Source organism: Oscillibacter sp. (assembly GCF_028693505.1).
In the GTDB taxonomy this organism is placed as follows: domain Bacteria; phylum Bacillota; class Clostridia; order Oscillospirales; family Oscillospiraceae; genus Oscillibacter.
Map to the genome: position 1 here is coordinate 1 of NZ_JAQUVF010000006.1, position 56,440 is coordinate 56,440.

The 56,440-nt window shown below is 60.1% G+C and carries 53 protein-coding genes (1 of these 53 cut by a window edge); 34 read left to right on the forward strand and 19 right to left on the reverse strand.

Going from position 1 to position 56,440, the window contains the following annotated elements:
* Positions 1–388: 388 nt before the first annotated feature.
* Entirely contained in the window at positions 389–2,629 is a 2,241-nt protein-coding gene (ftsH, locus tag PHI30_RS02765; RefSeq protein WP_300023597.1) for an ATP-dependent zinc metalloprotease FtsH, read from the reverse strand.
* A 193-nt stretch (positions 2,630–2,822) separates the two neighbouring features.
* On the opposite strand from ftsH, the gene rlmB reads away from it, so the two are divergent.
* Positions 2,823–3,590, forward strand: a complete 768-nt coding sequence (rlmB, locus tag PHI30_RS02770; RefSeq protein ID WP_300023598.1) for a 23S rRNA (guanosine(2251)-2'-O)-methyltransferase RlmB — start codon at positions 2,823–2,825, stop codon at positions 3,588–3,590.
* Positions 3,591–3,611: 21 nt separating this feature from the next.
* On the forward strand, positions 3,612–5,756 hold the full coding sequence (locus PHI30_RS02775) for a hypothetical protein (RefSeq protein ID WP_300023600.1): 2,145 nt from the start codon (positions 3,612–3,614) through the stop codon (positions 5,754–5,756).
* A 175-nt stretch (positions 5,757–5,931) separates the two neighbouring features.
* Here PHI30_RS02775 and PHI30_RS02780 read toward each other — a convergent pair whose 3' ends face one another.
* Positions 5,932–6,189: a hypothetical protein gene (locus PHI30_RS02780; RefSeq protein WP_300023602.1), complete on the reverse strand. Its 258-nt coding sequence runs from the start codon at positions 6,187–6,189 to the stop codon at positions 5,932–5,934.
* A gap of 109 nt (positions 6,190–6,298) precedes the next feature.
* Positions 6,299–7,990 carry a dihydroxy-acid dehydratase gene (ilvD, locus tag PHI30_RS02785; RefSeq protein ID WP_300023604.1) on the reverse strand — a complete coding sequence of 564 codons (1,692 nt, stop codon included), beginning with the start codon at positions 7,988–7,990 and terminating at the stop codon, positions 6,299–6,301.
* A 374-nt stretch (positions 7,991–8,364) separates the two neighbouring features.
* Here ilvD and PHI30_RS02790 point away from each other — a divergent pair, with 374 nt between their 5' ends.
* The gene (locus PHI30_RS02790) at positions 8,365–10,434 is read left to right on the forward strand and encodes an elongation factor G (protein ID WP_300023607.1); all 2,070 of its coding nucleotides are present in this window, start codon (positions 8,365–8,367) and stop codon (positions 10,432–10,434) included.
* 96 nt (positions 10,435–10,530) lie between these two features.
* On the opposite strand, the gene PHI30_RS02795 is transcribed toward PHI30_RS02790, so the two are convergent.
* From PHI30_RS02795 to PHI30_RS02810, 4 genes are read right to left on the reverse strand one after another with little or no spacing between them, the layout of a single operon-like run.
* Positions 10,531–10,857 carry a hypothetical protein gene (locus PHI30_RS02795; protein ID WP_300023609.1) on the reverse strand — a complete coding sequence of 109 codons (327 nt, stop codon included), beginning with the start codon at positions 10,855–10,857 and terminating at the stop codon, positions 10,531–10,533.
* On the reverse strand, positions 10,844–11,419 hold the full coding sequence (locus tag PHI30_RS02800; protein ID WP_300023612.1) for a hypothetical protein: 576 nt from the start codon (positions 11,417–11,419) through the stop codon (positions 10,844–10,846). Before PHI30_RS02800 ends, PHI30_RS02795 begins: the two co-directional genes overlap by 14 nt.
* Complete coding sequence (locus PHI30_RS02805; RefSeq protein WP_300023615.1) at positions 11,416–11,892, reverse strand: hypothetical protein; 477 nt, start codon at positions 11,890–11,892, stop codon at positions 11,416–11,418. The genes PHI30_RS02800 and PHI30_RS02805 overlap by 4 nt, the downstream gene beginning before the upstream one ends.
* Complete coding sequence (locus tag PHI30_RS02810; protein ID WP_300023618.1) at positions 11,873–12,391, reverse strand: RNA polymerase sigma factor; 519 nt, start codon at positions 12,389–12,391, stop codon at positions 11,873–11,875. Before PHI30_RS02810 ends, PHI30_RS02805 begins: the two co-directional genes overlap by 20 nt.
* 250 nt (positions 12,392–12,641) lie before the next feature.
* Here PHI30_RS02810 and PHI30_RS02815 point away from each other — a divergent pair, with 250 nt between their 5' ends.
* The 3 genes from PHI30_RS02815 to rd all read left to right on the forward strand — a co-directional run bounded on the left by PHI30_RS02815 (position 12,642) and on the right by rd (position 15,699).
* The gene (locus PHI30_RS02815) at positions 12,642–13,136 is read left to right on the forward strand and encodes a deaminase (RefSeq protein WP_300023620.1); all 495 of its coding nucleotides are present in this window, start codon (positions 12,642–12,644) and stop codon (positions 13,134–13,136) included.
* A gap of 18 nt (positions 13,137–13,154) precedes the next feature.
* Positions 13,155–15,458: a polysaccharide pyruvyl transferase family protein gene (locus tag PHI30_RS02820; protein ID WP_300023622.1), complete on the forward strand. Its 2,304-nt coding sequence runs from the start codon at positions 13,155–13,157 to the stop codon at positions 15,456–15,458.
* Positions 15,459–15,540: 82 nt separating this feature from the next.
* A complete protein-coding gene (rd, locus tag PHI30_RS02825; RefSeq protein ID WP_300023624.1) occupies positions 15,541–15,699 on the forward strand; it encodes a rubredoxin in 159 nt (52 codons plus the stop codon).
* A gap of 176 nt (positions 15,700–15,875) precedes the next feature.
* Here rd and PHI30_RS02830 read toward each other — a convergent pair whose 3' ends face one another.
* Together PHI30_RS02830 and PHI30_RS02835 are read right to left on the reverse strand one after the other, a co-directional pair.
* On the reverse strand, positions 15,876–16,799 hold the full coding sequence (locus tag PHI30_RS02830; protein ID WP_367186320.1) for a SufD family Fe-S cluster assembly protein: 924 nt from the start codon (positions 16,797–16,799) through the stop codon (positions 15,876–15,878).
* Complete coding sequence (locus PHI30_RS02835) at positions 16,796–17,536, reverse strand: ABC transporter ATP-binding protein (protein ID WP_300023626.1); 741 nt, start codon at positions 17,534–17,536, stop codon at positions 16,796–16,798. Before PHI30_RS02835 ends, PHI30_RS02830 begins: the two co-directional genes overlap by 4 nt.
* Before the next feature lie 195 nt (positions 17,537–17,731).
* Here PHI30_RS02835 and PHI30_RS02840 point away from each other — a divergent pair, with 195 nt between their 5' ends.
* From PHI30_RS02840 to PHI30_RS02850, 3 genes are all read left to right on the forward strand, one after another.
* On the forward strand, positions 17,732–18,451 hold the full coding sequence (locus tag PHI30_RS02840) for a ferritin-like domain-containing protein (RefSeq protein WP_300023627.1): 720 nt from the start codon (positions 17,732–17,734) through the stop codon (positions 18,449–18,451).
* A gap of 321 nt (positions 18,452–18,772) precedes the next feature.
* The gene (locus tag PHI30_RS02845; RefSeq protein WP_300023630.1) at positions 18,773–19,480 is read left to right on the forward strand and encodes a DUF2461 domain-containing protein; all 708 of its coding nucleotides are present in this window, start codon (positions 18,773–18,775) and stop codon (positions 19,478–19,480) included.
* 51 nt (positions 19,481–19,531) lie between these two features.
* Entirely contained in the window at positions 19,532–20,116 is a 585-nt protein-coding gene (locus tag PHI30_RS02850) for a hydrolase (protein ID WP_300023633.1), read from the forward strand.
* 526 nt (positions 20,117–20,642) lie between these two features.
* Here the strand turns inward: PHI30_RS02850 and PHI30_RS02855 are convergent.
* On the reverse strand, positions 20,643–22,331 hold the full coding sequence (locus tag PHI30_RS02855) for a DAK2 domain-containing protein (protein WP_300023636.1): 1,689 nt from the start codon (positions 22,329–22,331) through the stop codon (positions 20,643–20,645).
* Positions 22,332–22,347: 16 nt separating this feature from the next.
* The gene (locus PHI30_RS02860; protein ID WP_300023639.1) at positions 22,348–22,698 is read right to left on the reverse strand and encodes an Asp23/Gls24 family envelope stress response protein; all 351 of its coding nucleotides are present in this window, start codon (positions 22,696–22,698) and stop codon (positions 22,348–22,350) included.
* A 277-nt stretch (positions 22,699–22,975) separates the two neighbouring features.
* Between PHI30_RS02860 and rsmD the strand changes: the two genes are divergently transcribed.
* The 15 genes from rsmD to spoIVB all read left to right on the forward strand — a co-directional run bounded on the left by rsmD (position 22,976) and on the right by spoIVB (position 39,178).
* Positions 22,976–23,557, forward strand: coding sequence for a 16S rRNA (guanine(966)-N(2))-methyltransferase RsmD (gene rsmD / locus PHI30_RS02865; RefSeq protein WP_300023642.1), 582 nt, complete (start codon positions 22,976–22,978; stop codon positions 23,555–23,557).
* On the forward strand, positions 23,554–24,060 hold the full coding sequence (coaD, locus tag PHI30_RS02870) for a pantetheine-phosphate adenylyltransferase (protein ID WP_300023644.1): 507 nt from the start codon (positions 23,554–23,556) through the stop codon (positions 24,058–24,060). Before rsmD ends, coaD begins: the two co-directional genes overlap by 4 nt.
* Complete coding sequence (locus PHI30_RS02875) at positions 24,050–24,574, forward strand: hypothetical protein (protein WP_300023647.1); 525 nt, start codon at positions 24,050–24,052, stop codon at positions 24,572–24,574. The genes coaD and PHI30_RS02875 overlap by 11 nt, the downstream gene beginning before the upstream one ends.
* A gap of 395 nt (positions 24,575–24,969) precedes the next feature.
* Positions 24,970–25,413 carry a division/cell wall cluster transcriptional repressor MraZ gene (gene mraZ / locus PHI30_RS02880; protein ID WP_300023649.1) on the forward strand — a complete coding sequence of 148 codons (444 nt, stop codon included), beginning with the start codon at positions 24,970–24,972 and terminating at the stop codon, positions 25,411–25,413.
* A 5-nt stretch (positions 25,414–25,418) separates the two neighbouring features.
* On the forward strand, positions 25,419–26,366 hold the full coding sequence (gene rsmH, locus PHI30_RS02885; protein ID WP_300023651.1) for a 16S rRNA (cytosine(1402)-N(4))-methyltransferase RsmH: 948 nt from the start codon (positions 25,419–25,421) through the stop codon (positions 26,364–26,366).
* Positions 26,367–26,437: 71 nt separating this feature from the next.
* On the forward strand, positions 26,438–27,001 hold the full coding sequence (locus PHI30_RS02890) for a hypothetical protein (protein ID WP_300023654.1): 564 nt from the start codon (positions 26,438–26,440) through the stop codon (positions 26,999–27,001).
* Between the two features lie 117 nt (positions 27,002–27,118).
* On the forward strand, positions 27,119–29,563 hold the full coding sequence (locus tag PHI30_RS02895; protein WP_300023657.1) for a penicillin-binding transpeptidase domain-containing protein: 2,445 nt from the start codon (positions 27,119–27,121) through the stop codon (positions 29,561–29,563).
* 101 nt (positions 29,564–29,664) lie between these two features.
* Positions 29,665–31,116, forward strand: a complete 1,452-nt coding sequence (locus PHI30_RS02900; RefSeq protein WP_300023660.1) for a UDP-N-acetylmuramoyl-L-alanyl-D-glutamate--2,6-diaminopimelate ligase — start codon at positions 29,665–29,667, stop codon at positions 31,114–31,116.
* Positions 31,117–31,161: 45 nt separating this feature from the next.
* Positions 31,162–32,151: a phospho-N-acetylmuramoyl-pentapeptide-transferase gene (mraY, locus tag PHI30_RS02905; protein ID WP_300023662.1), complete on the forward strand. Its 990-nt coding sequence runs from the start codon at positions 31,162–31,164 to the stop codon at positions 32,149–32,151.
* Positions 32,152–32,181: 30 nt separating this feature from the next.
* Complete coding sequence (ftsW, locus tag PHI30_RS02910; protein ID WP_300023664.1) at positions 32,182–33,411, forward strand: putative lipid II flippase FtsW; 1,230 nt, start codon at positions 32,182–32,184, stop codon at positions 33,409–33,411.
* Positions 33,412–33,422: 11 nt separating this feature from the next.
* A complete protein-coding gene (gene murG, locus PHI30_RS02915) occupies positions 33,423–34,556 on the forward strand; it encodes an undecaprenyldiphospho-muramoylpentapeptide beta-N-acetylglucosaminyltransferase (protein ID WP_300023666.1) in 1,134 nt (377 codons plus the stop codon).
* Positions 34,557–34,620: 64 nt separating this feature from the next.
* Positions 34,621–35,877: a UDP-N-acetylglucosamine 1-carboxyvinyltransferase gene (gene murA / locus PHI30_RS02920; RefSeq protein ID WP_300023668.1), complete on the forward strand. Its 1,257-nt coding sequence runs from the start codon at positions 34,621–34,623 to the stop codon at positions 35,875–35,877.
* A gap of 15 nt (positions 35,878–35,892) precedes the next feature.
* Positions 35,893–36,669 carry an FtsQ-type POTRA domain-containing protein gene (locus tag PHI30_RS02925; RefSeq protein WP_300023670.1) on the forward strand — a complete coding sequence of 259 codons (777 nt, stop codon included), beginning with the start codon at positions 35,893–35,895 and terminating at the stop codon, positions 36,667–36,669.
* A 165-nt stretch (positions 36,670–36,834) separates the two neighbouring features.
* Positions 36,835–37,959, forward strand: a complete 1,125-nt coding sequence (gene ftsZ, locus PHI30_RS02930; protein ID WP_300023672.1) for a cell division protein FtsZ — start codon at positions 36,835–36,837, stop codon at positions 37,957–37,959.
* 178 nt (positions 37,960–38,137) lie between these two features.
* Positions 38,138–39,178, forward strand: a complete 1,041-nt coding sequence (gene spoIVB, locus PHI30_RS02935; RefSeq protein WP_300023675.1) for a SpoIVB peptidase — start codon at positions 38,138–38,140, stop codon at positions 39,176–39,178.
* Positions 39,179–39,268: 90 nt separating this feature from the next.
* Here spoIVB and PHI30_RS02940 read toward each other — a convergent pair whose 3' ends face one another.
* Entirely contained in the window at positions 39,269–39,841 is a 573-nt protein-coding gene (locus PHI30_RS02940; RefSeq protein ID WP_300023677.1) for an NUDIX hydrolase, read from the reverse strand.
* A 268-nt stretch (positions 39,842–40,109) separates the two neighbouring features.
* Here PHI30_RS02940 and spo0A point away from each other — a divergent pair, with 268 nt between their 5' ends.
* A complete protein-coding gene (gene spo0A, locus PHI30_RS02945) occupies positions 40,110–40,859 on the forward strand; it encodes a sporulation transcription factor Spo0A (protein WP_367186321.1) in 750 nt (249 codons plus the stop codon).
* A 48-nt stretch (positions 40,860–40,907) separates the two neighbouring features.
* Here the strand turns inward: spo0A and PHI30_RS02950 are convergent, their stop codons facing one another.
* A complete protein-coding gene (locus PHI30_RS02950) occupies positions 40,908–42,293 on the reverse strand; it encodes a DUF2812 domain-containing protein (protein WP_300023680.1) in 1,386 nt (461 codons plus the stop codon).
* Positions 42,290–42,616 carry a PadR family transcriptional regulator gene (locus PHI30_RS02955; RefSeq protein ID WP_300023683.1) on the reverse strand — a complete coding sequence of 109 codons (327 nt, stop codon included), beginning with the start codon at positions 42,614–42,616 and terminating at the stop codon, positions 42,290–42,292. The genes PHI30_RS02950 and PHI30_RS02955 overlap by 4 nt, the downstream gene beginning before the upstream one ends.
* Positions 42,617–42,762: 146 nt before the next feature.
* On the opposite strand from PHI30_RS02955, the gene PHI30_RS02960 reads away from it, so the two are divergent.
* From PHI30_RS02960 to PHI30_RS02980, 5 genes are all read left to right on the forward strand, one after another.
* Positions 42,763–43,026, forward strand: coding sequence for a TIGR03905 family TSCPD domain-containing protein (locus PHI30_RS02960; RefSeq protein ID WP_300023685.1), 264 nt, complete (start codon positions 42,763–42,765; stop codon positions 43,024–43,026).
* 125 nt (positions 43,027–43,151) lie between these two features.
* A complete protein-coding gene (locus PHI30_RS02965; protein ID WP_300023688.1) occupies positions 43,152–44,291 on the forward strand; it encodes a glycosyltransferase in 1,140 nt (379 codons plus the stop codon).
* A gap of 147 nt (positions 44,292–44,438) precedes the next feature.
* A complete protein-coding gene (locus tag PHI30_RS02970; protein ID WP_300023691.1) occupies positions 44,439–44,879 on the forward strand; it encodes a cell wall hydrolase in 441 nt (146 codons plus the stop codon).
* A gap of 18 nt (positions 44,880–44,897) precedes the next feature.
* Entirely contained in the window at positions 44,898–45,518 is a 621-nt protein-coding gene (locus tag PHI30_RS02975) for a hypothetical protein (RefSeq protein WP_300023694.1), read from the forward strand.
* Positions 45,519–45,619: 101 nt separating this feature from the next.
* Entirely contained in the window at positions 45,620–46,132 is a 513-nt protein-coding gene (locus PHI30_RS02980) for a nitroreductase family protein (protein ID WP_300023697.1), read from the forward strand.
* 236 nt (positions 46,133–46,368) lie between these two features.
* Here the strand turns inward: PHI30_RS02980 and PHI30_RS02985 are convergent, their stop codons facing one another.
* The gene (locus tag PHI30_RS02985) at positions 46,369–47,724 is read right to left on the reverse strand and encodes a D-alanyl-D-alanine carboxypeptidase family protein (RefSeq protein WP_300023699.1); all 1,356 of its coding nucleotides are present in this window, start codon (positions 47,722–47,724) and stop codon (positions 46,369–46,371) included.
* A gap of 131 nt (positions 47,725–47,855) precedes the next feature.
* Here PHI30_RS02985 and PHI30_RS02990 point away from each other — a divergent pair, with 131 nt between their 5' ends.
* Genes PHI30_RS02990 through PHI30_RS03005 form a run of 4 tightly spaced genes read left to right on the forward strand, consistent with a single transcriptional unit; the run spans position 47,856 to position 51,217 of the window.
* Entirely contained in the window at positions 47,856–48,236 is a 381-nt protein-coding gene (locus tag PHI30_RS02990) for a helix-hairpin-helix domain-containing protein (protein WP_300023702.1), read from the forward strand.
* Positions 48,233–48,910 (forward strand): response regulator transcription factor, encoded by a 678-nt coding sequence (locus PHI30_RS02995; protein WP_300023705.1) that lies wholly within the window; start codon positions 48,233–48,235, stop codon positions 48,908–48,910. The genes PHI30_RS02990 and PHI30_RS02995 overlap by 4 nt, the downstream gene beginning before the upstream one ends.
* A gap of 10 nt (positions 48,911–48,920) precedes the next feature.
* Positions 48,921–50,321, forward strand: coding sequence for a HAMP domain-containing sensor histidine kinase (locus PHI30_RS03000; RefSeq protein WP_300023708.1), 1,401 nt, complete (start codon positions 48,921–48,923; stop codon positions 50,319–50,321).
* Positions 50,318–51,217 carry a GerMN domain-containing protein gene (locus PHI30_RS03005; protein ID WP_300023710.1) on the forward strand — a complete coding sequence of 300 codons (900 nt, stop codon included), beginning with the start codon at positions 50,318–50,320 and terminating at the stop codon, positions 51,215–51,217. Before PHI30_RS03000 ends, PHI30_RS03005 begins: the two co-directional genes overlap by 4 nt.
* 122 nt (positions 51,218–51,339) lie before the next feature.
* On the opposite strand, the gene PHI30_RS03010 is transcribed toward PHI30_RS03005, so the two are convergent.
* The 4 genes from PHI30_RS03010 to PHI30_RS03025 form a co-directional block, all read right to left on the reverse strand.
* The gene (locus tag PHI30_RS03010) at positions 51,340–53,151 is read right to left on the reverse strand and encodes a CvpA family protein (protein ID WP_300023712.1); all 1,812 of its coding nucleotides are present in this window, start codon (positions 53,149–53,151) and stop codon (positions 51,340–51,342) included.
* A 170-nt stretch (positions 53,152–53,321) separates the two neighbouring features.
* The gene (locus tag PHI30_RS03015) at positions 53,322–55,775 is read right to left on the reverse strand and encodes an ATP-dependent Clp protease ATP-binding subunit (RefSeq protein ID WP_300023715.1); all 2,454 of its coding nucleotides are present in this window, start codon (positions 55,773–55,775) and stop codon (positions 53,322–53,324) included.
* 42 nt (positions 55,776–55,817) lie between these two features.
* Positions 55,818–56,324, reverse strand: coding sequence for a UvrB/UvrC motif-containing protein (locus PHI30_RS03020; RefSeq protein ID WP_300023717.1), 507 nt, complete (start codon positions 56,322–56,324; stop codon positions 55,818–55,820).
* 58 nt (positions 56,325–56,382) lie between these two features.
* Positions 56,383–56,440, reverse strand: partial view of a CtsR family transcriptional regulator gene (locus tag PHI30_RS03025; protein WP_300023720.1) — the 3' end only. Its footprint extends 398 nt past the window's final position; only the last 58 of its 456 coding nucleotides appear in the window; its start codon lies off the right edge, out of view — the gene reads right to left on this strand; the stop codon is at positions 56,383–56,385.

The window sequence follows — 56,440 nt, forward strand, 5'->3', positions numbered from 1 at the left end:
TGATATTCTTTCCTTGAGCCATTGGGTGATCACTCCTTTTTTGAATGTCTCGACACCATTCATTTTATCGGAGTCCCAATGGCTTTTCTATGCCTTCATGAAATTGCGAACTTTATTATACACGGCCGCATAAACTCCATGATTCAGGCGGCAAAGAGGAAGGCTCGCGGATTCAATACATTCAAGGGCTATACCTCCATGATTTACCTCATTGCGGGTAAATTGGAGCTTGCTGTGCCGCGCCCGTTTTAGCAGTCATCAACAAGAATTGGAGTTGAGCCGGTAAAATTTTGTCAACCGGCGGTTGGCAAATGGAGAAAAGGCACAGAGAACAGAGAAACAGAGAGGAGAAAAGAAGGCGCATCCGGGATGGATGCGCCTTCTGCTTTCAGGGGTTTGTCGGGGTCTGCGTGCCGTCCTCCGGCGGCGCTTGCATCTCCGGCGGGGTCTGCGTGTCGTCCTCCGGCGTCTCGGGAGACACGGGCTGCGCCTCCTCCGTCTCGGGAGACGTCTCCACCGGCTGATCGGACGTATCCGCGGGTCCTTCGATCTTCTGAGAGATCATGTGGACCTTTCTGGCGGGGGCTTCGATCTCCCCGGAGCGGCTGATCGTGGAGGCATAGGCGTCCTCCACCAGCGCGGGGTCCCGGCCCTCGATGATGGCGACCATCTCCGCGCCGGTGATGGTTTCCTTCCCCAGCAGGTAGGAGACCACCTTGTCCATGTCGCCCCGGTTCTCCTTGAGGATTTCCACGGCGTCCTGATAGCACCGGTCCAGAATCTCCTTCACGGCGCTGTCCATCCGGGCGGCGGTTTCCTGCGCGCAGTCCATGCCGTAGCCGCCGTCAAGGAACTGGTTGCGGCGGGAGGCCAGCGCCATCATGCCAAACTCTGCGCTCATGCCGAACATGGCCACCATGTTCCGGGCCACACCCGTGGCGTCCTGAATGTCCTGAGAAGCGCCGTTGGTCATGGTGCCCAGCACCACCTCCTCGGCAGCCCGGCCGCCCATGGAGACGGTGATTTTTGCCATCAGCTCGTCCCGGGTGCGCAGCTCGGTCTTGTCCTCCTCGGGCATCAAGAGGGTGTAACCCAGAGCGCCCTGGGTGTGTGGCACAATGGTAATCTTTTGCACCGGCTCGCTGTTTTTCTGCTTGTAGGCTACCATGGCGTGTCCCACCTCGTGGTAGGCCACCAGCTTTTTCTCAAATTCGGTGAGGACACTGCCCTTTTTCTCCGTACCGGCGATCACCAGCTCGAAGGCAGAGAGCAGATCCTCCTGCGTCACCAGCTTGCGTCCCTTGCGCACGGCCCGCAGCGCGGCCTCGTTCACGAGGTTTGCAAGGTCTGCGCCCACGCAGCCCGCGGTGGCCAACGCCACCTTTTTAAGGTTCACGTCCTCGCCCAGACGGATGTTCCGGGTGTGGACCTGAAGGGTTGCCAGACGCCCGGCAAGGTTGGGCCGGTCGATGATGATGCGCCGGTCGAACCGGCCGGGCCGCAGCAGCGCCTGATCCAGCACCTCCGGACGGTTGGTGGCGGCCAGCAGGATGACGCCCTTGGTGGGGTCGAAGCCGTCCATCTCAGCCAGAAGCTGGTTGAGGGTCTGCTCCCGCTCGTCGTTGCCGCCCATGCGGTTATCCCGGGACTTGCCGATGGTGTCGATCTCGTCGATAAATACGATGCAGGGGGCCACCTTGCTGGCTTCCTTGAAGAGGTCCCGCACGCGGGAGGCGCCCACGCCCACGAACATCTCCACAAAGTCGGAGCCGGAAATGGAGAAGAAGGGCACGTTGGCTTCTCCCGCCACGGCCTTGGCCAAAAGCGTTTTGCCGGTGCCCGGAGGGCCAACCAGCAGCGCGCCCTTGGGCAGCTTCGCGCCGATCTCCGTGTATTTCTGGGGATTGTGCAAAAAGTCAATGATCTCCGTCAGAGATTCCTTGGCCTCGTCCTGCCCGGCCACGTCCTTAAAGGTGACGCCGGTGGATTTTTCCATATAGACCTTGGCGTTGGCCTTGCCCACGCCGCCAAGACCGCCCATGCCGCCCATGCCGCCCTTTTTTGCCATCCAGCGCATGGCGAAGGAGAACATCAGCATGATAAAGAGGAAGGGCAGCACGTAAGAGACCAGCACCGCCATGATGGGGCTGACCGGCGGCTGATAGGTCTCTTTAAACCGCACGCCGTTTTCCTGCAGGTAGGCCACCAGCTCGTCGTTTGGAAGTTCCACCACGATGGGGTCCAGCTGCGTGGTGCGCGCTTCCCCGGCGGCGTCCGCATAGGTCCAGACCACGGACTGATCGCTGGCGGTGGATTTGGTGTACGCCACGCCGTCCTTGCCGGTGTAGACGTAGCCATCCTCCGGGACCAGATGCATGATGCTCTCATTGGGGTCGAAGGCGACCTCGGTCAGCTCCCCCTCCTTGACCAGATCCAGGAAGTCGCTGTAATAGAGCTCCACGGTGGAGGACTGATGGCCCGCGCTGGTCATGTAGTTGGTGGCATAGCTGATGAGAATGGTCAGCAGCAGCGCCCAGGAGACCAGAGAGATGATCCCGCGTACGTTATTGTTTTTGCCGCCGGGACCGCCGGAGCCATTGGGAGAATTCTTTTTGTTGTTTTGATCCATTCTATCGGAAACTCCTTTCAGGGGGAAACGCTCTTATTAAAAGTATAACGCAGTATATCACACAAGCGGCCCTGTCACAAGGACAAGGGCACTTTTTTTCATGAAGTTTCTGTAAATTCACACTTTATTGTGCCCTGCTTCTATGATATACTACCACATGAATGCGACAAAAACTTCTTTTTAAGGAGACAATATGAACGAAGAAAAAAAGGACGCCCTGACGGCGGAGGCAGACGGTATCATCGAAGGCCGCAATGCCGTGATCGAGGCGCTTCGCGCGGGCGAGAACATTGACAAGATCTATCTCCAAAAGGGGGAGACGGACCGGACGCTGGGCCACATCGCATCCAAGGCGAGAGCCGCAGGCGTTGTTGTGGTGGAGGCGGACCGGCGGAAGCTGGACTCCATGAGCCGTACCCACGCCCATCAGGGCGTCATCGCGCTGGCGGCGGTGCGGGAGTATGTCAGCGTGGAGCGCATTTTGGAGATCGCGGCGGAAAAGGGGGAGCCTCCCCTGATCGTCGTGTGCGACGAAATTTCCGATCCCCACAATCTGGGCGCCATCATCCGCACGGCGGAGTGCGCCGGGGCCCACGGCGTGGTGATCCCCAAGCGCCGCAGCGCGGGACTGACCGCCGTGGTGGCCAAGACCTCCGCCGGGGCGGTGGCCCATGTGCCGGTGGCCCGGGTGCCCAACATTCCGGCCCTTTTGAAGGACCTCAAAAAGCAGGGCGTGTGGGTGTTCGGCACGGCGGCGGGCGGAAGTACGGCGCTCTATGACGCCGATCTCAAGGGCCCGGCGGCCATCGTCATCGGCAGCGAGGGGGACGGCATGACCCGTTTGGCCGTGGAAAACTGTGATTTTCTGGTGAGCATCCCCATGCGGGGAAAGCTCAGCTCCCTGAATGCCTCCGCGTCGGCAGCGATTTTGCTGTACGAGGCGGTGCGTCAGCGGCAGTAACACGAGGAAAGGACCGGCAGCATGATCCCAAAGGACGAGAAAAAACGAAATAGCGCAGCTTTCCTCGCCGACGGGACGGATGTGCCGGCGGAGGAGACAGACTTCTCTCTGGAGGAGATTCTGGCTGAATACGGCGCGGGACGCGAGCAGCAGATTTTGCGGGATGTGGAGCAGTCCGTCTGCCCCGCCCCTTCGGCGGAGAAGCCCACCGAAGAGACAAAAATGCCGCCTGCAATGCCGCCTGTACGCGAGGGCGTGCCGGAGATCCCGGCCACTGCGGAGACGGAAAGGCCCCGGCAGGGGGCTTCGCTGCACGCCGAGGCCCCATGTGAGCTATTCGAGCTGGAAAAGGAACTGCCGAAAGCGCCCCGCCCCATTTCGCTGGAAGAGGTGGTGGGCAGCACGGTGGACGCGGTGATGGAAGAACACCGCGAACCGCTGCTTCAGCGGCCCCGGGGCCTGTTTTCCCGGCGGCGGCTGGAGGAGACGGAGGAGCTGTACGCACCGCCCCAGCCGGAAGAAGAGCCGCAAGCGGAGCCTGTGGAGCCGGAGATGGACCCTTGGGACGCCTCGGAGCAATACCGCAGCGAATATCACCGCCGCCGGGGCGGACTGCTGGCGGCGGCAGTGGCCGCGCTGGTACCGTCCGTGCCTTTGCTGCTGGAGCGGCAGGGCTTTTTGATCCCGGTCTGGTCCGGGGATATCCAGCTGCAAACCATGGTGCTGCTGGGGTGCCTCGCGGTGGTGGCGCTGCTTTGTCGGAGCGTCTTTGCCAAGGGTGTGCGGATGCTGTGCAGGAAGCGCTGCACCAGCGAGCTGCTGATCTCCCTCTCCGCTATTCTGACGGCGGGGGACTGCGTAATGCGGCTGCTGGAGCCGGGGCGCAGCGCGACGATGCCCTATGTGTCGGTAAGCGCGCTGGCGCTGGTGTTTGCCCTCTGGGGAGACAGCCGGGAAAGCCGGGGGCGCTACGACACGTTCCGCGCCGCGGCGATGGACGATGAGCCGCCCTACCTCGTGACGGAGACGGGCCGCGGCGCCTGCAAGCAGCGGGGCGAGCTGCCGGGATTCTATACCGCCGCCATGCGGGACGACGCCGCAACGCTCTGGCAGACGGTGCTGCTGCCGGTGGTGCTGATGGCCTCGCTGGTGTTTGCCGGACTCAGCTCTCTGGGACAGGGGCGCGGCGCCGACTTCTTACTGAATTGGTCCGCTATTTTGGCCTCCGGCGCTACCTTTGCGCTGCCGCTTTGCTGGGGGCTGCCCTTTTCCAAGCTGGCGGCGCACCTGCAAAAAACGGGCTGCGCCGTGGGGGGCTGGCTGGGCGCGGAAAAGATCAGCCGGAAAAAAAGCATGATTTTGACGGACGCGGACCTGTTTCCGCCGGGGACCATCCAGCTCAACGGCGTGAAGGTGTTTGGCGAGGAGATGAGAAAAGCCACCTCCTACGCCGCCACCATGGCCCGGGCGGCGGGCAGCGGGCTGGAGCGGCTGTTTGACGGGCTGGTGCGCAGCGAGGGCGGTCATTACGAAAAAGCCGACGATTTCAGCTTTTTCGAAGAGGGCGGCTGGTCCGCCACCATCCACGGAGAGTCCGTGCTGATGGGGACCGCTTCCTTCATGCGCAAGATGGAGGTCCGGATGCCGGGCAACATCAACCTGAAAACCGGCATGTTTCTCACGGTGGACCACCAGCTTATCGCGGTGTTCGCGGTGAAATACAATCCGGCGGAAAATGTGGACTTCGCCCTGCGGATGATGCGGCGCAGCCGTATCATGCCCATTTTGGCATCCCGGGACCCCAACATCACGCCATCGCTGCTCAAACGCAAATTTTATAAGGGCGTGAAGGTGGAGTATCCCAATCTCACCACCCGGGTGGCGCTGAGCGAGGCGGAAAAGGACCGGGGACTGCCCCGGGCGCTGCTGTTCCGGGAGGGGCTGCTGCCCTATGCCGAGACGGTGGCGGGCAGCCGTAGGCTGTGCAAGGCCGTCCGGCGGGCCACGCTGCTGGGACTTCTGGGCAGCGCCGCGGGAACGCTGCTGTCATTCTATCTCGTGAGCATGGGGGCTTACAGTCTGCTGACGCCGCTGGCGCTGGAGGTTTTCCTGCTGCTGTGGACGCTGCCAGTTTTGCTCATGACGGAGTGGACGGGCTGGTATTGACCATCTCCCGAAAGCGGGGGGCGTTGGCACACAAAAAGAGACCCGGAAAGCCCTGGGTTCTTCTCCCCATCAATGATAGACACAAAACTCCCCGGGCACCGTTGAAGTGCCCGGGGAGTTTTGTTTACACGAAAGCATCGCCAATTTTACCGATAAGCGGCAAATGGCAGGGCTTTTATCCCCAAAGCTTCCATAGATAGCTTCCAATGGTGCAAACGCTGCATCCATAAAGAACCAGCGCACAGGCGGTGATGAGCCGCGCCTTTTTCTTTTCGCCTTTGACGGCATAGGTCTTGGCATTGATGGTGTAGGCCACGGCAAAAAAGAAGAAGCCCATTTGCAGGAACAGTTCCTTTTGGGAAAAAACCTTGATAAAACTGCCCAGTATGAAAATACTGCCCAGAACAATGAAGCCATTCATCACTTTATTCATGGTCAGCTCCCGCCCACTCTATCAAATTTGAGGAAAAGGCGAGAGACAGGGGCCTCTCACCCAATTTCCCCAGATTCCCCGGAAGGGGTCTCTTTTTATGTGTCTTTGGTTACAGCCGGTCGTATTTCAGGATGGCGCCCTCGGAGCCGGAGGCCGCAATCTTGCAGTAAAGGCCCAGCCAGCCCTTTTTGAATTTCGGCTCCGGGCGCTTCCACGCCGCCAGCCGGGTGTCGATCTCCGCCTGAGGCACCAGCAGCTCCAAAGACCGCTTTTCCACGTCGATGACGATGCGGTCGCCGTCATGGACGATGGCGATGGGACCGCCCTCGGCGGCCTCCGGAGAGATGTGGCCCACAAAGCAGCCGTTGTTGGTACCGGAGAACCGGCCGTCGGTGATGAGGGCGGTGGAAAGCGCCAATCCCCGGCCGTAGAGATACTTCATGGCCTTGAACATCTCCCGCATACCGGGGCCGCCCTTGGGCCCTTCGTACCGGATGACCACCACGTGTCCCTCCCGGACCTTTCCGGCGAGGATGGCTTCCTCCGCCGCTTCCTCAGAGTCAAAGCAGATGGCCTCGCCCTCGAAGTGGTGCAGGCTCTTGTCGAAGGCGCCGGGCTTCGTGATGCCGGTATCCGGCGCCAGATTGCCCCGCAGCACCGCAACGCCCCCGGTGAAGCCAAAGGGATCGTCCGCCGGGCGGATGACGAGGCCCGTGGCGGGATAGGGGTACTTGTGATCGGCAATATTTTCCGCCACGGTGTGGGCGGTGACGGTCATCGCGTCCGTATCCAGCATAGCTGCCAGATACTCCATCATCCGGGAGACGCCGCCGTCCCGATAGAAGTCGATCATGTTGTATTTGGAGGAGGGGTTGATCTTGGCGATCTGGGGCGTCGTCGCGGAGAGCCGGTCGAACTCGTTCAAAACGTCGATGGAAAGCTCCGCCTCGTGGGCGATGGCGGTGAGGTGCATGACGGCGTTGGTGGACCCGCTCATGGCAAGGCACACCTTGATGGCGTTGCGGATGGCGCCGTCGGTCAGGATCTGGCGGGCGGTGATCTTCTTTTCCACCAGCTCCATGATCTTGATGCCGGTTTCCTCGGCCTTCACCATGCGGGCGGCGGAGGTGGCGGGGGCAATGCCGCCGTCCGGCAGCGTCATGCCCAGCGCTTCCGCCAGAGAGCACATGGTGTTGGCGGTGCCCAAATAGGAGCAGGAGCCGCAGGAGGGGCAGGAGAGGTCCTCCAGCGCGGTGTATTCTGCCTCTGTGATCTTGCCCGCGGAGAGCATGCCGTAAGCCTCCGCGCTGGAGGTCTGGTCGGACTGACGGCCGTCAAAGACCACGCCGCCCTCCATGGGACCGCCGGGCAGGAAGATGCAGGGGATATTCAGCCGGGCCGCCGCCATCAGCATGCCGGGCACGATCTTGTCACACGAGCCCAGCAGCACCAGCCCGTCGAACAGGTTGATCTGCGCCATGGACTCTACGGAGTTTGCAATCAGCTCCCGGGAGGGGAGGATGTAGTGCATGCCGTCGTGGCCCTGACCCATGCCGTCGCAGCCGCCGATCACGCCGAATTCAATCGGGGTGCCGCCGGCGCGGTAGACGCCGTCCTTGACCCGCTGGGCCACCTGACGGAGGTTGAAATGTCCGGGAACGCACTCGCTCCAGGCGTTGGCGATGCCGATGACGGGGCGCTTGAGATCGTCTCCGGTGAAGCCCATGGATTTGAGTGTGGCGCGGTAATACTGGTTGTCCAGACCGCACAGGATCTTTTCACTGCGTGCTGCGTGCTCCATGATGATTTCTCTCCCTTGATTGAATTCCGGCCGGTGAAGGCCGGGGATAGCCGCCATGTACAAAACGGAATAAAATTCCGCAGCTGAGACAGTAAAATTATAACATTTTGCGCAAAGGAATGTCAACGGATTCCACGGGAATTCGGCAAGCCGCCGAAACGGAGGCGGATTCTTTTGCACAGAAGGCAGAATTTCCATCTGATTTTTCTCCTTCCTGCCCAAAATGTGAAATGTGCCAAAATTTTTGTTGTATTAACCGGGAGAACGTTGTATAATTTCTACATTAGACACCCCGGCGGACCGCCAAATGACTGATTTCGGCAGGGCGGATGCCGGAGCGCGTCATCAGCACAAACATAAGGAGTGGAACGATCATGAGCTATTCTGTACAGAACATCCGGAACGTCTGCCTGCTGGGACACAGCGGCAGCGGCAAGACTGCCTTGGCCGAGAGCCTGCTCTATATGACCGGCGCGATCGACCGCATGGGCCGCATGGCGGACGGAAACACCGTCTGCGACTATGATCCCGAGGAGATCAAGCGTCAGATTTCTCTTTCTGCCGCCGTTGCCCCTCTGGAGTATAAGGGCTGCCGCATCAATGTGCTGGATACCCCGGGCGCTTTCGATTTTGCCGGCGAGGTCATGGAGGCCCTGCGGGCCGCCGACGCCGCCGTGATCGTCTGCTCCGCCAAGGACGGCATTTCCGTGGGCCTGGAAAAGGCCTGGAAATACTGCGAGGAGCGGAATATGCCCCGTTTTGTCTATATCTCCAAGACGGACGAGGAAAACAGCGACTACAACGCCACCTTCGACGCCCTGCGAGAGCACTTTGGCAAGAAGATTGCCCCCGTGGTGGTGCCCATTTGGGACGCGGACAAGAGAGTCACCGGCCTCATCGACGTGCTGAACAAGCGCGCCTATGAGATGCAGCAGCTCAAGCGGGTGGAGATCGAGGTGCCTGCCGACAAGGAAAGCGTCATCAGCGAGTTCAACGACGCGCTGAAGGAGTCTGTGGCGGAGACCAGCGAGGCGCTGATGGAGAAATTCTTCAGCGGAGAGGACTTCACCTACCCGGAGATGATTCAGGGCCTGCGCCAGGGCGTGCGGGAATTGAACCTGATCCCGGTGCTGTGCGGCTCCGCCGTCAACTGCATGGGAAGCCTCATGCTGATGGACAACATCGTGGAGCTGCTGCCCAACCCCACGGAGGGCAACTACCACAAGGCCACCCGGCAGGACGGCGAGACGGAGGAATTTGTGGTTTCCCCCGGCGGCGTGCCCACCGCGTTCGTATTCAAGACCGTCTCCGACCAGTACGGAAAATTCTCCTTTGTCAAGGTGCTCTCCGGCGCTATTACCCCGGATTTGAGTATGGTCAATGCCCGCACCGGCTCCGCGGAAAAGCTGGGGCATCTTTATATCATGCGAGGCAAAAAGACCACGGAGGTCAAGGAACTGGGCTGCGGCGAGATCGGCGTCATCGCAAAGATGGACAAGGTGAAAACCGGCGATACGCTGTGCGACGCCAGAAAGGTCGTCTCCCTGAAGAGCATCCCCTTTGCCGAGCCCTGCTACTCTGTGGCCATCGTGCCCAAGACCCGGGGACAGGAGGATAAGATCGCCCAGGGGCTGGTCCGCTTGAATGAAGAGGACCCCACCTTTACCGTGACGAACAACGCCGAGACCCACCAGATGGTCCTCTCCGGCGCGGGCGACATGCAGGTGGACGTTCTGGTGAGCAAGCTGAAAAACCGGTTCAATGTGGAATCCGAGCTGAAAACCGTCCGCGTGCCGTACCGTGAGAAGATTCGCAAGATCGTCCAGAAACAGGGCCGCCATAAAAAGCAGACCGGCGGCAGCGGCCAGTTCGGCGATGTCTGGGTCCGCTTTGAGCCTCAGACCGAATCGGATGAAATGGTCTTTACGGAAGAGGTGTTCGGCGGCAGCGTGCCCAGAAACTTCTTCCCCGCCGTGGAAAAGGGCCTGCGGGAGGCTTGCATCCATGGGCCGCTGGCGGGCTATCCGGTGGTGAATTTGAAGGCCGTTTTGTATGACGGGTCCTATCACCCGGTGGACTCTTCCGAAATCGCCTTCAAGACGGCGGCGCAGCTGGCCTATAAGGCCGCTCTGCCCGAGGCGAATCCTGTTTTGCTGGAGCCGGTGGGCGAGCTGAAGGTCACGGTGCCCGATACCTATATGGGCGATGTCATGGGCGATTTGAATAAACGCCGGGGCCGTGTCATGGGTATGGACCCCACGGATGATGGCTCGCAGGTCATCACGGCGGAGGTTCCCATGGCCGAGATGGGCGGATATGCCATCGACCTGCGGTCCATGACCCAGAGCCGGGGCAGCTTCGTGTTCCACTTTGTCCGCTATGAGGACTGCCCGCCTGCCGCGCAGGAAAAGGCGATTGCCGAGGCCAAGGCGCTGGCGGAGTAAGCGTAAGAGCGCCGCGCCATTGAAATAAAAAACCAAGCGGGCTTGCCGTCTATCCAAGTTAGACGGCAAGCCCGCTTGCGCCGCAATATCAGCTTTTTATAGATATACCTGCCACTCGGGATGGTAGAGCAGGGCCCACGCCATGGCGTAAAGGCACAGGGCGGCGCAGACCAGAAGGAAGCACAGCGCCATCCCCACCCAGTCATAGCGGACCCTTCCGCCGCTCCGGGCGGAGAGAAGCGTTTCCACGCCGAGACTCACAAGGATGAGGGGGGCGCCTTGCAGCGCCCAGCGCAGGTCCAGCCCCGGGAAAAACAGGGACAGGGCCATCAGCGCGCCGGCGAGAATCAGCACCGCGCCCAGCGTGAAGGTCCCCACCCGGCGAACGGGAGCCTCTGCCGCGGCGGGATCAGTCGTTTTCATGAGACTTCTCCGTTTCCGCGCCCGACGGGGTAAAGGGCGGGATTTCTTCCGCGGCGGCCTTTTTCGGCCCCCGGATAAACCAGACGCCCAGCGCAATGATTCCGATGGTCATGGCCAGCCGGGGCACGTCGTAGATCAAAAGATCGAAAAGCCAGTCTACTTGCCAGAGCAGGTCCCCCAGAATCCGCCGCACCAGTCGGTCGTACAGCAGGTATCCGCCAAGAGCCACCAGCACCCAGCCCACCACGCTGTGCCGCTTGCGGCAAAGATCGGAAAGCTTTTTGGAGTCCAGATCGGAAAAGCCGAAAAGATATTCGTCCGGGTTGGCGGCGGCCTCCTCGTCGGACTGGGCGCGGAGATTGTAGCTGTCAAAGAAGGAGAACAGCCACAGCGGCAGCATCAAAATCGCCAGCGCCGCGATTTCCAAAAAGATCGCCAGCGCGAAAATGGCGCAGAAAGCCGTGAGGATGGAGGCGCCCCGCTTCATATAGCCCTGGTGCATCTCTCCGCAGCCGGGAATGCAGGAAGCGAGAAAGAGAAAAAGTCCGTGTTTGCGTTTCATGAGTGCGTTCCTCCTTGTGTGGGTTCGGACCGCTGTTGGGCAGATCCGCTGAAAAGATTGTTAAAGTCGGAGAGCGCCCGATTCAAAGAGGCGTTCCATTCCTCCGGCCAGGTGCGCAGGCGCTGGGAAAAGGCGGGGGAGGCTTCCGGCAGGCGGGGGATGAAATCTAGATTCCCGCTGCCCCAGACCACCGTCAGCGCCAGCGCCACCGCAGCCACCGCAGTGGCGTAACGGCTGGTGACAAGGCGGAGGGTCCGCTGGCGGATGCGCCGAAAGAGACTTTCCCGGCAGGAGTGGGGGGGGAATTGCAGCTCCGCGCCGGAAAGAGCGTTTGTGTACCGCTGGAGACAGCTGTCGCAATAGGAGAGGTGCTCCGCGATTTCCAGACGTGCCAGCTCGTCCAAATTGCTTTCCTGCATCAGTGCGCACAGGGCTGCGTCGCTTAAGTGTCCGTCAGGGCGAAAAATTTCCATGCGTCTGCCTCCTTTCCAAATGTTCCCGCAAGAGTTTTTTTCCCCGGGAGAGCTGTGTGTGGATGGTTTTTACGGGCCTTCCTAGCGCCAGCGCCGCCTCCTCCGGAGAGCGTTCCTCCAAAAGACACAGGCGGCACACCGGACGGTAAGGCTCCTTCAGCGCCGCGACGGCCGATGCGATCTCCTGAGCGCCGGTGCGCGATAGCGCCACCTCCTCCGTGGGCGGGGCCAGCCCGGGGGGCATTTCCTCGTCTCCCGGCAGTATGGTGTGGCGGTTCCACGCGCTTTGCAGATGGTCCTTGGCCTTGTTGGCGGCAATGCGCCCCAGCCACTGCCGCTCATAGCCCGCAGGCATGGTCTCCCGGTGGAGGTAAGCGGAAAGAAAGGTCTCCTGCGTCAGGTCTTCCGCAGCGGCGGCGTCGTGGACCAGTTGGAAACAGATGGTGTACACCAGACGCTCATATTGGACCACCAGCTGTGAAAAATGCTCTTTGGTCATCAAACCGTCCGCCGCCTCCTCTCTTTGATTGCTCTTTCTATCATACGGTATCGCGGAGCGAAAATCTTCAAAACTACGCAAAAATTTTCAAAAAAGCTGTCGGAACTTTTTTCTGTGAAGATTTTGTGGTAAAATAGTCAAAACAGCGCTTGGCGCGGGCACCGCGCCGGACCGGGCAGTTTTTCTTGCCATTCCCGGCCCGTCATGCTACAATCAATCATCTTATATACACCGAATCGGAGGGCTGCCCATGAATCGCATCAGCAAAGAGAATTACTATCTGGATATCGCGGAGACCGTGCTGGAACGGGCGACCTGTCTGCGCCGGGTCTACGGCGCGATTATCGTCAAAAACGACGAGATCATTTCCACCGGCTATAACGGCGCGCCCCGGGGCCGGGCCAACTGCGCGGATATGGGCTATTGCTCCCGGGAGGCCATGCGGGTGCCCCGGGGTGAGCGGTACGAGCTGTGCCGCAGCGTCCATGCCGAGGCAAACGCCATCATCTCCGCCTCCCGGCGGGATATGGTGGGGGGGACGCTGTACCTCGTGGGGCGGGACGCCCGCACGGGGGAGCTGCTCTCGGACGCCACCTCCTGCTCCATGTGCCGCCGGCTGGTCATCAATTCCGGCTTGGAAAAGGTGGTCATCCGCCGGAGCGAAACAGAGTTTACTGTGGTCACTGTCTCTGACTGGGTGGCGGAGGACGATCTCCTGATCCCCGAAACGCCGGACCTGTCATAAAGAAAGGAAGTCTCCCGTTTGAAAGCAGGACTTGTCACCTTTTATCATATCCATCACTACGGCGCACTGCTGCAGGCCGCCGCCACAGAGCGGGCGGTGGAGCAAGCGGGCGGTGAGTGTGAGATCATTGACTATTATGTCAATCAAAATAACGACCTTTTCCGCAAGCCCACCGGGCTTGGCAGCGCCGCGGCGGACGCCCACACCGCCCTGCATTATGCCGCGCTGAAAACCCGGTACGACCGGTTTGAGCAGTTTGCAAAGGACCATCTGCGCATCTCCGGACACCGGTTTGAAAGCGGGGAGGAGCTGCGCGCGGCGGAGCTTCCCTATGACGTGATCCTCTCCGGAAGCGACCAGATCTGGAACCCGAAGATTTTCCCCAACGGCCGGTTTGACCCGGTGTTTTTCGGGGAGTTCTCTCCCCGGCGGAAGATCGCCTACGCCCCCTCCTTCGGCGTGCCGCATATTCCGTCGGGCATGGAACGGGAGCTGCGGGAGTATCTCGCGCACTTTTCCCACCTCTCCGTCCGGGAGCGGCAGGGGCAGGCCATTGTGCGGGAGGTGGCGGGGGTGAAGGTGCCGGTGGTGCTGGACCCCACGCTGCTGCTCACTTCCGAGCAGTGGTCGGCCATGGCCAAGCCCCCCGTGAAGCTGCCCCAGGGGGGATACCTGCTTTGCTACTGCATCAGCGCCCCCGGCCCACTGGAGCCTTACATCCGCGCGCTGGCGGAGAAAACGGGACTGCCGGTGGTGCAGCTTTGCGGTGCCCGGCAAAAGGTCCATCCCAAGGCGCGGTGCGTGCTGGACGCGGGCCCGGCGGAATTTTTGGGCCTGTTCCAAAATGCCGCCTGCGTGTGTACGAATTCCTTCCACGGAACCGTCTTTTCCGTGCAGTTTCAAAAGCCGTTTTTCACCGCCGTCGCCCCCGGCGAACTGGCGGAGCCGGAAAGCTCCCGGACCTTCAGCATCCTCAGCCGCCTTGGCCTGACGGATCGGATCATCGGCAAGGGCGACACGGCCGAAATCGACGCGCCGGTGGACTGGGCGGCGGTGAGTAAGCGGCTGGAGGACGCGCGGCGCTCCTCGCTGGACTATCTCCGTGCCGCCTTGCAAAATGAACCGTACTGTCCGCAAAGGGCGGCGGACTCGCAGGACGCGGCGCTGCCCACGCTGGCGGGGCACAGCCTTTGCACCGGCTGCGGCGCCTGCATGAGCGGCTGTCCCAAGGACGCCATTTCCATGGAACGGGACCGGGAGGGCTTTTCCTACCCGGTGGTAAATGGAGAAAAGTGCGTTCACTGCGGACGCTGCACCGCCGTTTGTCCCTTGCTCCATGAGCGGGAGAAGGGGCCGCTGCCGGCGGTGTATGCCGCGTGGCACAAAGACGACGGCATCCGCAAGGACTCCACCTCCGGCGGCGCGTTTACCGCGCTGGCGGAATACGTGCTGGAGGGCGGGGGCGTTGTATACGGCGCGGCGTTTGACGCAAAGCAGCATCTGCGCCATGTGGCGTGCTTCCGTAAGGAGGAGCTGTGGCGGCTGCGGGGCGCCAAGTATGTCCAAAGCGACTTAGGCGATACCTTCCGGGAGATCCGGGCCGCGTTGGAAAACCGTCCCGTGCTCTTTACCGGCACGCCCTGTCAGGTGGATGGACTGTACCGGTATTTGGGCAGTCGGCCCGAAAATCTCACCACCTGCGATCTGGTGTGCCACGGCGTGCCGTCTCCCGGCGTGTGGGAGGACATGGCCCGGTCCATTGAGCATCGAAAGGGAAAAAAGCTGCAGGCGGTGCGCTTTCGCAATAAAGTCACCGGCTGGAAGGATAGCCACTTCACCACGGTTTATGACGACGGCACGGTGGATACCGCGCCGCTGTTCCGGACAGAATACGGCAGGGCCTTTGGTAGGTCCCTGTTCCTGCGGCCCAGCTGCCACCACTGCGCCTACACATCCATGACCCGCCCCGGCGATTTCACCTTGGGCGATTTCTGGGGCCTGCGGCCGGAGGAATTGCCCGATGAGCAGAGCAGGGGCGTCAGTTTGCTGATGGTGAACACGCCCCACGCAAGCCATATTTTCGACCAACTCCCGCTGGCGCGCAAGGCGTTTCCGCCGGAGCGGGCCATTGCCGGAAATCCCCGGCTGGCGTCTCCCGTTCCTACCGCTTCCGACCGCGCGGCGTTCTTTGCCGCCTATGCGCTGGAGCCCTTTGACGCGGTGCGCAGAAAATTTTGCACCCTGCCGCCGCTGCCGGTGCGCATGGCGACGCGGCTTTTGTCGCCGGAGGCCAAGGAAAAGCTGCGAAAAAAGCTGCGGTAACGTTGCAATAGCAACAGCTATTTACCGGAAAAAGCGTATGCTGATAGTATCAATATAAAATGATAATCTGGAGGAATGGACCATGAAACAGTACGAATGCAAGCCCTGCGGGTATATTTACGATGAGGCCGCAGGCGATCCCGATAACGGCGTCGCGCCCGGCACCAAGTGGGAGGACCTGCCCGCGGATTGGGTGTGCCCCCTCTGCGGCGCGGGCAAGGAAGAATTTGAGGCCCAATAAAAGCGCCCAAGGGCATTTTGCGGGGTAAAGCGTGCTCCCTTTCGGGAGAAAGCGGTCTTGAAGAAAACAGCCGAAAGGGCTTGCCGTCTGCAATTTGCAGATGGCAAGCCCTTTTCCTTTAGCGTCGCGCAAAAAAGGGCGGACGGCATTCCCGCCGTCCGCCCTGATGGTGAAAGTTATGCAAGAAATCCCTTGAGGATGCAGTCCTCGGCCTGCTCTTCCGTAAGGCCCAGCGTCTGAAGCTTCAAAAGCTGGTCGCCGGCAATCTTGCCGATGGCAGCTTCGTGGATGAGCTGCGCCTCGGTGGAGTTGGCGGCGATCTCCGGTACGGAGTGGATGGTTGCCGGCCCCATGATGATGGAGTCGCACTGGACATGACCAAAGCATTTCGCGTTGCCCACCACGCACGGCTTGAATACCTGTGAGGAGGCGTCCTGCGCAACGGAGCGGGAGATCACCCGGCCCTTGGCGTCCTCGCCGTTCAGCTCGATAATCAGGTCGCTTTCGGCAACCTGCTCCCCGTGGGTTAGCAGGCGCTCGGTGACCACAGCCTCCGCACCCTTGCCGCAGATGATTTTCGTATACCGCTTGGTGGAGTCGATGCCTCGGATCTGGGTGGTGTCCATCTGGATGGAGGCGCCCTCCTCCAGATACACGATGGTCTGGGGGTTCATGATTTTTCCGCCCTTGCCGTCGCCCTCGCCGTAGTGCTTTTCCGTGTAGTGGACGTGAGAGTGCTTGCCCACATAGAAGGTATGGATGCCGTCGTGCCGGGAAGCCTTGTCCCCGCAGTTATGGATGCCGCAGCCCGCCACAATGTTCACGCTGCAATTTTCTCCGATATAAAAGTCGTTGTAGACCATTTCCTCGATGCCGGGCTTGGTGATGATGACGGGGATGTGGCAGGTCTCGCCCACCGTGCCGTCCTTCACCCGGATGTCGATGCCGGGTTTGTCCTCTTTCCCGGTGATTTCAATGTGCTCCGTGCTTTGGCGGCCGTCGCAGCCGCAGTCCTTCCGGATATTGAAGGCGCCCACCGGCTTGCCCAAAAGGTCCGCGATCTTTTCCAGAAGTGCGCGGTCGATCTCGTTTTCCATCATTTCGCATGGGCCTCCTTCGTCAAAACCGGGCAGCCGCTCAGGGTGTCCGCCAAAATCTGGGGCAGAATTTCCGACGCGGGACCGCGGTGGCGGATCACGCCGTCCCCCACCACAATGACCTCGTCCGCAAGGGAGATGATGCGCTCCTGGTGGGAAATGATGATCATGGTGGCGGTGCCGCCGGCATGGATCTGTTCAAAGGTCTCCGTGAGGCGGGCAAAGCTCCACAGGTCGATCCCGGCCTCCGGCTCGTCGAAGATCATCAGCGCGGCGCTTCGTGCCAGAATGGAGGCAATCTCAATGCGCTTGACCTCTCCGCCGGAAAGGGACACGTCCACCTCCCGCTCCAGATAGTCGTTGGCGCAAAGGCCCACCTTGGTGAGGAACTGGCAGCATTGGTCCTTGGACAGGTGCTGGTCCCCGGAGGCCAGCGTCAAAAGGTCCCGGACCGTGAGGCCCTTGAAGCGAGGGGGCTGCTGAAAGCCGTAGCTGATGCCAAGCTTCGCCCGCTCCGTGATGCCGAGGGCGGTGATGTCCTGCCCGTTCCAGAAAATCTGGCCGGAGGTGGGGGTCACCAGTCCCATGATGATCTTGGCCAGCGTGGTTTTGCCGCCGCCGTTGGGACCGGTAAATACCACCAGCTTGTGATCGTCGATGGTCAGAGAAATATCGCTCAAAATACCCAGTTCTTCGTCGCCCTCCCGGACGGCGAAGCCGATATGTTTCAATTCCAGCATAAAAACGGACCCTCCTTTGATGGAAAAATGCTCATAGCTTGTCTATTTTAACAGAACGCGCAGGGAATTGCAACGCGGGGACGGTACTTTCCAACTGTATTTTAACCGATTCCTGAAAAAATTACCTGTTGCCGCTGCAACAGGTACAAAAAAGGGGCCAAATGCATAGACTGAAGAGAAAAGGAGGGAACCGTTATGGAGCAACAACTACATAGCCCTGATGGGTATGATTATCGGCAGTACGACCGTATCTGGCAGAGAGTGGCCCCCACGCTGGAGCCGTATCCCGGTCTGCGGCAGGCGGAGACGCCCCCTGCCCCCATGGCGACGCCTATGACAGCCCCCATCACCACGCCCATGGCAGGCCCGATGGGAATGCCTATGGGAACGTCCATGGCAGGCTCCATGGGAGCCTCTATGGCAGCTCCGCTGACGCCGTCTCAGATCCAACAGGAGGCGCAGCTGCCCGGGGCGGAGGAAAATCCCTGCTGCATGGGCAGCGCGGCGGCGGAGATGCTGGAGGTGCTGACCGGATTTATCGAAGAGGAGCTGGGGGACCGGCGGTATTATCTGGCGCTGGCGCGGCAGGCGCCAACGTGGGCGCGGCAGCGTCTGCGGGACATCGCCGCCGACGAGGGCGGCCACGCCCGGCAGCTGATGGCGGTGCATTACCTCATCACCGGGGAATGCTACCGTCCCGCCGTCAGCTGTGAGCGCATCTATATCGGCCGCTGGTGTCCGGCGCTGCGGGAGCGGTATCACGCCGAGGCGTGCGGCGGGCTGAACTACGCCCGGTCGGCGGACGCCACCACGGACATCTGCCTTGGAAAGCTCCTGAGTGAGCTGAGCGCGGACGAATACCGCCATTCGGAAGAACTGCTGGCCATGCTGGAGCGAAGCCTGCAAAATGCGTGAGAAGAATCCCGGACGGCAGCGCCGTCCGGGATTTTCGGCTTGTCGGGCGGGGAAGCGTGTGCTATACTCAGGCTGGCAAAAAGGCTTTTTTGCCAGCCTGAGCAAGTTTTTGAAACCCGCGAAAAGTTTCAAAAACTTATGATTGAAAACGAATGACACCCTTCCTGGGTTGTCTACGCGCTAAGTGCCGCCTTTGGCGGTTGCGCTTCGACACGCTCTGCGGAGCAGTCTTTCGTAACTATCTTCCTTCCCGTCGTTCAGGTTTTCGGGATTTGTCGAAAAGCTCACTTGGCTTAATTTTGAAATACGATGGAGGACGCCATGTTTACCGGATTTACCGATGAGACCGTGGACTTTATGTGGGGCATTCGCTTCAACAATGAGCGGACTTGGTTTGAGGCCCATAAGGACCAGTATCTGGAATATTTTTATCGCCCCATGGCGGAGCTGGGGGATGAGGTGTATGGGTTTTTGCGGGAGAAGCGGCCGGACTACGGCCTTATCCGCAAGGTGACCCGCATTTACCGGGACGCCCGCCGCCTGCATGGGCGGGGACCCTACAAGGAGAGCCTGTGGTTTTCCGTGGAGCAGCCCGCCGAGCAGTGGACGGCAAAGCCCACCTTCTGGTTTGAGCTGATGCCGGAGGGCTGGACCTACGGCATGGGCTATTATCTGCCCAAACCCCTGACCATGGCGAAGCTCCGCGCCCGGATCGACCGCTGTCCGGAGACCATGACCGCTCTGATGGAGGGCCTTGCGGGGCAGACGGAGTTTGTGCTGGAGACGGAAAATTACCGAAAGCCCCGCGCCGAAGCGCCATCCGAACTGCTCTCGCCGTGGTATCAGGCCAAATCCTTTTCCCTGCTCCATCAGGAAAAGCTGACGGACGAGCTGTTTGGCCGGGACATTGTGGAGCGGTTGGAGCGAGGGTACGCTTTTTTGCTGCCGTGGTATGACTATTTTGTGACGCTGGATGGGGACATGGACCCGAGAGAGGCGAAGCGAGAGGGCGAAAAACCTTGCAAATAAGGCGAAAAAAGGCTATACTGACACTGATTTTGATACAAAGGAGCGATTTCCATGAAAGCATGTCCTGAAAGGGCGGCGGCGCTGGCCCTGCTGAAAAAGTACAACAGCGAGTCCTTCCACATTCTCCACGGCCTGACGGTGGAGGGCGCCATGCGCTGGTACGCCGGGGAGCTGGGCTATGGCGAGGAGGCCGACTTCTGGGCCACCGTGGGCCTTTTGCACGATGTGGACTTTGAGGGGTGGCCGGAGCAGCACTGCAAGAAGGCGCCGGAGCTGCTGGCGGAGCTGGGGTGCAGCGCGGAGTTCGTCCACGGGGTGTGCTGCCACGGGTACGGGCTTTGCAGCGATGTGGAACCGGTCCATGAGATGGAGAAGGTCCTCTTCGCGGCGGACGAGCTGACGGGATTGATCGGCGCGGCGGCTCGGATGCGGCCCAGCAAGAGCGTTTCCGACATGGAGCTGTCCTCCCTGAAGAAAAAATTCAAGGATAAGAAGTTTGCCGCGGGCTGCTCCCGGGATGTGATTGTGGAGGGCGCGCAGCGCCTTGGCTGGGAAGTGGACACGCTGCTGGAGAAAACGATTCTGGCCATGCGCGCTTGCGAGGAGCGGGTGAACGCGGAGATGGCCGGCCTTTAAGACGGCCTTCACCGGCCCGCACTCCTTCCATCAGGATAGTTTTAGGGCATCACCGAACTTATGAACGGTGATGCCCTCATTTTTTGCTGCGCAAATCATTTTTTGGCCAAACGGGAATTTGAAGCCTGCTTCGCGTCACCGGCGTGGGGGGGTGTACTGCTTTGCAGTACGGGAATGCACCCCACATTTTCTTTGCTCTTGCGCAAAGAAAACGTGCCGTGCACGATACAAAAGAAAAGCGCTTAAGGGGTTTGCAGAAGGCAAAACCTCCAAAGCGCCTTTTTCTTCCACCGATCAAACGGCGCATTCTACCCGCAAGGGGTATGCCACATCCGTAAGGCGGCGAAGCCGCCAACGGCTGTGCAATCTTTCGGCAAGACGAAAAAGAATGGGGGGGTTGAAGCCCTTTTGGCGAGCTACCGCCAAACCATACGTCCCTCTGGACAAAAGGCGGCAGCCGTGAAAATCAATCACGGCTGCCGCCTTTGAAACCATCTTGATTTGACCGGGAGATTGGGGCGGGGGGTTACTCCATGGAGATGATATAGTAATAGACGGGCTGCCCACCGGAAAGGATGGCCACCTCCGCGTCGGGACAGGAATCTTCAAAGATTTTTGCGGCCTTTTGCGCGTCCTCTTCGCTGACGTCCTCACCAAAATAGAGAGAGATGAAGGAGGCGCTCCGCTCCACGGCGTTTGCCGCCAGCTTTTGCAGCAGGGTGTCCAGAGAGCTGTCAGTGCCAAAGAGCTTGCCTTCCTCCAGCGCCAGATAGTCACCCTCCTTGATGTCAAACCCGTCAAAATCGGAGTTGCGGGCGGCATAGGTGATCTGGGCGGTGGTTACGGCGGAGAGACTTTCCTGCATGGCGTCGGTAATGGACTGCGCGTCCGGCGCTTCAAAGTCCACATTCATCATGGCGGTGATTCCCTGCGGCACGGACTTGGTGGGGATGACCACCACGTTTTTCTCCGTCAGAGCGCCGCACTGCTGGGCCGCCATGATGATATTGCCGTTATTGGGCAAAACAAACACGGTCTCGGCGGGGATGCGGTCCACCCCGGCGAGAATGCTCTCGGTGGAGGGGTTCATGGTCTGCCCGCCGGAGACCACGCCATCGGCGCCAAGGTCCCGGAACACGGCGGCAAGCCCGTCGCCCGCGCAGACGGCCAGAAAGCCATAGGGCTTTTCCGGCGCGGCCACCACATGGCCGTTTTCCGCAGAATCCTCGGACTGCGGCGCTTCCGCGCCCTCCAGATCGTCCACGCTCTGCACCGCCTTGCCGGCGGAGAGATCGTCGTGCTGGGTGCGCATGTTTTCAATTTTGGCCAGCTCCAGCGTGCCGTATTTCTGCGCTTCGGTCAGGGCGCTGCCGGGAATGTTGGTGTGAACGTGCACCTTGAAGGCCTCGTCGTCCTCGCCGATGACCAGACTGTCGCCAATGCTGCCAAGATAGGTCCGCAGCGGCTCCAGCGCGATGTCCGCAGTGGCCTTGCGCACAATGAACACCGTGTCGAAGGCAAAGGTGATCTCCTCCGTGGAAAAGACGTTGAAATCCGCTTTGCTTTGGGTTTCACCGCTCTCGGACACCTCCGGCAGCGGCTCGCCCCGGACCTGGGCCAGCATCCCCTCCAGAATCAGAAGGTAGCCCTTGCCGCCGGCATCCACCACGCCGGCCTTTTTCAAAACGGGATTCATCTCAATGGTCTGGGCCAGGGCCGCATAGCCCTCCCGGACGGATTCCGCGAGAACCGTCTCCAGGTCGCCGCCCTCCGCGGCGACCTCCACGGCGCGCTTTGCGGCAAGACGGGACACGGTGAGCACCGTGCCCTCGGCAGGCTTCATCACCGCCTTGTAGGCGGCGGAAACGCCCTCCTGCATGGCGGCGGAAAAGGCGGCGGCGTCGGCGCTCTCCAGCCCCTTAAGCCCTTTGGAAAGGCCCCGGAACAGCAAAGAGAGAATGACGCCGGAGTTGCCACGCGCGCCCCGCAGCAGGGCGGAGGCGGTGACGGAGGCGGCCTGATCCAGCGTGGTGGGGGTGGTTTTCCGAAGCTCCGCAACCGCGGCTGCAATGGTCATGGACATATTGGTGCCCGTGTCGCCGTCCGGCACGGGAAAGACGTTCAGGTCGTTGATGGCCTGTTTTTGCGCGGTAATAGCGGCAGCGCCGTGCAGGACCATCTGCTTGAAAAGCGCGCCGGTGATCTGTTCATTCATTCGTTTTCGTCCTCCCTTACAGGGTCATGGAGTCGATGCACACATCCACTGCCTTCACGGATACGCCGGTGTTTTTGGTCACCACATAGCGCACCTCGCTCATAATGGAACGGCACACCGCGGGGAGGTTGACCCCATTCTCCACAATGATGTGGAGCTCGATGGAGATGGAATTGTCATCGTGATAGGTGATGCTGACGCCCTTGCTCATGGCTTCGCGGCGCAGCAAATGGACCAGTCCGTCGGTCATGGAACGGTAGGCCATGCCCTTGACGCCAAAGCAGTTGGTGGCAGCCATGCCGGTGATGTTGGAAAACACGGCGCTGCTGACGGAGATCTCACCTTGATCAGACTTGAATTGAATCATGAGAACGTCCTTTCTTTCCGGAGGATGGAGGGAGACGGCAGTCTCCTTGGAATTGCGTATTTTCAGAGCTTTATTATATACGATTCCGCCGTAAAGTACAAGTCCCAAAAAAGAAGGAGGACCCCGGCGAGAACCTATTGAAAAAAGAAGAACTTTGCCGTAAAATGAATAAATAGAAAAAAGATGGGAGGCGGCCGCTTTGGCGAAAGGAACCGCCGGTCCCGTCTTTGCACGCCGCCCGTCGGCAGGGCAGTATTCATGAGAAGGAGAAATCGCCATGCGCGTGATTACCGGCTCCGCACGGGGCCGTCGCTTAAAGGAACTGGAGGGGATGGAGACCCGCCCCACCACCGACCGGGTGAAAGAGGGGCTGTTCAGCATCCTCCAATTTGAAATTGAGGGCCGCCGGGTGCTGGACCTTTTTGCCGGCACGGGACAGCTGGGCATCGAGTGTCTCAGCCGGGGCGCTGCCTCGGCAGTGTTTGTGGACCGGCGGGCCGACGCGGTGAAGCTGATTCGGGAAAATCTCGCGGCCACGTGTTTGCAGGAGCGGGCGAGGGTGGTCGCCGGGGACTCCGTGGAATACCTGAACTCCCTGAACTCCCTGCACGAAAAATTTGACCTCATTTTTCTGGACCCGCCCTACGCGGCGGGACTGCTGGAGCCCGCAGCGGCGCAGATTGCGAGGTTTGACATTCTCAGGCCCCATGGTATAATGGTGGCGGAACATCCATCGGAGAAGGCACCGGCGCCGCTGGCGCCGCCCTATCGGATTTATCGAACGTATCGGTACGGCAAGATCGGCCTGACCGTTTACCGCCGTGACGCAAACCAAGAGAACGAGGAGCAACGCTCATGAGAACAGCCATCTGCTCTGGCAGCTTCGACCCCATCACGCTGGGCCATCTCGATATCATCCGCCGCGCTGCCGTCTGCTTTGATCGCGTATACGTCTGCGTAAGTCCCAATGCGGAAAAGAAGGATCAGATGTTTACGCCCGAGGAGAAGCTGTGCCTGGTGCAAACCGCCGTGGCGGAGCTGGGCAATGTGGAGGCGGAGCTGTGGCCGGGCTTACTTGTGGAATTTGCCGTGAATCACAAGGCCGACGCGATTGTGCGCGGAGTGCGCAACGGGACCGATTTCGACGCGGAGTACCAGATGGCGCTCATCAACCGGGGAATCCGGCCCGAGCTGGAGACGATGCTGCTGCCCGCGAGTCCCGCGTTTCAGCATTTCAGCTCCTCCATGGCCCGGGAGATGATTCGCTATCACCAGCCTCTGGAAAAATATCTGCCAATGTCTGTGATCCCTCTGGTACGGCGTATGGTGGAGAGAAGGAAGGATATAAAAAATGGCAAATGATGTAAATCGCCTGATTGATATGCTGTATCAGCGGATTGAGGACGCCAAGTCTCCCGCGCTGAAGCCCAACATGAGCATGGTGGACCGGGACGAGCTGCTGGATCTGCTGGACGAGCTGCGGGCGCAGCTGCCGGTGGAGATCAAGCGCGCGCAGGAGCTGCTCTCTGCCCGGGAAAAATTTGTGGACGATGCCAAGCGGGACGTGGACCGGCTGATGCGTCAGGCAGAGCTGGACGCCAAGGCCAAGGTCTCCGACAGCGAGGTGCTGTATGCCGCCAAGGAGAAAGCCCGCCAGATCATCCAGCAGGCGGAGGAGCGCTCCCGGAAGCTGTATCAGGTGGCAAATGAATACGCCGAGGACGCCCTTTCCCGCACGGAAGAAGCCGTGCAGGCGGCGCTGGACGAGGTGAAGCAGTCCCGGGTCCGTTTCCGCGGCGCTTCCGCGGCAAAAATGCAGGAGCAGCGGGATCAGCTGGATGGAAAAATTTCCCCGGCGCAGGCCGACGAGAACTGACGCTCCGCTGCCCGACAGCAGCCGACAAGTTTCCTGAAAAGTTTGTTAAAAACGACGAAAAAATTGCTGGAACTTTTTTGGGACACACAATATTTTGAAGCAATATCGAAAATAAGAAGCCCGTCAACACAACATGTTGTGTTGACGGGCTTCTTTGATTTTACGTCAACCAAGGCAACTGGAATCGAACACTCGTTTTATTTGTGCCGTTTTGCACCGTTTTTACTGATTTTGAGCCTGTTTCAAGGGGTTTGTGTCCGAAAAAAAACCTTGCAATTTCAGGAATCTTTCCGTATACTCAAAGTATCGGTGGGGAAAAGTGGGGGATAGTAGTATTCAGGTGCCACATGCGCCCCATTTTAACCCAAAAAACGGGGAAAAGGGGGGCGGCTTTCATGGCGAGACTGCTTGGTAAATCCAATAACAGCATCGACTCCAAGGGCCGCCTGGTCATCCCCTCCACCATGCGCGAAGCGCTGGGAGACACCTTTACCATTACCATTGGCGCGGAGCACTGCCTCACTATTTATCCCCAGGCCAAGTGGGAGCAGATGTCCGATGAAATGGACCAGCTCAGCTATACCGAGGCCCGGGCGCTGACGCTGCTGTACGCCAACGCCGTCCAGTGCGAGCCGGACGGGCAGGGGCGCGTGCTGATCCCCGGCAATCTCCGCACCCACGCGGGCCTCAAGAAAACGGCCACCATCGTGGGTTTGAACTCCTTCGCGGAAATTTGGGACGAGGCCACCTGGACCGAGCGCGAGCGCCGGATGCTGGAAAGCGATGATATGGCTGCCGCCATGGACGCGCTCTCCCGTGCCCGCACGAACCGGGGATGAGGCCGATGGAATATACGCATAAGCCCGTTTTGCTGGACGAATGCATCGCCGCGCTGGCGATCCGGCCGGACGGAATCTATATAGACGGCACGCTGGGTCGGGCCGGGCATTCCAGAGAGATTGCCAAACGGCTGACCACCGGTCGGCTCATCTGCATCGACCGGGACATGGCGGCCATTGACGCCGCAAGGGAGCGTCTGGCTCCCTGGATGGACCGCGTGACGCTGGTCCATCAAAATTTTGCGGAGTTGGGGGACGTTTTGCGCGCCGCCGGGGCACCGGCCGCCGACGGAATGCTCTTTGATCTGGGCGTTTCCTCTCCCCAGCTGGATGATGCCTCCCGGGGCTTTTCCTATATGCAGGATGCGCCGCTGGACATGCGGATGGACGCCTCCGCGCCCCTGACGGCGTACGAGGTGGTCAACAGCTGGAGCTATGAGGAGCTGCGGCGGATCTTATATGAATACGGCGAGGAGCGCTACGCCCCCGCCATTGCCAAGGCCATTGTCCGGGCGCGGGAGAGTGCGCCCATCCAAACAACACTGCAACTGGTGGACGTCATCAAGGGCGCCATGCCGCCCGCGGCGCTGCGGGAAAAGCAGCATCCGGCCAAGCGCAGCTTTCAGGCCATCCGCATCGCGGTCAACGGGGAGCTGGACGCGCTGGAGCCTATGCTGCTCTCGGCAGTGGACGGCTTGCGGCCCGGCGGACGGCTGGCAGTCATCACCTTCCACTCTCTGGAGGACCGCATTGTGAAGCGGACCTTGCAGAACTTGTCCCGGGGCTGCACCTGCCCGCCGGAATTTCCCGTGTGTGTGTGCGGCAAGAAACCGAAAATCAAGCTCCTCACCCGCAAGCCCGTCGTCTCGGGCCCGGCGGAGCTGGAGGAAAACCCGCGAGCCAGAAGCGCAAAGCTTCGCTCCGCTGAAAAATGCGGAACGTTTGACCTTTAAAGGGACTTTAACGGGGGCGCGGGCCGCCCCTGTGGAAAAAATGTGTGTGCGTGAACCGGAGGGAGGAATCCATGGTGGCATCTGCGGCGCAGGAGCTGCGCTATCGTAGCGGTCGTGCTGTCAACGGCAGCCTTGCATATGATCTGGATCTGGAGGTTCGTGAACGGGAGCTGCGCCATGCAGGCGAGGCGCCTCGCCGCCGGGAAGCGGAGAGGGAGCAGACCAAGGTCCGCAGCGTGGCGAAGGTGCAGGTTCGGGAGCGGCAGAAGGTATCCCCGCTGGCCGTTCTGGGCTTTGGCGCCGTGGTGGGACTGGCGGTACTGGTGCTGATGAGCTATATTCAGCTCATGGAGCTGTCCGCCGACACGGTGAATCTGAAAAAGCAGCTCTCCTCGCTGGAGACGGAGCATGTGACCCTCACCACGCAGTATGAGCAGATGTTCGATCTGGCTACGGTGAAGGAGGCCGCCGAGGCGTCCGGCATGGCCAAGCCCAGCAACAGCCAAATTTATTACATTGATCTCAGCGACGGCGACAATGCCGTGGTTTACCAGAAGGAAGAACCCAGCGTCTTAAGCCGCGTACTGACGTCCTTCAACCACGGAGTCTATGCGGTGGTGGAATATTTTGACTGACCATTGCACTATAATGGAATGGACTGAGAGCGGGGAGTAAGAAGGACGTCTTCTTGCTCCCTTGCTTCGCTCAAAGCAAGCTGAAGTGGGCTGCAGGCCCGAAAAGGAGAACGTAGCATGGCAAGCAAACCCCGCAGAAAAAGTGACGCTGCCCGCCGCGCCAACCAGGTCATCCGCAGCCGGACGGTTGCGGTGATGATCCTTCTGGGCGTGTGTACCTTTGGAATGCTGTTCTGGAAGCTCTATGACCTCCAGATTCGTCAGCACGAAAAATTGCAGGAGCAGGCGGTCGCCCAGCAGACCCGCAGCACGGTCATCACTGCCTCCCGCGGGACGCTCTATGACCGCAACGGCACTCCGCTGGCCATCTCCGCCACGGCAGAGACGGTGTTCATCTCCCCTCAGGAGATCGGGGAATTTGTGGAGAGCCAAAAAACCAAACAGACGGAGCTGCAGGAAAAGGCGGCTAAAAAGGGCGAGAGCTATACGCCCGGCGCGGTGCGGGACGGCAATTATATTGCCCGGGGCCTTGGTCGGATTCTGGGCGTGGATGAGGGCATCATCCAGAAAAAGATGGAGCGCACCTGGTCTCAGTACGAGATCGTGAAGTTGCGCTCGGAGCAGGCCACCGCCGACGAGGTCCGCCGCTTTATCAACGGGCAGATCGACGATGCGGGCAATCCCGTGCCGGAGGGGCAGGAGCAAAAGCTGCGGGGCGTATACATGGAGCCGGATTCCAAGCGCTACTATCCCTATGGCTCCCTGGCCGCCAACGTCATCGGCTTCGTCAACGGGGAAAATAAGGGCGGCGTGGGGCTGGAGGCCAAGTACGAAAGCGTGCTGGAGGGCACCTCCGGCCTGACCGTCACAGCCAAAAACGCCAGAAACACCGATCTTCTCTACCAGTATGAGCAGTACTACGACGCGCAAAACGGCGAAAGTCTGGTGCTGACACTGGATACCAACGTGCAGCACTCTCTGGAGAAAAACATCGAGAGCATGGTGAAGAAATTCAACGCCAAAAACGGCGCCACCGGCATCGTGATGGATGTGAACTCCGGCGCCATCGTGGGGATGGCGTCCTACCCCAATTACGACTTGAATGCCTACGGAACCATCTACGACGAAAAGCTGCAATCGCAGCTTACCGCAAAGCTGGCGGAGCTGGAGAAAAACCGCGGCAGCTATAAAACCGAGGAGGAGTATCAGGCGGCGGTCTCCAAGGCCACCAGCGACATGGTGCAGACCCAGTGGCGCAACAAGTGCATCGACTCCACCTACGAGCCCGGCTCCACCTTTAAGCCCCTGACGCTGGCGGCGGCGCTGGAAGAGGGCGTGGTCACCACGAATACCACCTTCGATTGCAGCGGCTCCATCAAGGTGCAGGGCTGGGGCAAGCCCATCAACTGCTCCAAAAAGATCGGGCACGGTCACCAGACGCTGGAACAGGCGGTGGGAAACTCCTGCAACCCCGCCTTCATCAGCATGGGATTGAAAATCGGCACGGAAAAATACTATCAGTATCTCAAAGCATTTGGACTGATGGAGCCAACGGGCGTGGACATGATCGGCGAGGTGACGGGCCTTTTCGCCAGTGAGAAGAGCTTCAACTCCAACGTGGTGTCGCTGGCCTCCTATGCCTTCGGCCAGACCTTTACCGTGACCCCGCTGCATCTGATCCGGGCGCAGGCCGCCTGCATCAACGGCGGATATCTCTATACGCCCTATGTGGTGGATCAGGAGCTGGACGACGACGGCAACATCGTCTCTCAGCATGATTCCACCCCCATCCGGCAGGTCATCAGCGAGGAAACCTCCGCCAAGGTGCGGCAGTGCCTGGAATACGTGGTGGCCAGCGGCACCGGCAAAAACGGTCAGGTGGTGGGCTACCGCATCGGCGGCAAGACCGGTACCGCCGATAAGACCGGCACCCGTACCGCCAATAACCCTCAGGGCGACGTGGTGGTGTCCTTCATGTGCTTCGCCCCCGCCAACGACCCCCAGTACATCATGCTCCTCACCATGGATACCCCCAGCCGGAATACCGGCGTTTACGTCTCCGGCGGCAATATGGTGGCGCCCACCGCCAGCAAGATCATGGGCGAAATTTTGCCGTATCTCGGCATCGAGCCGGACTATTCCGCCGAGGAGCTGGTAGGTGCGGACGCGGCGGTCCCCAATGTGGTGGGCCTTTCCACTGCGGACGCCAAGGCCAAAATGGAAAGCGCGGGCTTTGCCTGCCGAACCCTCGGCAGCGGCGATACCGTCACCGACCAGACGCCTGCCGGCGGCGCCATTGTTCCCAATAACGCCACCATCATCCTGTATCTGGGCGGGCAAAAACCGGACGATCCGTGTACGGTGCCCAATGTGGTGGGCCTCACCGCGTCTGAGGCGAATCAGACGCTGACCAACGCGGGGCTTATTATGAAGGTGGCAGGCGCCACCGCGGCAAGCTCCGGCAATGTCCACGCCATCTCCCAGTCCCATCCCTCCGGCAGTCACTTGACGGTGGGCGAGGTGGTCACGGTCCAGTTCGGTGACAGCTCTGTTTTGGATTGACAGCAGGTTTCACAAGGTTTTAGGCACCATTGTGCGTATACTTTGCGTTTCGTCCTGACTATAATAAGGCTGGAAAACTCAATATAAAGGGGCGGATACGCATGAAATTAAAAGAATTATTGCAGGGACTCCCGATCCTCTCCGCGAAGGCGGACCTCAATACGGAGATTTCGGATGTGAGCTATGACTCCCGGACCACAAAGCCCGGGGACCTCTTCGTGGCAATGACCGGCTTCGCCGTGGACGGACACACCTTTATCGCCAGGGCGGTTTCTGCCGGCGCGGCGGCTGTGGTGTGCGAACGTCCGCCGGAGGACGGGACGGTTCCCTATGTGCAGGTGGAAAACTCCCGGCGGGCGCTGGCGGTAATAGGCGCAAATTACTTCGGCCATCCCGCGGACGCCATGACCATGGTGGGCGTCACCGGGACCAACGGAAAGACCACCACCACCTATCTCTTAAAAGCGGTCTTGGAGCAGGAGCTGGGCGCCCGGGTGGGGCTGATCGGCACCAATCAGAATATGATCGGCAGCGAGGTCCTTCCCACGGAGCGGACCACGCCGGAATCCTTTGAGCTTCAGCGCCTGTTTGCCCAGATGCGCTCTGCGGGCTGCACCCACGTGGTGATGGAGGTATCCTCCCATGCGCTGGTGCTGGACCGGGTCTGGGGCGTTTCCTACGACGTGGGCATTTTTACCAATCTGACCCAGGACCATCTGGATTTCCACAGGACCATGGAAGAATATTGCGACGCCAAGGCGATGCTCTTTCAAAACTGCGCCGTGGGCGTTTGCAACGCCGACGATCCGTGGACGGAGCGGCTGCTGCGCGGCGCTACGTGTAAAACGTTTTTCTACGCCGAGAAGGCTAACGCCGACCTGCGGGCGGAGGACGTCCTTCTCGCGGCGGACCACATTGGATTCACGGCGGTGACAAAGGACGCCCGGGTGGATGTCCGGGTGAATATCCCCGGCGGCTTCATGGTGTACAATACGCTGGATGTGCTCTGTGCGGCGCTGGCGCTGGGCATTCCTCTGGAAAGAAGCGCCGAGGCGCTTGCCCGGGTCCCCCATGTGAAGGGCCGGGTGGAGGTGGTCCCCACGCCGGGAAAGGACTTTACGGTGCTCATCGACTACGCCCACAGTCCCGACAGTCTGGAAAATGTGTTGCGGACGGTGAAGGGCTTTGCCAAGGGCCGTACCATCGCGCTCTTTGGCTGCGGCGGCGACCGGGACCGGACGAAGCGGCCCAAAATGGGCGCTGTCGCCGCCAAGTTGGCGGACTTTGCAATCGTCACCTCCGATAACCCCCGGACGGAAGAGCCGGCGGCCATCATTGCAGATATTTTGCCCGGCCTTGCCGGGAGTGAGACGCCCTATACGGTTGTGGAAAACCGGGTGGAGGCCATCCATTACGGGCTGGACCACGCAGGCGCGGGGGACGTCCTCGTCCTTTGCGGCAAGGGCCACGAAAGCTATCAGGAAATCAACCACGTCAAGCACCACATGGATGAACGGGAGATCGTGGCGGAGTACCTGAACGGGGGAAAATAAGACACAAAAGCGCCGGCGGGGGAGTCCGGCGGAAAAGGGAGAAGTATGGAGTTGTTGATCTGGATTGCGGCGGGAATCAGTTTTCTTCTGACCCTGGTGATCGGAAAGTTTTTGATTCCGGAGCTGCGAAAACTGAAGGCCGGGCAGGAGATCCGAAAGGACGGACCCTCGTGGCACGCCGGAAAGGCCGGTACGCCCACCATGGGCGGTATCATGTTCATTCTGGGCGTGGGCGTCACGGTGTTTGTGCTGGGCTGGAAGATGATGCTCAGTGGAATTTTTATTCATCTCTATGTATACCTGTTCGCGTTGATTTTTGGCCTGATCGGCTTTGTGGACGATTACCGCAAGGTCCGTCAGCACCAGAACGAGGGTCTCACCGCCAAGCAGAAGTTTGTTTTGCAGCTGGCGGCCGCCATTGTGTTTTTGTGCCTGATGCGCTATGAGGAGCTTTTGACCAACGAGGTGTACGTTCCCTTCGTGAATGTGACCTTCACCATGAACTGGGTGGTGTATCTTGCCTTTGCGGCGTTTGTGATCGTGGGCTGCGTCAACGCGGTCAATCTGACGGACGGCATTGACGGCCTTGCCACCAGCGTCACCTTCGTGGTGATGGCGTTTTTCACGGTGGCGGGCGCGCTGTACAGCTTTCACGGGGTGCAGGCGCTGTTTCCGGCGGCTCTGGCGGGGGGGCTTGCAGCCTTTTTCGTTTACAACCACCACCCCGCCAAGACCTTTATGGGCGACACCGGCAGTTTGTTTCTGGGCGGCGCGGTGGCCGCTGTGGCGTTTGCCATGGACCTGCCGCTGATTTTGATTCCGGTGGGCGTTATTTACATCGCGGAGACCGTGAGCGATATCATTCAGGTGACGTATTTCAAGATGACCCACGGCAAGCGCTTTTTCAAAATGGCACCGCTGCACCATCATCTGGAGCTCTCCGGCTGGAGCGAGGCAAAGCTGGTGACGGTGTTTTCCATCATCACGCTGGTGTGCTGCGTTTTGGCGTATTTCGGCATACAGGGACGGTATTAAGCAAAAACAAAGCGGGAAGGGGGGAGAGCGGTGACAAAACAGGGGACCACGCAGCGGCGCAGGCCAATGCCCCGGGAAGAAGCGCTGGAGCGGCAGAAGCGGGCGCAGCAGCTGCGGGAAAAGGAGCAGGAGAGCCGGGAACTGGCCCGCGGCCCTATCGATCTGCCCTTTTGTCTGCTGGTTTTGCTGCTGACGGGCATCGGACTTGTGATGCTGCTTTCCGCCAGCTTTCCATCCGCCTATTACATCAACAGTGACCCCACCCATTATTTTGTGCGGCAGGGAATTTTTGCGGCGGCGGGGATCGCGGCCATGTTCCTCCTCAGCCGCATCAATTACCAGCGCTTTCGCGCCATCGCCAAGCCGCTGCTCTATCTGGCCTTCATTTTGCTGGTGCTGGTCATTATTCCGGGAAACCCCATCGCCGTCACCCGCAACCACGCCACCCGCTGGATCGGCATCGGCGAGCTGTTCACCTTCCAGCCCTCGGAAATCGCCAAGATGGCAGTGGTGATCTATTTTTCCAGCAGCATTTCCAAAAAGAAGGATAAGATGAACACCACCCGATACGGCATTACGCCCTACCTCCTGATTTTGGGCGCGCTTTCCGTGCTGATGCTGCTGGAGCCTCATCTTTCCGGCACGGTGCTCATCGTGGGCACCGGCGCGGTTTTGATGCTCATCGGCGGCATCAACCTCGGCTGGGTGCTTGCCGCGATGGGCGGCGCGGCGGGCGTAGCCGCGCTGATGTTCTCCGGCATCATCTCTTACGGGCAGTCCCGCATCGCCATGTGGCACAACCCCTGGCTGGACGCGCAGGGGGACGGATACCAGCTGGTGCAAAGTCTGCTGTCCATCGGCTCGGGGGGCCTTCTGGGCGTGGGGCTTGGAAAAAGCCGCCAGAAGTATCTGTATCTGCCGGAGGAGCACAACGACTTCATTTTCGCCATCATCTGCGAGGAACTGGGATTGATCGGCGCCACCATCATCATGCTGCTTTTCGCGGCACTGATCCTGCGGGGCTACTGGATCGCGCTCCATGCCCGGGACCGGTTCGGAAGCCTTCTGGTGGTGGGCGTTACCACGCTGATCGCGCTGCAAACGTTTTTGAATATCGGCGTGGTCACGGGACTGCTGCCCACCACCGGTATCTCGCTGCCCTTTTTCAGCTATGGAGGCACGGCGCTTTCCATGCAGTTGGCGGAAATGGGCATCGTGCTCAGCGTCTCGCGACAAATGAAGCCCACGAAGGCAGGGTAGGTGTTAAGGAAATGAAGCAGATACAGCGCGTGATTTTTACCTGCGGCGGCACGGCGGGGCATGTGAATCCCGCCGTCGCGCTGGCACAGCTGATGCAAAAGGAAAACCGGTCCACGGAGGTTTTATTCGTGGGTGCGGAGCGGGGACTGGAAAAAGACCTGATCCCCAAGGCGGGCTATGATTTTCGCACCGTCCACATCTCCAGCTTCCACCGCTCCGTAAAGCCCCGGGAGCTGCGCCACAACGCGGTTTCCCTCTGCAATTTGCTGCGGGCGCCCCGGGAGGCCCGGGCCATTTTGCGGGAGTTTCGACCGGACGTGGTCATCGGCACCGGCGGCTATGCCAGCTTTCCCATGGTGAAGGCGGCGGCTAAGGCGGGCATCCCCACGGCGGTCCATGAATCCAACATGGTGCCGGGTCTGACCACCCAGATGCTGGAGCCCTTCGCCTCCCGCATCTGCGTGGGCTTTGAGGCGTGCCGGGCGCAGTACCGCCACCCGGAGAAGGTGCTGGTCACCGGAACGCCGGTGCGGGGAGACTTCTTTTCCCTGACGAAGGAGGAGGCCAAGAGGCGGCTGGGCGTGGACGACGGCCGGGCGCTGATCGTCTCCTTCTGGGGGTCCCTGGGCGCGTCTGACATGAACCGCGCTATGGCGGACTTCCTCGCGCTGGAGGCGGCAAAGGAACCCTTCCATCACATCCATGGCGCGGGAAAGAGCGGCTACCCCATGATGCAAAAGCTGCTGGCGCAAAAGGGCGTGGATCTTGCCGCCCACCCGTCCCTTTCCCTGCGGGAGTATATTTACGATATGGCGACGGTGATGCGGGCGGCGGATCTGGTCATTTCCCGGGCGGGCGCCTCCACCATCAGCGAGCTGACGGCGCTGGGCGTTCCGGCGCTGCTGGTGCCCTCGCCCCATGTCACCAACAACCATCAGGAGAAAAATGCCCGGGTGCTGGAGGCGGCGGGCGGCGCGGCGGTGCTACTGGAAAAGGACGCCTCCGCCTCGGCGCTGTTTCAGACCGCCTGCGGCATCCTCCATGACGCCGCGGAGCAAAAATCTATGGAGACCGCCATGACGGCCCTCGGCATCCGGGACGCCGCAGCGCGCATTTACCAGACGGTTTTGGAGCTGATCCAGTAACCACAAAGCCTCTTTGCCCATAGGATGGTTCATAATACCATCTTGGGTATGGAGGGGAATGGATATGAGTCAGCTTTTGATCGGCGGCGGGCGGAGCTTGCAGGGCGAGGTGGCGATCCAGGGAGCGAAGAACAGCGTGCTCCCCATTCTGGCGGCCACCATTTTGACCCGCAGCCGGGTAGAACTGCGGGGCTGTCCCCGCCTGCGGGATGTGGACGCCTCGGTGCGGATTCTGGAGACGCTGGGCTGCCGCGCCGGGTGGGACGGCGACAGCTTGACGGTGGACACCGCCGGGTTGAACGGTTGGACCATTTCTGATATACTGATGCGGGAAATGCGCTCCTCTGCCATTTTTCTCGGCGCCATTCTGGCCCGCTGCGGTCAGGCGGAGCTGAGCTATCCCGGCGGGTGCGAGCTGGGCCCTCGACCCATTGACCTGCATCTGGCGGGCCTGAGGGAGCTAGGGGCGGAAATCGACGACGCAGGCGGCATTTTGCACTGCACCGCTGCCCACATGGCAGGCAGTGAGATCGTCTTAAGCCTGCCCTCGGTGGGCGCGACGGAGAATTTGATGCTGGCAGCTTGCGGCGCGGAGGGCACCACGGTGATTTCCAATGCCGCCCGGGAGCCGGAGATCGTGAATCTCCAGAACTTTTTGAACGCCTGCGGCGGCAAGGTTTCCGGCGCGGGCGGCTCGACGGTCGTGGTGGAGGGCGGAAGGACGCTGCATGGCGGCGTCTATACCGTGATGCCGGACCGCATTGCCGCGGCAACCTATCTTTGCGCCGCGGCCTCCGCCGGAGGAGAGATCTTTTTACGGGGCGCCCGGGAACAGCACCTTTCCACCGTGACCGCGGCTTTGCGGGAAGCGGGCTGCGATATCCGCTCGGATGCGGCGGGCATCGTCTTAAGCTGCCGGGGGCAGCTCAAGGCAATCCGTCCGGTGCGCACAGCGCCCTATCCGGGCTTTCCCACAGATGCGCAGGCCGTTTTGATGGCGGCGCTGCTGCGCCATCGGGGCGCGACGGTGTTTGAGGAAAATATTTTTGAAAATCGCTATCGCCATGTGGATGAACTGACCCGCATGGGGGCGGAGATCCGGGTGATGGGCCGCGTGGCGGTGGTCACCGGCGTGGAGACGCTGCGGGGCGCTTCGGTGCGCTGCACCGATCTGCGGGGCGGGGCGGCGCTGTGCGTGGCCGCGCTGGCGGCGCAGGGCGAGACGAAAGTGAGCGCCATCGACCACATCGACCGGGGATATCAGGACTTGGCGGGCGATTTACGGGCTTTGGGAGCGGACATTGTCCGCACAGAAGAATAACAGTAGGAGAACGGCATGGCGAGACGCAGAAAATCCAATCGGCGGAGAAGAGGAAGTTTCGGCTTCCTCTATAAGCTCCTGTCTGTACTGGTGATCTGCGGAGCCATTGTCGCGGCGCTGACCCTGTTTTTCCGGGTGGACACCATTGTGGTCACGGGGCAGCAGCGCTATACGCAGCAGGAGGTGGTGGATGCCACCGGCATCCAGTCCGGTGACAACCTCTTCCTGCTGAATAAGTATAACGCGGCCAACAACATTGCTACGGCCCTGCCGTATATCAACATCGAGGATGTCTGGATTCGGCGCAAGCTGCCGGATACGCTGCTGATCGACGTGAAAGAATGCGGCATCCCCATGGCGGTGGTGCAGGACGGGAGTGCCTGGCTGGTGAGCCCGGGGGGAAAGATCGTGGAGCAGAAGGCATCTGATGCGACGTCGGATTACGGCGTGATCGACGGGTGCCAGCTGCTGGCGCCTTCCGTGGGGACGCAGCTGGCGCTGGCCACGGAACATGCCAGCCAGCAAAGAAGCCTGCTGGCGCTGATGACGGCGCTGGAGGAGGCCGGAGAGCTGGAGAAGGTGGACGCCATCCACTTGCAGGATCTCTCCATGCTCACCATGGAGTATGACGGACGCTTCACGGTGCAGCTGCCCTATGGGGCGGATTACGAGCGGAAGCTGAAGGCGTTTGCGCAAATTCTTACCAGCGGCGCCATTCAGGACAATATGACCGGCACCTTCGACATGCGTCGGGAGGACGGAAGAATCAATCTGATTCAAAATGTACGGTGAATAAAAAGCGAGATATTCGTTTTTTTTCCAAAATTGGCCCGAAAACAAAGAGGGGCACTTGACCGGAGCGGGAAAGTGTCATACAATGAATAAAATATCACAGAATATGCCGTGATAAATTGGGCGAAAGCCCTTTCTACACAAATGATAGCAGGAGGCACCACTATGGCATTTGGATTGGAAACCGGTCCCGATACCGTTGTCAATATCAAGGTCATCGGCGTGGGCGGCGGCGGAAACAATGTGGTCAACCGTATGGTCCGCTCTGGGACAAAGGGCGTGGACTTTGTCGCCGTGAACACCGATAAGCAGGCTCTGAATATTTCCAACGCTACTTACAAAATTCAAATCGGTGAAAAGCTGACCCACGGGCAGGGCGCCGGCTCCGACCCGGAGGTGGGCCGCAAGTCCGCCGAGGAAAGCCGCAACCAGATCGCGAAGGCCCTGGAGGACACCGACATGGTGTTCATTACCGCCGGTATGGGTGGCGGCACCGGCACCGGCGGCGCGCCCATCGTGGCGGAGATCGCCAAGGAGATGGACATCCTTACCGTGGCCGTCGTCACCAAGCCCTTCGGGTTTGAAGGCCCCCGCCGGATGCGCTCCGCCAACAGCGGCATCGCCGAGCTTCAGGAAAAGGTGGACTCGCTGGTCATCATCCCCAATGACCGGCTGAAGTTTGCCACCGACCAGAAAATCACCTTTGCCAACGCTTTTGAAATTGCCGACGATGTGCTGCGTCAGGCGGTGCAGTCCATTTCCGACCTGATCCGGGATACCGGCTTCATCAACCTGGACTTTGCCGACGTGACGGCCATCATGAAAAATGCCGGCATGGCCCACATGGGCGTGGGCCGGGCAGCCGGAAAGGGCAAGGCCGAGGAAGCCGCCAAGATGGCAATTTCCAGCCCGCTGCTGGAGACCTCCATCGAGGGGGCCAAGGGCGTGCTCATCAATATTACCGGCTCCATGGATATCGGGCTGGAGGAAGTGGAGCAGGCGGCAAGTCTGGTACAGGCCGCCGTCCATCCGGATGCCCTCACCATTTTCGGCGCCACCTTCGACGAGACGCTGGACGACGAGATCCGCGTCACCGTCATTGCCACCGGTTTTGACAAGGTGCCGGAGGAGCTGCCGAAGATTTCCAAGACCGCGCCCGCTGCCGCCGCGGTACAGTCGGCCCCTCCCGAGCTGGTGCCCTTGAAGGAAGAGGACGTGCCCAAGCCCGAAGAGGACGATGACGACGTGTTTGGCGAGATCCTCAAAATTTTTAACAAACGCGACGATTGAAAATCATGGAAGTTCCCGCAGGTTTTTGCCTGCGGGAACTTTTTTTCGCCCGCAGTGCGTCGCAGGCGCTCTTTTCCATGGCGGCGCTGCCGCTTTTTGCATGGCGTGCTTTTTTGACTTTGGCAGAAGATAAGCTCGCCGGTATGGACCGGCAAAATTTTTGAAAGGGGTGATCGGATTGTATGAACTTGTGGAAAACGCAAAGCGGCTGCTGCGGGGCGGAGCGGCACTGGCATTGGCGTTTTTGTTGTGCGCCGGCCCCATGGCGGGCGCCGCAGAGGTGATTCCCGGCGGCGCTGACCCATCCGCCCGCATGTTGATCCCGGTGGGGCATACGGTGGGCATCAAGCTGTTTTCGAGGGGTGTTCTGGTGGTAAAGCTGTCTGATGGCGGTACCCCCGCGAAGGAGTGCGGCCTTAAGACGGGCGACGTCATCGTCAAATGCGGCGGCGTAACCGTCAGCTCCACGGAGCAGTTTCAGTCCCTGCTGCAAAAGGGCGGCGAAACGGTTACAAATTTACAGGTGCGGCGAGGCAGCGAAAATATGACGCTCTCCGTGGAACCGGAGCAAAACGAGCAGGGAACCTACTCCATCGGCGCCTGGATTCGAGACAGCATGGCGGGCATCGGCACGATGACCTATTATGACCCCGCTACCGGCGCTTTCGGCGCCTTGGGCCACGGTATCACCGACACGGATACGGCGCTGCTGATGCCTTTCGCCTCCGGGTCCATTCTGCCTTCCACCGTCAAAGCGGTGAAGAAGGGCGCTGCCGGAGAAGCCGGAGAGCTGCGGGGTGACTTCGATCTCACAACGGATCTGGGCAGCTTAAACGCCAACACGGCAAACGGAATTTTCGGAAGTCTCCCCGGGGACACGGAAACCTGGCAGTCGGGTGTGGCGCTGCCCGTGGCTTCCGCCGGGGAAGTGAAGGAAGGCCCCGCCACCATCCTCTCCAACGTGGAGGGAGATACGGTGCAGAGCTACGACGTTGAAATTTTGAAGGTACTGCCCGATGCAGCCGACAGCCGGAATATGGTGATCTCCGTGACGGACCCGGACCTGATCGCCGCCACCGGCGGCATTGTGCAGGGCATGTCCGGCAGTCCTATTTTGCAAAACGGAAAACTGGTGGGCGCGGTGACTCACGTTTTATTAAACGATCCGACTAAAGGATATGGAATTTTCATTGAAAATATGCTGAGCGCGGCGAATTAATGGCAAAAACGGCGGACCCAGCGGTCCGCCGTTTTTTAAAAATTTCTGTATGTGGCCGCGTTCCAATTTCGTCCGTGGGGGTGGGAAGGCTCACTCCGCCGGCAGGAAATTCACCAGCTTTTCGTTTAATTTTTTATAAATCCGCTCGCGAAACCATGGCTCGGAGGACGCCGCCACAGCATCCTCGGGAGAAAACCAGCCGATGCGGCTGTTTTCATCGCTCTTGCAGTGAATCACCGCTTTGGGACTCGCCTCCAGCAGATAGGTGACATTCAAATGCAGATGGGAAGAGACGTAGACGCCCTGCTTTTCATGACCATCCACGGAAAGAATTTCCAAAGAATAAATATTGTCGGACACCGGACGGACTTCCGTAAGGCCGCTTTCCTCCCGCACCTCCCGCATGGCGGCAAAGAGCAGATCCCGGTCTCCGTCGGCATGGCCGCCCAGCCACGCCCAGGAGTGGTACAAATTGTGATAAGCCAGCAAAACCTGCTTGCGGTCAGGACTCACCACCCAGGCCGAGGCCGTCAGGTGAGCGGCCGGGTTTTCTCTGGTAAAAAGCGCTTCGCCGCTTTTCAGCCGCCGCAGTATCTCGCGGCAATCCCGCTGCTCCTGTTCGTTCCACGGTAAGTATGCTTCCAGCGCTGATCGTAAATCCATGGCTCGGATTCCTTTCTGATAAAGTATTCGCATCATATCATATTTTTTCCTGAATGAAAAGCACTTTGCGCAAACCCTTGGGAGCCGGGGGGTTTCGGTGTCCCAAAAAAGCTGTCGAATGATTTATGGAATAATTTGGGAATCACATCTTGAAAAATGTGTAATTTTATGCTAGTTTATAGAAAACGTGATTTGAAGCTTCATGAATCCGTCGTAAATCGAAATTTCTGGAAAAAGGACAGGGTATAACATAGACAACAGGAAAACGGTGCTGCTGGCAGACGCCAATGAGGAATTCCGCACCATGCTGCGGGAAGCCATCGAGAAATCCGGAGAATTTACCGTGGTGGGGACCACAGGAGATGGGATGGAAGCGCTGGAGCTGATTGCCCAGCACAAGCCGCAGTTGCTGGTGCTGGATGTGGTATTGCCCGGTCTGGATGGATTGGGTGTTCTGCGGCAGCTGAAGGCGCGGGAAGGGGACCAGCCCAAGGCAATTCTGCTTTCCGCTTTTTGTACGGATCGGGTGCTGGCGGAGGCCGGCGAGCTGGCTGTCAGCTATTTTCTCCCCAAGCCCTGTGAGGTGAACGCGCTGCTGGACCGGATGCAGATGGCTTTCGGTCAGCCCACGACGCCGGAGGAGAAGAACGCGTCGCTGAAAAATCTGGTCACCTCCGTCATCCACGAGATCGGCGTGCCCGCCCATATCAAGGGATACCAGTACCTGCGGGAGGCCATCATGATCGCCGTGAACGACATGGACGTCATCAACGCCGTGACGAAGGTCCTCTATCCGGAAGTGGCAAAGCGCTTTTCCACAACGCCGTCCCGGGTGGAGCGGGCAATCCGCCATGCCATCGAGGTGGCTTGGGACCGGGGCGATCTGGAGACGCTGCAAAAGTATTTCGGTTACACAGTTTCCAACGCCAAGGGCAAACCCACCAACTCGGAGTTCATCGCCATGATCGCCGACCGACTGGTGCTGGAGCAGCGCAACGGCCGGGGAATGACGGTTTAAGCGGGATCGGCAGTTAACATAAAAAGGAGAGGCGCGGCCTCTCCTTTTTTATGCGGCTTTCAGCCGCGTCGCCGCCAGAGCCATTTGGGCCGGGGTAGGCTCCCAGTTGAAGCGAATCTGCGCCAGACGGTCCGGCCAGCAGACCAGATAGACATTCTCCGGCGTGTCTCCCCGCTGAAAGCGGAAGGCCCGCTCCGCCTGCCACGCCTCGGCGGGCACCCCTTCCCAGCTGTTGGGAGCATCCGGATCGGAGTGGCGCTCCGCCTTGGATAGATATTCCTTGAGGGCCAAATCCAGAAGCGCCGGAAGATCGGTCTCCACGATTTCGTAATGCACTTCCGGTGCACCCGTGTCGCCCAGCCGGTGCTCCTGGGCATACTCCCTGCGCCACATCAAGGCGGTGCCTGCCTCCTCCGCCACCGTGGAGTAGCCGGGGTAATCCGTATCCATCAGGTCCTCCACGGTAAGGGGCAGCGCGTCGTGGTAGACCTCCCAGGTCATGCCGTGCCATTCATAGGTTTCCGCCGGGGGATGGTCGTCCAGAGCGCCGAGGCGGCTCAGGCGGACGACGCCAAATACCACCGCGCCCATCAGGACAAAGGACAGCAGGAAGCAGGACCCCAGCGTGACGGCCCGGTTCACGGCGGCGGAGACCCGCTTTCGCTTGAGCAGGCTCTTTAGGAAATTGACTAAAAAAATCAGCAGGGCCATCCAAAGGATACTGGCGGCGGCGAAAAGCACCTCCCGCCGGGAGCGGAGAGACCAAAGCCAGCACCCAAGTCCCAGCCCCACAACTGCCAGCGCCCATCTCTGGAGACGATAGTGGCTGCGGGGAAGGGCCAGCGTGCGGCTGCGCTGCGCCGCGTCCACGGCCCGGCGGCGCCAGCGAAAGTAGCTCGAAAGCTCCAAAGAACAAAGCAGCAGCACCACAAGCCAGCAGGGAACGAGGAACAGCGAGGTGGGTGCGGTGAAAAAATCAACGGGGCGGCTATGGAACTGCTGTACCTGCATTCCCAGTTGAAACAGGGAGAGCAGCAGCAAAATCACCTGTCCCGGCAGGTAGTTTTTTTTCATGGCCCGGTGAATGTTTTGAAGCTGCACCGCCGCGTCCGTCTCAATGGGGACCGCCGATTGTGCGTGGGTGCAAAAAATTTGCATCTGGGCGGAGCGTGTCACCAGCTCCCAGCCCGCTTCGGCGCAGTAGTCCTGCAAAACCGTCTCATTCTCGCTGGGGGCCGGGTCAAATTCCGAGGCCTGCGCAAAATAGGTGACGGAAAAGCGGACGGCGGCAGGCTCCGTCCGCCGGTACTGCCAGCCCAGCGCCCCGATCCGCTCCAGCATCCAGCCCCTGGCCGCCATGGTCTCCAGATGGGCTGCGATGCCCGCAAAATCATAAAAGGAGAAGGCTATCCACTCTCGTTTGGTATTCCTCATGGTTCCTGCCTTTCTGTGCCTGTACAGGCTTCATAGTCCGTCGCCACCCGGAGCAGACGCCGATATTCCTCTTCCAGCGCGGCCTGCCCCACCGGGGTGAGGACATAGCTGCGCTTTCGGCCCTCCACCTTCGTCTCGCGGATCATGCCCGCCTGCAAAAAGCTCTCCAGCAAATTATACAGCGTCCCCGGCCCCACGGCCACCCGGCCCGCCGTCAGGGCGTCCACCCGGGCCATGATGTCCGCGCCGCACTGTTCCTGGCGCAGACAGAGGAGAATGTAAAACATCTGCTCTGTCAGCGTCTGAAATTTCTCCCGCGCCACCCCACGTCACCGCCTTCTATATCGAATATCGCTATTACGGTTTATTGTATAATCGAATATCGATATTGTCAAGAGAAAACCTTGTATTTTTGGAATATCTATGCTATTGTGGACAAAAATAATGACAGGTAAGGAGAAATGGAACGATGACGATTTCCTTTCGGCCCAAGGGCGTTTGCTCGCAGGAAATGCAGGTGGAGGTGGACGACGGGGGCGTGATCCGCGACCTGCGGATTTTGGGCGGATGCAGCGGTAATTTACAGGGGATCGCGGCCTTGGTGCGGGATATGCCTGCTCAGGAGGCGATTCGCCGGTTGAAGGGGATCCGCTGTGGCTTTAAAAGCACCTCCTGCCCGGACCAGCTGGCACAGGGGCTGGAGAAAATTTTGAGCGAAGCGGGCAAAGCGTGAGAGAAACCGGCCTGCGCTGCGGCGCGGGCCGGTTTTGGTTTCAGTAGACAAATTACGGGAATAATGATACACTGAAAATACAACCGGGATGCCGGCAGAAAACCGGGGAAAGTGCGGTTACAGATATGAAAATCGTATTGGTCATCGACCAGTTTGACGACGCCAACAACGGCACCACCATCAGCGCCCGCCGATTTGCCACGGCGCTGAAGGAGCACGGCAACGAGGTGCGGGTCATTGCCACCGGCAAGCCTGCGGATTATAAATACGCCGTTCGGCAGATGCGCTTTTTCCCCATTGTGGAGCAGTTGATCACCAGTCAGGGAATGCGGCTTGCCATTCCCAACCGCCACGTGTTTGAAAAGGCGGCGGCTTGGGCGGACGTGGTGCATTTTATGATGCCCTCGCCGCTGGCGGTCATGGGGCTGCGACATGTGGAAAAGTTGGGCATCCCCCACACGGCGGCCTTCCACTGCCAGCCGGAGAATATCACCTTTACGCTCCACATGGGAAACAGCAAACGGGTGAATGATTTTGTGTATAACCGCTTTCGGGACACCTTTTTTAACCGCTTCACCCACATCCACTGCCCCAGCAATATGATTGCCGGGCAGCTGCGCCAGCATGGCTACACCGCCCAGCTCCACGTGATCTCCAACGGCATCAGCCCGCAGTACGTCTATGGGAAAGGCCCCAAGGAGGACTGGATGGCGGGCAAGTTCAATGTGCTGATGGTGGGCCGCTACGCGGGAGAAAAGAGACAGGACGTGCTGATCGAGGCCTGCTGCAAAAGCCGCTACGCCGCGCAGATTCAGCTGATTCTGGCAGGCAAGGGCCCGCTGGAGAAAAAATACCGCAATCTTGCCCAGAAACTGCCCAATCCCATCGTGATGGAGTTTTACGAGCCTTCCCGCCTGCTGGAGATTTTGCATATGGCGGATTTGTACGTGCACACCTCCGACGCCGAGATCGAGGCCATGAGCTGTATGGAGGCATTTGCCTGCGGCCTGGTGCCGGTCATCGCCAACTCGCCCCGCTCCGCAACGCCCCAGTTTGCATTGGATGAGCAGAGCCTGTTTCCCGCCGGGGACAGCGCGGCGTTGGCGGAACGGATCGACTGGTGGTTTGAGCATCCCGCAGAGCGCTCCGAGATGGAGCGCCGTTACGCCGAACACGCCAAAGCGTATGCGCTGGAAGCGTCTATCGAGCAGACGGAGGAAATGTTCCGTCTGGCAATTGCGGAACAGAAGCAAAAAAGAGATTAAAAAGTAGCCGCCGGGGAACCGGCGGCTGTTTTTGCGCATAGAATGGAGCAGCAATGCGAAAGCGGGATCATCCGAGTCCGTTTGCAGCGCGGTACGTCCTGCGGGACGGACTCGGATGGCCCTGGTTTGGCCAAGGAGGAAGAGACAATGGCTTATTCCGACCGGGAATTGCTGGCGCGTTTAATCCAGTGTGAGGCAGGAGGAGAAGGAGAAACCGGGATGAAGGCAGTGGCGGGTGTGGTCATGAACCGCGTCCATGCCAAGGGCGGGGAATATGCCCGGGTGGGCCAGGGCAGTATCCGCAACATCATCTTTCAGCCGTACCAATTCGTCTGCGCCAGTGAAACAGAACGCGGCGCCTACAATCCACAAAATATTTACAATATGCGGCCCGAACAAATCCACTACGATATCGCCGACTGGGCCATTGCGGGAAACCGGCTGCCGGACGTGGCGGAGTCCCTGTGGTTTTACAATCCCTTCGGCCCCAAGTGCCGGTCTCGCTTTCCGTCGGACGTGGGGTACTGGCAAACGAGAATCGGCGATCACTGCTTCTACAATCCGACCGATGCGTATTATAAGACTTAAAAAATGGAGAGGTGCATTATGATGAATTATCCGACCGGCGCAGCCGCCCGGTACGGGATGAGCGCAGGAAGCGCGGGGCAGGGAAATATGCCTGTCGCCCAGAATGGAGCCGGACAGGAGTGGGCCGGCGAGGTTACCTACCAGCCGCCCGGCTACAACACCAACGCGGTACCCGGCTTAGAGCCCGGCGTGACGCTCGGCTACAACACGAACACGATGCCCGGTCTGACGCCGGGCATGACGCCCATGGGGTTCCCCACGGGCCAGCCGATGCCGCAGCAGATGCCGGGAACAGGGGGGAGACAGACTTTGGAAATGTCCCCGAGCGTTCCGGATGAGACAGTGGAAAATCCCACCACCGTAGAAGAAGCGCATCTGGGCTCCCTGCGGGCGCTGCTGATGAAAAACCTGGGACACTACGTTGTTGCCACCTTCCTGGTCGGGACCCAGAGCCCGGTTTCCTGGGAGGGATTCCTCCACAGCGTGGGCAACGATTATCTGGTGATTTTCCAGCCGGATCAGGGCCGGTATATCACCGGCGATTTCTATTCCCTGAAATTCGTGGAGTTTCACGATACCGCCGGCGTCAAGCCCTCTTGCCCAGGCTATCGCCGCAGGGACGGCGTTCACATCTGGTAGTTGTCAAATTGCTCCCGGCGTGATAAAATCAACGCAAATGATTTGGCGCTGCGGGGAAGGTCCCGGCGCGGCAATCGATACAAAAGAGAGGAAGAGATTCCATGGATTTTGCAATGCTAGCCGCGCAGCGGTATTCCCTGCGCAAATTCAGCGACCGGCCCATTGAGCCGGAGAAGTTGGCAGTCGTGCTGGCGGCGGGCCACAACGCGCCCACCGCCCACAATAACCAGCCCCAGCGCATTTTCGTACTTCAAAGTCCGGAGGCGCTTGCAAAGGCCGACGCGTGCATGGACTCCCATTTCGCGCCGCCTATGATTCTGGTGGTGGCCTATGACCCCCAAAGCGCATGGAAACGGGAGGGAGACGGCAAGAACCACGGCGAGATCGACGCTGCCATCGCCTCTGCCCAGATGATGCTGCAAGCGGCGGATCTGGGACTGGGCACCACCTACGTGGGGATGTTCGACCCGGAAAAGCTGCTCTCGGCGTTCCCGGAAATGGCCGGGGTAATGCCTGTCGCCATGATCCCCATGGGCTATCCGGCGGAGGACGCCCGCCCCTCCCGGCTGCATCAAACCCGGATGCCGCTGGAGGAAATGGTCCGGTATCTGTGAAAAAAAGAGACTGCCGAAAGGCAGTCTCTTCAGCTTGTCGAAAAAGTCTCACAGAGTTTGCCGCCGGGGCGGCAAAAAAATTTAAATCCGTTTTCGACCGCGGCTTGTACGTGGGCGAAAACACTTTACGCGAAGCGAGCGTCGAATTGTCCGCCGAAAGCGGACCTATGAGGCGCGGAGCGTAGCGAAGCCATTTGTCGAAAAAGCCTATTGGCTTTTTCGACAGTCTCTTTTCCTTATCTTCTGCGTCCCCGGTATCCGCCGCTGCGCCCGCTCCCGACGCTGCGGCCGTACCGATAGCGCCGACGGCCCAGCAGCAGCTTCCACGCCAGCACAGCCACTGCCAGCACCAGCAAAACTGCCGCCGTGATCCGGACGGAGGTCCGGGAGAAAAACAGCTGCACATCCCGCCAAAAGACCAGCAGAGCGGAGGCTTCCACGTCATGCATGGCCAAAAGTTCCACGGAGGCGTATACTGTTCCGTCCTGACTAAGCTCCAGCGTGCCCAGCTTGTCCCCCTCCTTCACCGGCGCTTCCACCGGGTCCTGCATCACCACGGTGCGCTCCAGCTCCGCCGCGCCTAGATCCTTGGGCAGCAGGGCCTCCACATCCTCGGCGGGGTGGACGGTGACGTGGTCGATCTTGGAGAGGGAAACGGGGACCTCCTTGACCACCTCCGTGGCGCTTACGATGGTTTGATAGGAAAAATTCTCAAAGCCGTAGTTAAACATCCGGGTGGTCTCTGAAAAGCTGCGGATATTTCCCACGCCGTTTTCCTCCACCCGGTCCGCGCCCAAAATCACGCTAATGAAGGAGAGACTTCCCCGGGTGGCGGAGGAGACGAGACAGTGGCCCGCCTCGCTGGTGGACCCGGTTTTGATGCCGTGGGCCTCCTTGTTGCGATAGCCGATGACCCGCCAGCTGGAGAGGAGGTTGTTGGTGGTGTAAAGATGGCGCTCCGCGCTGAGGTTGGTGGCGGGAATCACGATATCCGCCGTGTCGCAGATGGGCAAAAATTCCGCGTGCTTCAGCGCGGCGCTGGTGATGAGATACAGGTCCCACGCGGAGGTGTAGTGCTGCGAATCGTGGAGCCCGTTGGGATTGACAAAGTGGGTGTTTTCGCAGCCAAGCTCCGCCGCCTTCGCGTTCATTTTCTCTACAAAGGCGCTCACACTGCCCGCAACGCCTTCGGCCAGAATGTCGCAGGCCTCGTTGGCGGAGACCACCAGCATACAGTAGAGAAGGTTGCGCACCGTCATGGTCTCGCCCACCTTAATGCCGGCGGAGCTGCCGTCGTCGGAAAGTCCCTCCAGCGCGGAGGCGGTGGCGGTGAGCTCCTGATCCAAGGAAAGCTGGCCCGCCTCCACAGCGTCCAGCACCAAAAGCGCGGTCATAATTTTGGTAAGACTTGCGGGGTAAAGCTCCTGGTGTTCATTTTTGCCATAGACGATCCCACCGGTGCCGGCATCCACCAAAAGCGCGGCCTTCGCCAGAATGTTGGGGTCCTCCACGGCGGCGGCGCTGGGGGCGGTCCACAGGCTGAAAAGCAGGCTTAGCAGCAAAAAAAGGGCAAAAAAGCGTCTTGTTTTCATATCTATCTCCCAAAGAGTATGGTATAATCTTTTTCAGAATTGTGTCAAAATAAATGGGCCGCATGCGGGCGGAATCTGCCGGGATGCGATGCCTCTTTACAGTATAACAAAAAAAAGGCGGGAGTTCAACCTTGAACGAGCGGAGAAGGGCCACGAAAACTGAGACAATCCTTTTGGGCATGACGGCACTCTTTTTGTGCATCCTGCTGGCCCTGTTTTTGCACGACCGAAAGGCGGCCGCCGCAGCCGCCGCGGTGGAGACGGACCAAACGGTGCCGCAGGAGATGATTTTGCCGGACGTTTCGCCCTTGGACCTGAATACCGCCACGGCTGAGGAGCTGGAGACCCTGCCCGGGATCGGACCGGCGCTGGCCAGCCGGATCGTTTCTTATCGCGCCAGCCACGGCCCTTTTGAAACGATCGAGGAGATCATGGAGGTGCCGGGAATCGGTCAGGGGAAATTTGAGGGACTGCGGGAGAGCGTGACAGTGGAGGAAGAGGGGACAACATGAAAATTCTGGTGGTGGACGACGAGCGGACGCTGGTCAAGGGCATGAAATTCAATCTGGAGAACGAGGGGTACGCGGTGGAGTGCGCCTATGACGGCGCTGCCGCCGTGGAGATGGCCCGCAGCGGCAGCTTCGATCTTCTGGTGCTGGACGTGATGATGCCGGAGGTGGACGGGCTGGAGGCGTGTATGCGCATCCGGGAGTTTTCCAATGTCCCCATCATCATGCTGACGGCAAAAAGCGAGGACGCCGACAAGCTGATGGGCTTTGAGTGCGGCGCGGACGATTATCTCACCAAGCCTTTCAACATTCTGGAGCTGAAGGCCCGGGTCCGGGCGCTGCTGCGCCGGGCCGCCGGCGTGCAGCGCGCCCAGGGCGATGTTCTGACGGCGGGGGATCTGTCGCTGGACACCCGGGAGCGGGTGGCGATCCGAGAGGGAAAGCTCGTGGAGCTTACCGCCAAGGAGTACGATCTTGTTGAGCTGCTGATGCGCAACCCCCGGCGGGTATACAGCCGGGAGAATTTGATGAATGTGGTGTGGGGATACACCTATGCCGGGGATTACCGCACCGTGGACGTCCACATCCGCCGTCTGCGGGAGAAGCTGGAGAAAAATCCGGCGGAGCCGGATCACATTATGACCAAGTGGGGAGTGGGGTACTATTTCAAGGGATAAGGGGTCTTATTTGGACAGCTTGCAGGCGAAATTCGGCTTGAGCTACATCCTCATCATCGCCGCCGTGCTGTTGCTGCTCAATACGTATCCGCTGCTGGTGTCGGAGGATCTGGTGTTTCGCTCCAAGGAAACCACCCTGCAAGCCAGCGTTTCCGTGATGGTCTATTCCCTGTCGGGGCTGGACCGCCTGAACGAAGAAAACGTGGCGGAGGCCATGGCAGTGGTGGAGGAGACGGGCCTTTCCCGTATTCTCGTGACCAACAGCTCCGGAAAGGTGCTCTACGATTCCCGGGAGACCGGGGGCGCTGTGGGGGAATACACCTTTTACACGGAAATTGTACAGGCGCTGCTTGGAAACGACGCGTTTCGCTGCGCGTTCCGGGACGGCGCGTTCCGCAGCCACGCCTCCTCCCCGGTGCTCTATCAAAACCGGATCATCGGCGCGGTGTACGCCTATGAATACGATACGGAGCAGGGCGCGCTGCTGGGCGGGTTGCAGGGGAATCTCATGCGGCTTTCCATGGGCGTGGGCGCGGTGGTGCTGGCGCTCAGCGGCCTTTTGTCCATGGCGCTGACGAAGAAGATCAGCGAGCTTCTCACGGCGATTCGGGAGGTGCGGGAGGGCGCATACAGCCACCGCACGGAAATTCGGGGCCGGGATGAGATCGCCCAGCTGGGACAGGAGTTCAACAGCCTGACCGACCGGCTTCAGACCACGGAGAATGCCCGGCGTCGGTTTGTGTCCGACGCCTCCCACGAGCTGAAAACGCCGCTGGCGGCCATTCGTCTGCTGACGGATTCCATTTTGCAAACGGAGAATATCGACCCCGCCATCACCCGGGAGTTTGTGTCGGATATCGGTGCGGAGGCGGAGCGGCTCACCCGCATCACAGAGGACCTGCTGCGGCTGACCAGGCTGGACAGCGGCGTTTTGGATACGCCCGTGGTGGTGGACGTGCTTCCGGTTTTGGAGCAGGTCATGCGGATGATGAGTCTGGTGGCCCACGAAAAGAAAATTGACCTCACCTACGTGGCCAGCGACGACTGCACGGTGCTGGCCACGCGGGACGAAATCCATCAGGTGATCTACAACCTGACGGATAACGCCATCAAATACTCCTCCGTGGGGGGCGCGGTGCAGGTGTCTCTTCGGCGGGAGCGGGGGCAGGTGGTATTGTCCGTGGAGGATAACGGCGCCGGCATTCCGGAAACCGATCTGCCCCGGATCTTCGAGCGGTTTTATCGGGTGGACAAGGCCCGTTCCCGGGAAGCCGGCGGAACCGGACTGGGACTTTCCATCGTCAGCAACACGGTGGAAAAGCGGGGCGGAACGGTGTCTGCCGCCAACCGGGCGGAGGGCGGCGCCGTGTTCACGGTTTGCTGGCCCGGCGTGGAAGGAGGGACGGCATGAAGCGGATCGCGCTGCTTTTGCTGTGTACCGCCATGATCCTTGGCGGCGGCTGCGCGGTAGTGGGCCGCAAACAGCAGGAGAATGCCTACGCACTTTATTTCCAAGAGGCGAATTTGACGGCTGCGGACAGCGGCGACGCGCTGCGGTCGGAATCCATCCTTCTGGGCGCGCAGGGCGCGGATACGCAGGCCCTGGCGGAAAAGCTGATGAGCGCGCTTTTGGAGGGTCCCGCGGACGAGACGCTGAAAAGCCCCATTCCCCTCGGTACACAGCTGCTGTCCGTGACGGTGGATCGAGGCAGGGCGGTGGTGGATCTGACCTTTCCCTACGCCGCGCTTTCCGACGTGGCGCTGACGCTGGCGGATTACGCCATCACGCTGACGCTGACACAGCTGCCGGAGATCCTGTCTGTTCAGATCACGGTCCGGGGGCAGGAGCTGGCCTATCGGGACAAGCAGGTCCTCACGGCGCAGGACGTGCTGCTCTCCCCCAAGGGGGATGTGGTGAGCACCGTGACGGCCACGCTGTATTTTCTGAATGAATACGGGTCCCTGTCGGCGGAAAACCGGGTGTTGGAGCTTTACGAGGGGGACACGCAGGTGGGCGCGGTGGCCAGGGCGCTGGAGAGCGGACCGGAGGAAAAGAATCACACAGACGCCCTGCCGGGTGGGTTCCGGGTGCGTTCCGTCTGGCTGGAGGAGAATACGTGCTACGTCAATTTGTCGTCGGCGCTGCTGGAAACCCTTTCGCCGGAGGCAAATCTGTCCGCCGCCATGCAGGCGCTGTGGCGGTCACTCTGCTCGCTGGACGCGGTGGAGGAGGTCCGGTTTCTGGTGGACGGCGAGTTTGCCCGGACCTACGGGACGGTCAATATCGCAAATCCCTACTCCAAATGACACGGGAAACGGGCGGGCAAAGCAACCCGCATTTTTAAGGTTTTAAGGTAAAGAAAAAAGAAAAAAGAGCCTGCCGTCTGCATGTGCAGACGGCAGGCCTTTTCTTTGTTGTATCGGTCCGGTCAGGCGGGTTCGCCGCCGGGAGGCGTCTCACCCTCAAACCAGAAATTCTTTGCCCGTACGATGCCGTTTTCCGGGAATTCCGCGCTTTGCAGCTCGTATCGATACCAGATGTGGTCGCCCACGTCCAGCAGCACCGCCCGGGGCGTTGCCTCCGCGGAGAAGTCTAGATAGCCCACGCCGTGCTCCATACGGACATAGTAGTGGGTGTTTCCGTCAATGACGGCGGTGCGGATTTCGGCAATCACGCCGTCCTCCACCCGACTTTCCGCGCTGGAGATATCCGCATCCCCCGCGCTGATCAGCCCGCTCTGGGCCAGCGCCCGGCGGTAGCTGCTCTCGCACTCCGCCACGGTCTGCCCGGTCTCCACGATCTGGTACTGCTGCACGTTGACCATGGCATACATCTTAACAAGGCCGTCCGCGCCCTTGAGGGAGAGAAAATAGGTAGGCTGGTCGGCAATGTTTAAAAGCAGCGGGAAGGTCGCCTGATAGTTCATCTGCTGCACCTTGCTCTGGGCGGAGGACATGGCGGAAAACTCCTCCGCGCCGGCAATGGAGTAAAAATGCGTCTCCTTGGTCCGCTGGTTGGAGAGGATGAAGCCGATGTTGGACTGGTCGGAGGTGACGGAGGTGACGCCGGTATACATATACACATCGTCGCCGATGGCGATATAGTTGTAGCCGTCGGTGGTGATGGTCACGTCCCGCTGACCGAACATGGAGTTTAAAAAGCCGTTGTGATACTGGCCGTAATAGTCATACTGCTGCACAATGATGTCGGCGGAGTATACCCGGTCCACCCAGCTGGGGACCTGCTCGTAATATTCACTCTCGCCGGTGATGGCGTTCACTAAAACCGCGCCGTTTACATCCATGCCGCCGAAAAGGCCGATGGTCTTGACAATGCGGGAGCAGACCCAGTAGGGCGTGCCCGTCTCGTCAATTTCAAACATGGGCTCGTCAAACATCATGGTGGGATAGTTGAAGCGCAGGTGGCGGTAAAGATTGCGCCCAAAGTGCTCCGCCACGGTGTACTTCATGCCCTCATCCAGACGGACCACCTCGGCCTCCTGCGTCACCATATCGATGATCACATAGGCGGGCAGACCCTGCGTGCGGTTGGTAAACCACTTGATGAGATCGCCGTAGCGCAGCGACGTGACCCGCACGGGGCGGCCCTGATAGTTGATTTGTGTGTAGGTGGGCAGAATCTCAAACTGGGAGACCATGTCCGCCAGCTCGCCCAGCTTCCGGGTGCCGAGGCGGGAGGCGGAGTCCGCGTCCAGCATGGGGATCTGGTCGTAGGAGATCTCCTCCACCTCTGTGGTGAAGTCGCCGGTTTGGATGGGCAGCATCTCACTGTAAGCGCCGGCCCGCAGCACCACCCACGAGCTGATGGCGCCGATGGCAATGGCGGCAATGAGTCCCAGCAGCACCACAAAGGGCACCACGCACTGCTTTTTGACAAAGCCCACATAGCCCTTGACGCCTTCCCCCTGAAAGCCGGAGGTCAGCACCGCGCACACGCAGTATACCGCGCACAGCAAAAAGGCGAATACATAGAATTCCTCGGCGTGGAGGTTGAGGGCGGGAAGCTCCAGATAGAAGTACACAAGACCCGCCGCCAGCGTCACGCCCAGATTGATGAGCGTGCGGGTAAACGCGTTGCCGATGGCCTTGCGGGGCTTCCGGGGCCTTTGCGGCTGCTGGGGAGGGACGGCGGAGCTGTCTTTGCCGGGGAAGCCGCCGGGGTTGAAACCGCCGCCGAAGGCATTGGGGTCAAACCCGCCGAAGTTGAATGAGAACGGCATGGAAAATGCTCCTTTCTGTGGGGGGAAAAATTGATAACACTACCACTATACAGGATAAATATGAACAAATCAAGGCGATATTCCGAAAGGAAAACGTTTCGCTGAAACAAAACCAACCGCCGGAGAGCACACGTAGGCGCCCTCCGGCGGTGGATTCGCAAAGAAAAAAATCATTTGGTAATCAGCAGCTTGTTGTTTTCCATGAACAGCTTTGCCGTGTCGCCCTCTTTTAAGGTGCCGTCCAGCATTCGTTCCGCAACGGCGTCCTCCACCATGCTCTGGATGGCCCGGCGCAGGGGACGGGCGCCGTATTTCGGGTCAAAGCCCTCCTTGGCAAGCGCGGCAACGGCCTCCTCGCCGGCATCCAGATGAATGCCCATGGCCTCCATCCGGGCGGAGACGGTTTTCAGCATCCGGCGGGCCACCTCCTGAATGTCTGCCTCCGTCAGAGCGCGGAATACGATGATGTCGTCGATACGGTTCAAAAACTCAGGACGGAAGGTTTGGTGCAGCTCCGCGAGGACCGTTTCCTTGGCCCGGGCGAAGCGCTTTTCGGCGTCCGATTCGATGTGCTCGTCCGCAGAGAAGCCCAGCTTCGCGCCCGCGGCGGTCAGGGTCTTGGCGCCGAGGTTGCTGGTCATGACGATGACCGTGTTTTTGAAATCGATCATCCGCCCCTGAGAATCGGTGATCCGGCCGTCGTCCAAAATCTGGAGCAGCACGTTCCACACATCCTCGTGGGCCTTTTCAATTTCGTCAAACAGCACCACGGAATAGGGCTTGCGCCGGACCTTCTCCGTCAGCTGTCCGCCCTCGTCATAGCCCACATAGCCCGGGGGAGAGCCGATGAGGCGGGAGACGGTGTGCCGCTCCATATATTCGGACATGTCAATGCGGATCATGGTGCTCTCGTCGCCGAACATGGCCTCCGCCAGAGATTTGCAAAGCTCCGTCTTGCCCACGCCCGTGGGTCCGAGAAAAAGGAAGGAGCCGATGGGGCGCTTGGGGTCCTTCAAGCCCACCCGGCCCCGGCGGATGGCCCGGGCCACGGCGGTCACGGCTTCGTCCTGCCCCACCACACGCGCATGGAGGGTGTCCTCCATGTGCAAAAGCCGCGCGCCCTCATCCTCCGTGAGACGGGTGACGGGGATGCCTGTCCAGCCGGACACCACGGCGGCGATATCCTCCGCGGTGACAGGGCGGTGCCTGGCGTTGTTTTTGCGGCGTTTGCTGCGCTCCTGCTCCGCCTGATCCTGATAGTTTCGCTCGATATCCCGCAGCTGGGCGGCAGTTTCATAGTCCTGCCGGGCGATGGCCTCGTCCTTGTCCTTTGTGAGCGATGCGATCTTTTCCTCCAGACTCTTCAGCTCCGGGGAGATCTCCTCCACCTCCATGCGGACCCGGCTGGCGGCCTCGTCCATCAAATCGATGGCCTTATCCGGCAGGAAACGGTCGTTGATATAGCGGCTGGAGAGCGTCACGGCGGCGGAGAGGGCCTCGTCGGTGATTTGCAGCTTGTGATGCTGCTCGTACCGCTCCCGCAGACCCTTCAAAATCTCCAGAGACGCCTCCTGACTGGGTTCGCCCACCTGCACGGGCTGGAAGCGCCGCTCCAGCGCCGCGTCCTTTTCGATATACTTGCGATATTCGTTCAGCGTGGTGGCCCCCACGACCTGAATTTCGCCCCGGCCGAGGGCGGGCTTGATGATGTTGGCGGCGTCCACCGCGCCCTCGGCGGAGCCGGCGCCCACAATGGTGTGCAGCTCATCAATAAAGAGAATCACGTCGCCGCAGCGCCGGACCTCCTCCAAAACTTTTTTGATCCGCTCTTCAAATTCGCCCCGGTACTTGGTGCCTGCCACCATGCCGGAGAGGTCCAGGGACAAAATGCGCTTATCCAGCAGCTCGTCGGGCACGTCGCCCAGAACGATTTTCTGGGCCAGACCCTCCGCGATGGCGGTCTTGCCAACGCCCGGCTCGCCGATGAGGCAGGGGTTGTTTTTCGTGCGGCGGGAGAGAATTTGAATGACTCGCTGAATTTCGCGCTCCCGCCCGATCACGGGGTCCAGCTTGCCGGCGCGGGCGTCGGCGGTGAGGTCCCGGGTGAATTCCCGCAGGGTCTTGGTTTTCCCGCTGTCCTCCTTGACGGCGGGGTTTGCTTTGGCCTCCGCCGCCTTGCCCCGGGGCGTCTCATTCAGCTTTTGCATGAGGGCGGTGTACAGGCGGCGGCCGTCGATCCCGGCGGTGCGCAGAATGCGCACGGCCATGTTGTTGCCCTCCCGCAAAAGGCCCGCCAGCAGATGCTCTGTGCCCACATAGTTGTACCCGCCCCGAAGGGAATCCTCCATGGCGATCTCCACCACCCGCTTGGCCCGGGGGGTGAGACCCTGGGCCGGGTTGCTGCCGGGCAGTCCCGCGCCCACGCTTTTTTTGATGATCTCCACGATCATCTCATCGGTGAGACCTGCCTCGGTGAGAACGGTATGGGCCATGCCGTCCCCCTCCCGGGCTAATCCCAGCAGCAGATGCTCCGTGCCCACGTATCCGTGGCCCAGCTCGCCCGCCGCCTCCTGAGAAAGCCGCAGGGCTTCCTCGGCTCTGGGGGTGAATTTATTTTCATTCATGTGCGTCGCCTTCTTTCTCACTGGTACAGGAAGGAGGAGCGCTTACGCGCGCTCTTTCTTCTCCTTGTGCTGCGCCTCCAGCTGGTGAATCTCGTCCCGCAGCTTGGCGGCCTGTTCAAAATTTTCGGTATGGACGGCCTTCTTCATCTCCAGCCGCAGCGCGTTAAGCTCTCGCAGGTAGGAAAAGCGGCTTTGCTCTTGTGCGTCCACCAGATCGGCGGAGTCTGTTTGCTCGGCCTGCTCCGCCTCCTTCTCCGCGCCAAGGGCGGGCATGTCGGCGAAGAAATCGTCAAAGGGGTCCTCCAGCAGCCAGCCCTTCCGGGCGGAGAGGAGCGGCTGGGGGGAGAAGAAATTTTCCAGAAAGCCGCCGCCGAAAAAGCGGTCCCCAAAGAAATTTTCCATCATGCGCCGACTCTGGGCCGCAACGCGCTGGGTTAAACCCAGCTTTTCCGCGCATTCGCTGCAAAGATGTTTTTCCGTGACCTTTCCGTTGATGTTGCTCTGATAAAGAAAGGTAACTTCATTCTTGCCACAATTCTCGCATTTCATAATCAAAAACCTCCTGTATCCGCATATAAATGTGAACTGAATTCAATGGGCCGTTTCCTCAGAGGATCTGAAGGATCAGCACCTGCTTGAGGATGTCGGCACGGACGCCGTCTCGA

What these genes read in the sequence shown, in the direction of transcription:
- PHI30_RS02925 (WP_300023670.1), top strand. Translation starts at nt 35,893, where the DNA reads ATGGCGAGACGCAGAAAATCCAATCGGCGGAGAAGAGGAAGTTTCGGC.
- PHI30_RS03020 (WP_300023717.1), bottom strand. Translation starts at nt 56,324, where the DNA reads ATGAAATGCGAGAATTGTGGCAAGAATGAAGTTACCTTTCTTTATCAG.
- rsmD (WP_300023642.1), top strand. Translation starts at nt 22,976, where the DNA reads ATGCGCGTGATTACCGGCTCCGCACGGGGCCGTCGCTTAAAGGAACTG.
- PHI30_RS03015 (WP_300023715.1), bottom strand. Translation starts at nt 55,775, where the DNA reads ATGAATGAAAATAAATTCACCCCCAGAGCCGAGGAAGCCCTGCGGCTT.
- PHI30_RS02800 (WP_300023612.1), bottom strand. Translation starts at nt 11,419, where the DNA reads ATGAAACGCAAACACGGACTTTTTCTCTTTCTCGCTTCCTGCATTCCC.
- PHI30_RS02980 (WP_300023697.1), top strand. Translation starts at nt 45,620, where the DNA reads ATGGATTTTGCAATGCTAGCCGCGCAGCGGTATTCCCTGCGCAAATTC.
- ftsZ (WP_300023672.1), top strand. Translation starts at nt 36,835, where the DNA reads ATGGCATTTGGATTGGAAACCGGTCCCGATACCGTTGTCAATATCAAG.
- rd (WP_300023624.1), top strand. Translation starts at nt 15,541, where the DNA reads ATGAAACAGTACGAATGCAAGCCCTGCGGGTATATTTACGATGAGGCC.
- PHI30_RS02875 (WP_300023647.1), top strand. Translation starts at nt 24,050, where the DNA reads ATGGCAAATGATGTAAATCGCCTGATTGATATGCTGTATCAGCGGATT.
- PHI30_RS02940 (WP_300023677.1), bottom strand. Translation starts at nt 39,841, where the DNA reads ATGGATTTACGATCAGCGCTGGAAGCATACTTACCGTGGAACGAACAG.
- PHI30_RS02860 (WP_300023639.1), bottom strand. Translation starts at nt 22,698, where the DNA reads ATGATTCAATTCAAGTCTGATCAAGGTGAGATCTCCGTCAGCAGCGCC.
- PHI30_RS02840 (WP_300023627.1), top strand. Translation starts at nt 17,732, where the DNA reads ATGGAGCAACAACTACATAGCCCTGATGGGTATGATTATCGGCAGTAC.
- PHI30_RS02815 (WP_300023620.1), top strand. Translation starts at nt 12,642, where the DNA reads ATGAATCGCATCAGCAAAGAGAATTACTATCTGGATATCGCGGAGACC.
- PHI30_RS02855 (WP_300023636.1), bottom strand. Translation starts at nt 22,331, where the DNA reads ATGAATGAACAGATCACCGGCGCGCTTTTCAAGCAGATGGTCCTGCAC.
- murG (WP_300023666.1), top strand. Translation starts at nt 33,423, where the DNA reads ATGAAGCAGATACAGCGCGTGATTTTTACCTGCGGCGGCACGGCGGGG.
- PHI30_RS02965 (WP_300023688.1), top strand. Translation starts at nt 43,152, where the DNA reads ATGAAAATCGTATTGGTCATCGACCAGTTTGACGACGCCAACAACGGC.
- PHI30_RS02795 (WP_300023609.1), bottom strand. Translation starts at nt 10,857, where the DNA reads ATGAAAACGACTGATCCCGCCGCGGCAGAGGCTCCCGTTCGCCGGGTG.
- PHI30_RS03010 (WP_300023712.1), bottom strand. Translation starts at nt 53,151, where the DNA reads ATGCCGTTCTCATTCAACTTCGGCGGGTTTGACCCCAATGCCTTCGGC.
- mraY (WP_300023662.1), top strand. Translation starts at nt 31,162, where the DNA reads ATGGAGTTGTTGATCTGGATTGCGGCGGGAATCAGTTTTCTTCTGACC.
- PHI30_RS02895 (WP_300023657.1), top strand. Translation starts at nt 27,119, where the DNA reads ATGGCAAGCAAACCCCGCAGAAAAAGTGACGCTGCCCGCCGCGCCAAC.
- PHI30_RS02845 (WP_300023630.1), top strand. Translation starts at nt 18,773, where the DNA reads ATGTTTACCGGATTTACCGATGAGACCGTGGACTTTATGTGGGGCATT.
- PHI30_RS02790 (WP_300023607.1), top strand. Translation starts at nt 8,365, where the DNA reads ATGAGCTATTCTGTACAGAACATCCGGAACGTCTGCCTGCTGGGACAC.
- PHI30_RS02890 (WP_300023654.1), top strand. Translation starts at nt 26,438, where the DNA reads ATGGTGGCATCTGCGGCGCAGGAGCTGCGCTATCGTAGCGGTCGTGCT.
- rlmB (WP_300023598.1), top strand. Translation starts at nt 2,823, where the DNA reads ATGAACGAAGAAAAAAAGGACGCCCTGACGGCGGAGGCAGACGGTATC.
- PHI30_RS02835 (WP_300023626.1), bottom strand. Translation starts at nt 17,536, where the DNA reads ATGCTGGAATTGAAACATATCGGCTTCGCCGTCCGGGAGGGCGACGAA.
- mraZ (WP_300023649.1), top strand. Translation starts at nt 24,970, where the DNA reads ATGGCGAGACTGCTTGGTAAATCCAATAACAGCATCGACTCCAAGGGC.
- PHI30_RS02960 (WP_300023685.1), top strand. Translation starts at nt 42,763, where the DNA reads ATGACGATTTCCTTTCGGCCCAAGGGCGTTTGCTCGCAGGAAATGCAG.
- PHI30_RS02850 (WP_300023633.1), top strand. Translation starts at nt 19,532, where the DNA reads ATGAAAGCATGTCCTGAAAGGGCGGCGGCGCTGGCCCTGCTGAAAAAG.
- rsmH (WP_300023651.1), top strand. Translation starts at nt 25,419, where the DNA reads ATGGAATATACGCATAAGCCCGTTTTGCTGGACGAATGCATCGCCGCG.
- PHI30_RS02805 (WP_300023615.1), bottom strand. Translation starts at nt 11,892, where the DNA reads ATGGAAATTTTTCGCCCTGACGGACACTTAAGCGACGCAGCCCTGTGC.
- PHI30_RS02830 (WP_367186320.1), bottom strand. Translation starts at nt 16,799, where the DNA reads ATGATGGAAAACGAGATCGACCGCGCACTTCTGGAAAAGATCGCGGAC.
- coaD (WP_300023644.1), top strand. Translation starts at nt 23,554, where the DNA reads ATGAGAACAGCCATCTGCTCTGGCAGCTTCGACCCCATCACGCTGGGC.
- PHI30_RS02775 (WP_300023600.1), top strand. Translation starts at nt 3,612, where the DNA reads ATGATCCCAAAGGACGAGAAAAAACGAAATAGCGCAGCTTTCCTCGCC.
- ftsH (WP_300023597.1), bottom strand. Translation starts at nt 2,629, where the DNA reads ATGGATCAAAACAACAAAAAGAATTCTCCCAATGGCTCCGGCGGTCCC.
- PHI30_RS02995 (WP_300023705.1), top strand. Translation starts at nt 48,233, where the DNA reads ATGAAAATTCTGGTGGTGGACGACGAGCGGACGCTGGTCAAGGGCATG.
- PHI30_RS02975 (WP_300023694.1), top strand. Translation starts at nt 44,898, where the DNA reads ATGATGAATTATCCGACCGGCGCAGCCGCCCGGTACGGGATGAGCGCA.
- PHI30_RS02780 (WP_300023602.1), bottom strand. Translation starts at nt 6,189, where the DNA reads ATGAATAAAGTGATGAATGGCTTCATTGTTCTGGGCAGTATTTTCATA.
- ilvD (WP_300023604.1), bottom strand. Translation starts at nt 7,990, where the DNA reads ATGGAGCACGCAGCACGCAGTGAAAAGATCCTGTGCGGTCTGGACAAC.
- PHI30_RS03005 (WP_300023710.1), top strand. Translation starts at nt 50,318, where the DNA reads ATGAAGCGGATCGCGCTGCTTTTGCTGTGTACCGCCATGATCCTTGGC.
- PHI30_RS02985 (WP_300023699.1), bottom strand. Translation starts at nt 47,724, where the DNA reads ATGAAAACAAGACGCTTTTTTGCCCTTTTTTTGCTGCTAAGCCTGCTT.
- PHI30_RS02900 (WP_300023660.1), top strand. Translation starts at nt 29,665, where the DNA reads ATGAAATTAAAAGAATTATTGCAGGGACTCCCGATCCTCTCCGCGAAG.
- PHI30_RS02970 (WP_300023691.1), top strand. Translation starts at nt 44,439, where the DNA reads ATGGCTTATTCCGACCGGGAATTGCTGGCGCGTTTAATCCAGTGTGAG.
- murA (WP_300023668.1), top strand. Translation starts at nt 34,621, where the DNA reads ATGAGTCAGCTTTTGATCGGCGGCGGGCGGAGCTTGCAGGGCGAGGTG.
- PHI30_RS02950 (WP_300023680.1), bottom strand. Translation starts at nt 42,293, where the DNA reads ATGAGGAATACCAAACGAGAGTGGATAGCCTTCTCCTTTTATGATTTT.
- PHI30_RS02810 (WP_300023618.1), bottom strand. Translation starts at nt 12,391, where the DNA reads ATGACCAAAGAGCATTTTTCACAGCTGGTGGTCCAATATGAGCGTCTG.